The organism is Streptococcus bovimastitidis (genome assembly GCF_001885095.1).
Lineage (GTDB): Bacteria > Bacillota > Bacilli > Lactobacillales > Streptococcaceae > Streptococcus > Streptococcus bovimastitidis.
In genome coordinates, this window is sequence record NZ_LZDD01000003.1 from 54,512 (window position 1) to 110,844 (window position 56,333).

65 protein-coding genes (1 of these 65 cut by a window edge) are annotated in these 56,333 nt (G+C 39.6%); 53 read left to right on the forward strand and 12 right to left on the reverse strand.

Annotated elements, in window-relative coordinates:
- The first annotated feature begins 114 nt into the window (after positions 1–114).
- The 21 genes from A9Q68_RS08650 to A9Q68_RS08750 all read left to right on the forward strand — a co-directional run bounded on the left by A9Q68_RS08650 (position 115) and on the right by A9Q68_RS08750 (position 17,176).
- Entirely contained in the window at positions 115–414 is a 300-nt protein-coding gene (locus A9Q68_RS08650; protein WP_071794306.1) for a hypothetical protein, read from the forward strand.
- A complete protein-coding gene (locus A9Q68_RS08655; RefSeq protein ID WP_071794307.1) occupies positions 414–665 on the forward strand; it encodes a hypothetical protein in 252 nt (83 codons plus the stop codon). The genes A9Q68_RS08650 and A9Q68_RS08655 overlap by 1 nt, the downstream gene beginning before the upstream one ends.
- A 341-nt stretch (positions 666–1,006) precedes the next feature.
- Positions 1,007–1,579, forward strand: coding sequence for a DUF4355 domain-containing protein (locus tag A9Q68_RS08660; RefSeq protein ID WP_071794308.1), 573 nt, complete (start codon positions 1,007–1,009; stop codon positions 1,577–1,579).
- Between the two features lie 16 nt (positions 1,580–1,595).
- Complete coding sequence (locus A9Q68_RS08665; protein WP_071794309.1) at positions 1,596–2,495, forward strand: phage capsid protein; 900 nt, start codon at positions 1,596–1,598, stop codon at positions 2,493–2,495.
- Positions 2,496–2,509: 14 nt separating this feature from the next.
- Complete coding sequence (locus A9Q68_RS10830; RefSeq protein ID WP_165605239.1) at positions 2,510–2,662, forward strand: hypothetical protein; 153 nt, start codon at positions 2,510–2,512, stop codon at positions 2,660–2,662.
- A 1-nt stretch (position 2,663) separates the two neighbouring features.
- Positions 2,664–2,999 (forward strand): phage head-tail connector protein, encoded by a 336-nt coding sequence (locus tag A9Q68_RS08670; RefSeq protein WP_071794310.1) that lies wholly within the window; start codon positions 2,664–2,666, stop codon positions 2,997–2,999.
- Positions 2,996–3,310, forward strand: a complete 315-nt coding sequence (locus A9Q68_RS08675) for a hypothetical protein (protein WP_071794311.1) — start codon at positions 2,996–2,998, stop codon at positions 3,308–3,310. Before A9Q68_RS08670 ends, A9Q68_RS08675 begins: the two co-directional genes overlap by 4 nt.
- Positions 3,307–3,708: a hypothetical protein gene (locus tag A9Q68_RS08680; protein ID WP_071794312.1), complete on the forward strand. Its 402-nt coding sequence runs from the start codon at positions 3,307–3,309 to the stop codon at positions 3,706–3,708. The genes A9Q68_RS08675 and A9Q68_RS08680 overlap by 4 nt, the downstream gene beginning before the upstream one ends.
- A gap of 1 nt (position 3,709) precedes the next feature.
- Positions 3,710–4,117 (forward strand): DUF5072 family protein, encoded by a 408-nt coding sequence (locus tag A9Q68_RS08685; RefSeq protein ID WP_071794313.1) that lies wholly within the window; start codon positions 3,710–3,712, stop codon positions 4,115–4,117.
- A gap of 10 nt (positions 4,118–4,127) precedes the next feature.
- A complete protein-coding gene (locus A9Q68_RS08690) occupies positions 4,128–4,655 on the forward strand; it encodes a phage major tail protein, TP901-1 family (protein ID WP_071794314.1) in 528 nt (175 codons plus the stop codon).
- 19 nt (positions 4,656–4,674) lie between these two features.
- Positions 4,675–4,995 carry a hypothetical protein gene (locus A9Q68_RS08695; protein ID WP_071794315.1) on the forward strand — a complete coding sequence of 107 codons (321 nt, stop codon included), beginning with the start codon at positions 4,675–4,677 and terminating at the stop codon, positions 4,993–4,995.
- A 164-nt stretch (positions 4,996–5,159) separates the two neighbouring features.
- On the forward strand, positions 5,160–5,429 hold the full coding sequence (locus A9Q68_RS10965) for a hypothetical protein (protein WP_240494221.1): 270 nt from the start codon (positions 5,160–5,162) through the stop codon (positions 5,427–5,429).
- A complete protein-coding gene (locus A9Q68_RS08705; RefSeq protein ID WP_240494222.1) occupies positions 5,422–7,836 on the forward strand; it encodes a phage tail protein in 2,415 nt (804 codons plus the stop codon). Before A9Q68_RS10965 ends, A9Q68_RS08705 begins: the two co-directional genes overlap by 8 nt.
- A 4-nt stretch (positions 7,837–7,840) precedes the next feature.
- Complete coding sequence (locus A9Q68_RS08710) at positions 7,841–9,325, forward strand: distal tail protein Dit (protein WP_071794317.1); 1,485 nt, start codon at positions 7,841–7,843, stop codon at positions 9,323–9,325.
- A gap of 3 nt (positions 9,326–9,328) precedes the next feature.
- Positions 9,329–12,274 (forward strand): glucosaminidase domain-containing protein, encoded by a 2,946-nt coding sequence (locus A9Q68_RS08715; protein ID WP_071794318.1) that lies wholly within the window; start codon positions 9,329–9,331, stop codon positions 12,272–12,274.
- A gap of 14 nt (positions 12,275–12,288) precedes the next feature.
- Complete coding sequence (locus tag A9Q68_RS08720; RefSeq protein WP_071794319.1) at positions 12,289–14,664, forward strand: hypothetical protein; 2,376 nt, start codon at positions 12,289–12,291, stop codon at positions 14,662–14,664.
- Between the two features lie 11 nt (positions 14,665–14,675).
- Positions 14,676–14,993 (forward strand): ATPase, encoded by a 318-nt coding sequence (locus A9Q68_RS08725; protein WP_071794320.1) that lies wholly within the window; start codon positions 14,676–14,678, stop codon positions 14,991–14,993.
- Positions 14,990–15,175 carry a hypothetical protein gene (locus A9Q68_RS08730; RefSeq protein WP_071794321.1) on the forward strand — a complete coding sequence of 62 codons (186 nt, stop codon included), beginning with the start codon at positions 14,990–14,992 and terminating at the stop codon, positions 15,173–15,175. The genes A9Q68_RS08725 and A9Q68_RS08730 overlap by 4 nt, the downstream gene beginning before the upstream one ends.
- 6 nt (positions 15,176–15,181) lie before the next feature.
- Positions 15,182–16,075, forward strand: a complete 894-nt coding sequence (locus A9Q68_RS10970) for a lytic exoenzyme target recognition domain-containing protein (protein WP_083426051.1) — start codon at positions 15,182–15,184, stop codon at positions 16,073–16,075.
- A 236-nt stretch (positions 16,076–16,311) separates the two neighbouring features.
- Complete coding sequence (locus A9Q68_RS08745; RefSeq protein ID WP_131814177.1) at positions 16,312–16,773, forward strand: hypothetical protein; 462 nt, start codon at positions 16,312–16,314, stop codon at positions 16,771–16,773.
- Position 16,774: 1 nt separating this feature from the next.
- Positions 16,775–17,176, forward strand: a complete 402-nt coding sequence (locus tag A9Q68_RS08750) for a hypothetical protein (RefSeq protein ID WP_071794323.1) — start codon at positions 16,775–16,777, stop codon at positions 17,174–17,176.
- Positions 17,177–17,223: 47 nt separating this feature from the next.
- Here the strand turns inward: A9Q68_RS08750 and A9Q68_RS10680 are convergent, their stop codons facing one another.
- Both A9Q68_RS10680 and A9Q68_RS08755 read right to left on the reverse strand, forming a co-directional pair.
- Positions 17,224–17,397, reverse strand: coding sequence for a hypothetical protein (locus A9Q68_RS10680; protein WP_106404009.1), 174 nt, complete (start codon positions 17,395–17,397; stop codon positions 17,224–17,226).
- A 16-nt stretch (positions 17,398–17,413) separates the two neighbouring features.
- Positions 17,414–17,605 (reverse strand): DNA-binding protein, encoded by a 192-nt coding sequence (locus A9Q68_RS08755; RefSeq protein ID WP_071794324.1) that lies wholly within the window; start codon positions 17,603–17,605, stop codon positions 17,414–17,416.
- A 155-nt stretch (positions 17,606–17,760) separates the two neighbouring features.
- Between A9Q68_RS08755 and comGC the strand changes: the two genes are divergently transcribed.
- From comGC to A9Q68_RS08805, 10 genes are all read left to right on the forward strand, one after another.
- The gene (gene comGC, locus A9Q68_RS08760; protein ID WP_071794325.1) at positions 17,761–18,027 is read left to right on the forward strand and encodes a competence type IV pilus major pilin ComGC; all 267 of its coding nucleotides are present in this window, start codon (positions 17,761–17,763) and stop codon (positions 18,025–18,027) included.
- A gap of 55 nt (positions 18,028–18,082) precedes the next feature.
- Entirely contained in the window at positions 18,083–18,415 is a 333-nt protein-coding gene (comGD, locus tag A9Q68_RS11080) for a competence type IV pilus minor pilin ComGD (RefSeq protein WP_276204053.1), read from the forward strand.
- On the forward strand, positions 18,387–18,680 hold the full coding sequence (gene comGE / locus A9Q68_RS08770) for a competence type IV pilus minor pilin ComGE (RefSeq protein ID WP_071794327.1): 294 nt from the start codon (positions 18,387–18,389) through the stop codon (positions 18,678–18,680). The genes comGD and comGE overlap by 29 nt, the downstream gene beginning before the upstream one ends.
- Positions 18,670–19,101 carry a competence type IV pilus minor pilin ComGF gene (comGF, locus tag A9Q68_RS08775; RefSeq protein ID WP_240494223.1) on the forward strand — a complete coding sequence of 144 codons (432 nt, stop codon included), beginning with the start codon at positions 18,670–18,672 and terminating at the stop codon, positions 19,099–19,101. Before comGE ends, comGF begins: the two co-directional genes overlap by 11 nt.
- Entirely contained in the window at positions 19,079–19,510 is a 432-nt protein-coding gene (comGG, locus tag A9Q68_RS08780) for a competence type IV pilus minor pilin ComGG (RefSeq protein ID WP_071794329.1), read from the forward strand. Before comGF ends, comGG begins: the two co-directional genes overlap by 23 nt.
- Before the next feature lie 40 nt (positions 19,511–19,550).
- On the forward strand, positions 19,551–20,507 hold the full coding sequence (locus tag A9Q68_RS08785) for a class I SAM-dependent methyltransferase (RefSeq protein ID WP_071794330.1): 957 nt from the start codon (positions 19,551–19,553) through the stop codon (positions 20,505–20,507).
- 55 nt (positions 20,508–20,562) lie between these two features.
- The gene (locus tag A9Q68_RS08790; protein ID WP_071794331.1) at positions 20,563–21,756 is read left to right on the forward strand and encodes an acetate kinase; all 1,194 of its coding nucleotides are present in this window, start codon (positions 20,563–20,565) and stop codon (positions 21,754–21,756) included.
- Positions 21,757–21,870: 114 nt separating this feature from the next.
- Complete coding sequence (locus tag A9Q68_RS08795) at positions 21,871–22,080, forward strand: helix-turn-helix transcriptional regulator (protein ID WP_071794332.1); 210 nt, start codon at positions 21,871–21,873, stop codon at positions 22,078–22,080.
- Positions 22,077–22,529 carry a hypothetical protein gene (locus A9Q68_RS08800; protein ID WP_071794333.1) on the forward strand — a complete coding sequence of 151 codons (453 nt, stop codon included), beginning with the start codon at positions 22,077–22,079 and terminating at the stop codon, positions 22,527–22,529. The genes A9Q68_RS08795 and A9Q68_RS08800 overlap by 4 nt, the downstream gene beginning before the upstream one ends.
- A gap of 9 nt (positions 22,530–22,538) precedes the next feature.
- Entirely contained in the window at positions 22,539–23,180 is a 642-nt protein-coding gene (locus tag A9Q68_RS08805) for a CPBP family intramembrane glutamic endopeptidase (protein WP_071794334.1), read from the forward strand.
- A 34-nt stretch (positions 23,181–23,214) separates the two neighbouring features.
- Here the strand turns inward: A9Q68_RS08805 and proC are convergent, their stop codons facing one another.
- Both proC and pepA read right to left on the reverse strand, forming a co-directional pair.
- A complete protein-coding gene (gene proC, locus A9Q68_RS08810) occupies positions 23,215–23,985 on the reverse strand; it encodes a pyrroline-5-carboxylate reductase (RefSeq protein WP_071794335.1) in 771 nt (256 codons plus the stop codon).
- A gap of 9 nt (positions 23,986–23,994) precedes the next feature.
- Positions 23,995–25,059, reverse strand: a complete 1,065-nt coding sequence (gene pepA, locus A9Q68_RS08815; protein ID WP_071794336.1) for a glutamyl aminopeptidase — start codon at positions 25,057–25,059, stop codon at positions 23,995–23,997.
- Between the two features lie 195 nt (positions 25,060–25,254).
- On the opposite strand from pepA, the gene A9Q68_RS08820 reads away from it, so the two are divergent.
- The 8 genes from A9Q68_RS08820 (at position 25,255) to A9Q68_RS08855 (ending at position 31,249) form a co-directional block, all read left to right on the forward strand.
- A complete protein-coding gene (locus tag A9Q68_RS08820; RefSeq protein WP_071794337.1) occupies positions 25,255–25,545 on the forward strand; it encodes a DUF4651 domain-containing protein in 291 nt (96 codons plus the stop codon).
- Positions 25,538–25,858: a thioredoxin family protein gene (locus A9Q68_RS08825; RefSeq protein ID WP_071794338.1), complete on the forward strand. Its 321-nt coding sequence runs from the start codon at positions 25,538–25,540 to the stop codon at positions 25,856–25,858. The genes A9Q68_RS08820 and A9Q68_RS08825 overlap by 8 nt, the downstream gene beginning before the upstream one ends.
- Positions 25,859–25,872: 14 nt before the next feature.
- Positions 25,873–26,499, forward strand: a complete 627-nt coding sequence (gene ytpR, locus A9Q68_RS08830; protein ID WP_071794339.1) for a YtpR family tRNA-binding protein — start codon at positions 25,873–25,875, stop codon at positions 26,497–26,499.
- Between the two features lie 222 nt (positions 26,500–26,721).
- On the forward strand, positions 26,722–27,117 hold the full coding sequence (locus A9Q68_RS08835) for a single-stranded DNA-binding protein (protein ID WP_071794340.1): 396 nt from the start codon (positions 26,722–26,724) through the stop codon (positions 27,115–27,117).
- A gap of 480 nt (positions 27,118–27,597) precedes the next feature.
- On the forward strand, positions 27,598–28,554 hold the full coding sequence (locus tag A9Q68_RS08840; protein WP_071794341.1) for an ABC transporter substrate-binding protein: 957 nt from the start codon (positions 27,598–27,600) through the stop codon (positions 28,552–28,554).
- A gap of 14 nt (positions 28,555–28,568) precedes the next feature.
- Positions 28,569–29,531 (forward strand): ABC transporter substrate-binding protein, encoded by a 963-nt coding sequence (locus A9Q68_RS08845; RefSeq protein WP_071794342.1) that lies wholly within the window; start codon positions 28,569–28,571, stop codon positions 29,529–29,531.
- Between the two features lie 21 nt (positions 29,532–29,552).
- The gene (locus A9Q68_RS08850; RefSeq protein ID WP_071794343.1) at positions 29,553–30,437 is read left to right on the forward strand and encodes an ABC transporter permease; all 885 of its coding nucleotides are present in this window, start codon (positions 29,553–29,555) and stop codon (positions 30,435–30,437) included.
- An 8-nt stretch (positions 30,438–30,445) separates the two neighbouring features.
- Positions 30,446–31,249, forward strand: a complete 804-nt coding sequence (locus A9Q68_RS08855) for an ABC transporter ATP-binding protein (RefSeq protein WP_071794344.1) — start codon at positions 30,446–30,448, stop codon at positions 31,247–31,249.
- Positions 31,250–31,374: 125 nt separating this feature from the next.
- On the opposite strand, the gene A9Q68_RS08860 is transcribed toward A9Q68_RS08855, so the two are convergent.
- The 6 genes from A9Q68_RS08860 to A9Q68_RS08885 form a co-directional block, all read right to left on the reverse strand.
- Positions 31,375–32,016: a deoxynucleoside kinase gene (locus tag A9Q68_RS08860; RefSeq protein ID WP_071794345.1), complete on the reverse strand. Its 642-nt coding sequence runs from the start codon at positions 32,014–32,016 to the stop codon at positions 31,375–31,377.
- An 18-nt stretch (positions 32,017–32,034) separates the two neighbouring features.
- Positions 32,035–33,012 carry a tRNA dihydrouridine synthase DusB gene (dusB, locus tag A9Q68_RS08865; RefSeq protein WP_071794346.1) on the reverse strand — a complete coding sequence of 326 codons (978 nt, stop codon included), beginning with the start codon at positions 33,010–33,012 and terminating at the stop codon, positions 32,035–32,037.
- The gene (gene hslO / locus A9Q68_RS08870) at positions 32,999–33,871 is read right to left on the reverse strand and encodes an Hsp33 family molecular chaperone HslO (protein ID WP_071794347.1); all 873 of its coding nucleotides are present in this window, start codon (positions 33,869–33,871) and stop codon (positions 32,999–33,001) included. Before hslO ends, dusB begins: the two co-directional genes overlap by 14 nt.
- A 459-nt stretch (positions 33,872–34,330) precedes the next feature.
- Positions 34,331–36,595: a bifunctional glutamate--cysteine ligase GshA/glutathione synthetase GshB gene (gene gshAB, locus A9Q68_RS08875; RefSeq protein WP_071794348.1), complete on the reverse strand. Its 2,265-nt coding sequence runs from the start codon at positions 36,593–36,595 to the stop codon at positions 34,331–34,333.
- 201 nt (positions 36,596–36,796) lie between these two features.
- Complete coding sequence (locus A9Q68_RS08880; protein ID WP_071794349.1) at positions 36,797–38,047, reverse strand: toxic anion resistance protein; 1,251 nt, start codon at positions 38,045–38,047, stop codon at positions 36,797–36,799.
- A 9-nt stretch (positions 38,048–38,056) separates the two neighbouring features.
- Entirely contained in the window at positions 38,057–38,914 is an 858-nt protein-coding gene (locus A9Q68_RS08885) for a hypothetical protein (protein ID WP_071794350.1), read from the reverse strand.
- A 356-nt stretch (positions 38,915–39,270) separates the two neighbouring features.
- Between A9Q68_RS08885 and A9Q68_RS08890 the strand changes: the two genes are divergently transcribed.
- Positions 39,271–40,563 (forward strand): adenylosuccinate synthase, encoded by a 1,293-nt coding sequence (locus A9Q68_RS08890; protein ID WP_071794351.1) that lies wholly within the window; start codon positions 39,271–39,273, stop codon positions 40,561–40,563.
- 176 nt (positions 40,564–40,739) lie between these two features.
- Entirely contained in the window at positions 40,740–41,096 is a 357-nt protein-coding gene (locus tag A9Q68_RS08895; RefSeq protein WP_071794352.1) for a DUF2200 family protein, read from the forward strand.
- 70 nt (positions 41,097–41,166) lie between these two features.
- On the opposite strand, the gene A9Q68_RS08900 is transcribed toward A9Q68_RS08895, so the two are convergent.
- On the reverse strand, positions 41,167–41,940 hold the full coding sequence (locus tag A9Q68_RS08900) for a glycyl-radical enzyme activating protein (protein WP_071794353.1): 774 nt from the start codon (positions 41,938–41,940) through the stop codon (positions 41,167–41,169).
- A gap of 123 nt (positions 41,941–42,063) precedes the next feature.
- Here A9Q68_RS08900 and A9Q68_RS08905 point away from each other — a divergent pair, with 123 nt between their 5' ends.
- From A9Q68_RS08905 to A9Q68_RS08960, 12 genes are all read left to right on the forward strand, one after another.
- A complete protein-coding gene (locus A9Q68_RS08905; RefSeq protein ID WP_071794354.1) occupies positions 42,064–42,807 on the forward strand; it encodes a DeoR/GlpR family DNA-binding transcription regulator in 744 nt (247 codons plus the stop codon).
- A 17-nt stretch (positions 42,808–42,824) separates the two neighbouring features.
- Positions 42,825–43,805: a sugar-binding transcriptional regulator gene (locus tag A9Q68_RS08910; RefSeq protein WP_071794355.1), complete on the forward strand. Its 981-nt coding sequence runs from the start codon at positions 42,825–42,827 to the stop codon at positions 43,803–43,805.
- Positions 43,806–44,478: 673 nt separating this feature from the next.
- On the forward strand, positions 44,479–45,747 hold the full coding sequence (locus tag A9Q68_RS08915; protein WP_071794356.1) for a RidA family protein: 1,269 nt from the start codon (positions 44,479–44,481) through the stop codon (positions 45,745–45,747).
- Positions 45,748–45,939: 192 nt separating this feature from the next.
- Positions 45,940–48,345 (forward strand): glycyl radical protein, encoded by a 2,406-nt coding sequence (locus A9Q68_RS08920; protein ID WP_071794357.1) that lies wholly within the window; start codon positions 45,940–45,942, stop codon positions 48,343–48,345.
- Between the two features lie 16 nt (positions 48,346–48,361).
- Positions 48,362–49,030, forward strand: coding sequence for a fructose-6-phosphate aldolase (locus A9Q68_RS08925; RefSeq protein WP_071794358.1), 669 nt, complete (start codon positions 48,362–48,364; stop codon positions 49,028–49,030).
- A 210-nt stretch (positions 49,031–49,240) separates the two neighbouring features.
- Positions 49,241–49,558 carry a DMT family transporter gene (locus A9Q68_RS08930; protein ID WP_071794359.1) on the forward strand — a complete coding sequence of 106 codons (318 nt, stop codon included), beginning with the start codon at positions 49,241–49,243 and terminating at the stop codon, positions 49,556–49,558.
- 3 nt (positions 49,559–49,561) lie between these two features.
- Complete coding sequence (locus A9Q68_RS08935; RefSeq protein ID WP_071794360.1) at positions 49,562–50,446, forward strand: carbohydrate ABC transporter permease; 885 nt, start codon at positions 49,562–49,564, stop codon at positions 50,444–50,446.
- Positions 50,447–50,455: 9 nt separating this feature from the next.
- Positions 50,456–51,310 (forward strand): carbohydrate ABC transporter permease, encoded by an 855-nt coding sequence (locus A9Q68_RS08940; protein ID WP_071794361.1) that lies wholly within the window; start codon positions 50,456–50,458, stop codon positions 51,308–51,310.
- A 14-nt stretch (positions 51,311–51,324) separates the two neighbouring features.
- Positions 51,325–52,632, forward strand: a complete 1,308-nt coding sequence (locus A9Q68_RS08945) for an extracellular solute-binding protein (RefSeq protein ID WP_071794362.1) — start codon at positions 51,325–51,327, stop codon at positions 52,630–52,632.
- Positions 52,633–52,644: 12 nt separating this feature from the next.
- Positions 52,645–54,141: a CehA/McbA family metallohydrolase gene (locus A9Q68_RS08950; RefSeq protein WP_071794363.1), complete on the forward strand. Its 1,497-nt coding sequence runs from the start codon at positions 52,645–52,647 to the stop codon at positions 54,139–54,141.
- Positions 54,138–54,872: an HAD family hydrolase gene (locus tag A9Q68_RS08955; protein WP_240494224.1), complete on the forward strand. Its 735-nt coding sequence runs from the start codon at positions 54,138–54,140 to the stop codon at positions 54,870–54,872. Before A9Q68_RS08950 ends, A9Q68_RS08955 begins: the two co-directional genes overlap by 4 nt.
- Before the next feature lie 13 nt (positions 54,873–54,885).
- Positions 54,886–55,989, forward strand: a complete 1,104-nt coding sequence (locus A9Q68_RS08960) for an ABC transporter ATP-binding protein (protein WP_071794364.1) — start codon at positions 54,886–54,888, stop codon at positions 55,987–55,989.
- Between the two features lie 64 nt (positions 55,990–56,053).
- Here the strand turns inward: A9Q68_RS08960 and A9Q68_RS08965 are convergent, their stop codons facing one another.
- Positions 56,054–56,333 carry the end of a DUF4352 domain-containing protein gene (locus A9Q68_RS08965; RefSeq protein ID WP_071794365.1) on the reverse strand. 896 nt of this gene lie beyond the right edge of the window, so the window shows 280 of its 1,176 coding nt (coding positions 897–1,176); its start codon lies off the right edge, out of view — the gene reads right to left on this strand; its stop codon occupies positions 56,054–56,056.

The window sequence follows — 56,333 nt, forward strand, 5'->3', positions numbered from 1 at the left end:
AGGATATAACATCATGGGAATTTTATTTATGATGTTCATGTTATTCGTCTTGACAGGAACTGTAGTAGCAATTATTAATTCAATGATTTCAATCATCAAAAAGGAGAAAAGAAAATGAAAGCGTACGAAAAATATTTAAACGAAGAAAAAGACAGATTGGTTGAAGTGCATACTGACTGGTTGAAAGAAATTGATAATTATATTAAGTGTTTAGAATACAACATTGAACAATCAGAATTAAATTATTTAAAGGATCAAGAAATTTTCATCGAACGTTTAGAACGTTTAGAAAGCCGAATTAAAGAGCTAGAAAAACCGATTGAATTAAAAATCGATGCAGATGAATTCAAAAACGCAACTTTTAAATCAACTGATAGAGGTATTACTTTGGAACGTTTGAGAGGGGATATTTGATGAAATACAGAAAGAAACCGGTAGAGATTGAGGCTATTAAATTCATCGACACGCCTGAAAGGCTTGAGGAGCTTAGTCGTTTCGGGTTAGACCCTGTTAATGTCAGTTACAAAGGTAACCCTGTTTTAAAAATCCAGACTCTTGAAGGAGAAATGACCGCTCAAGTAGGCGACTACATTATCAAAGGTGTTCAGGGAGAGTTTTATCCATGTAAGCCCGATATTTTTGAACAAACTTACGAAAAATACTGAAAGGAGTTAGTTATGCATCACTACATCACAAAATATGAATCAGATGGTAAACGATATGCAGTAGCATGGTTTCAAATTAATATGTTTGGAAAATGTTATTGCTTTTTAAAACGCAAGATTGAAATTTAATAGAAAGGAGTTCACACCTTGAAACCGACAGAAAACTGAAAGGAAGTGATCCAACATCTTGACTGGTAGGAACAGACTATCATTTGACACATAACTCAAGACCTATAAAAAGGTCTTTTTTCTTTGTCCCGAGCATGACACTAAACTGTTCAAAATAAAATCAAGCAATGCGCTGGGGCGAAAGCAATGGCGTGGGGCAGGAGGAACTAAAAATGAATGAAAACGAAGAAATCTTGAACGAATCTGGTGCACAAGAGGAAGTTAAAGAAAAAACGTTTGACGAACTATTGTCAGACCCTAAGTATCAAGCTGAATTTGATAAGAAAATTTCTAAAGCTTTGGATACTGCTCACTCAAAATGGGAAGCAGAACAACAAACTAAAGAAGATGAAGCGAAGAAATTAGCAAAGATGAACGCAGAGCAAAAGGCGGAACATGAAAAACAACAACTTGAAGCTCGTATTGCTGAGCTTGAAGCTGAAAAAACACGTTCTGAAATGACTTCAATTGCTCGTGGAATGTTCTCAGAAGCTAATGTCGTGCCGTCAGAAGACCTAATCAACATGCTTGTAACAACTAGTGCTGACGATACTAAAAAAGCCGTAGAGGGCTTTATTTCTTTATTTAACGACCATGTGGACAAAGCGGTTACTGAACGCTTGAAGAACCCACTTCCAAAACAAGGCGGAACAGCTAACACTCTAACTAAAGAGTCTATTATGGCCGTTAAAGACCGTACTGAACGCTTACGCTTGATTGAAGAAAATCAGGCGTTATTTAATTAAAAGGAGAAATTAAACTATGGTAACAACTCGCACATTCCCAGAAGATGGATTAATCAAAACAACTGATCTACGTAACCCAATCACAATTGACGTTACAAATACATTCAAAGAAAACCTAAACAAACTTATCGAAATGCTTGGCATTACTCGTAAAATCTCAGTACAAGCCGGCGCAACACTCCGCACTTACTCAGGTTACGAAGTAGCACTTGCTGATGGCACTGTCCCAGAGGGTGAAGTTATTCCACTTTCTAAGGTAACTCAAAAAGATGCCGGCACAAAAGTGATCACTCTTAAAAAATACCGCAAAGCGACAACTGGCGAAGACATTCAAATGTACGGTTCTGACAATGCTATTGCAAATACTGATGAAGCTCTCATCCGTAAAATTCAAAACAATGTCCGTGCTGACTTTGTAGCTGCACTTAAAACTGGTACTGGTACAATTGCACCACTTGGAAATGGTTTACAAGGTGGTATCGCATCAGCTTGGGGCCAACTTGAAGTTTTATTTGAAGACCAAGGTTCATCAAAAGCAATTGTATTTGCTAACCCACTTGATGTTGCTGAATATATCGCAAACGCTCAAATTTCAACTCAAACTGCATTTGGTTTAACTTACTTAGTTGACTTCACAGGTACTGTTATTATCTCTACAAATGACGTTGCAAAAGGCGAAATCTGGGCAACTGTTCCTGAAAATCTTATCCTTGCTTATGTTAACCCTAACACTTCTGAGCTTGCTCGTGAGTTTGGCTTACACGGCGATTCAACTGGCTACATCGGTATGAACCACTTCCGCGAAGACACTACTCTAACAATCCAAACATTGGTTGTTGAAGGTCTTCTTATGTACCCTGAACGTATCGACGGTATTGTTAAGGTAACTCTTAAAGCAGCTGCTCCAACTGTCTAATTAGGAGGTAATTAATGGCTTATAAAACAACACAAGCCATTTACGATGGACAAGATGAAAAGCACTACTACGAAAGTGGTGCTCCTTTTCCTCGTGAAGGGTATAAACCAACGAAAAAACGTATTAATGACTTAGTTAAGGCAGGTTATTTAGTAGAGGAGGACTAACATGGCAATTATTGATCGTGTTATCACTCGCATGCCTGATGTTGAAAATCCTGATTTTGCATTACTTCAAGAGCTAATCTTATCAGCAACAGACCGTATTAATTTGCGTGTCAATGATACTGTTTTAAATATTAAGCTTGAAACAATTGTGGTTGAGGTAACTGTAAAAATGTATCGCAGATTATTCTACGAAGGGATAACAAGCGAAAAAGCAGACACAATCACTACTAACTTTGTGGATAACATTTTAGCAGAGTATGAAGTCGACCTGATGAACTACTTAGCTGATAAAATCAAAACCGAATCATTGGCTGATAAGGTGGTGCGTTTCTTATGAGATACAAGTTGTTTTATTTAGAAACGGAAGTTCCGACAGGTCAAAAAGACCAGCTAGGGAATGACATCATGAAAAAAGTTTTATCAGCCACGGCATATGCTGGGCGGTTCACAGAATGGACTGCCGAAGACGTGAATTTATATGGTAGAGATTTAACGTCTAGCACTCGCAAGATGCTTTGTAATAGAATTACACCCAAGCAAGCGAAAGATGCCGTACGTGTAAAAATAGACGGCAAATACTACCAAATAAAATCAGTCAAAGACTTAGGTCGTTGGCGTCTGTTAATTCTGAATGGTTATCGCCTATGAAAATAGATGTCAAAGGATTACCAGTCCTTGAAGCTCGTTTCCGTGCGATGAACGAAATCCAATGGGAAGCCGTTGTTAATAAGAACCTAACTACTATTTTTAATCGTGCTGCTAGACGACCTGGAACACCAATTGGAAAACAGTCAAAAGGTCATGCTGCCGGAGAATTGATGAGGTCACGTAGAATGATTGAATTAAATTCCGGAATTGGCGTTGCTAGTGGTATGTTTTACTATTCTAAAGACTATGCACCTCACGTTGAGTATGGTCATAGGATAGTAAGAGGTGGTAGGCAAGTAGGATATGTTACTGGTCAAAGATTCTTGTTTAATAACGTGCAAAAACAAAGGACGACTTACCGCAATGACATGCTGAATGAATTGAGAAAGAAGAGGTAACATGCTTAAGAAATTAGGATTAGTTGATTTGCATGCCTCGCTAAAGGCAACAATCGAAAAAAACACAAGCTTAACTGCTTATGATCAAGTACCAGAAGACGCTCCGGCGCCTTTTTATTTTATCGAGATTGTTGACAAAAGACCCGAGAATACCAAGATGATGTGGTGTGAAGTCTTTACTGTTTGGATTCATGCGATAGCAGCTGAAAGTAACGGTAAAGTCGCAATCTATAAAATGATTGAGGAAGTCGAAGAAGCACTCACAGAACAATTGGTTTTGCCTGACGTTGAAATTCTTCGACAGACAGAAACTGGCATGCAGTCTTTGCAAGAGGACGAAACAAAAGAAATGCACGCAATTATTGCGTATGAAATCAAAGTCGCTTACGGCTTTAAAACGAAAATTTAAGGAGAAATAAATGGCAACAGAATTTGATAGCAATGTATATTGTAATTTTGACGCAAGCTCAACGAAAGCCATCGCAGGTAAAGACATTATTTTAGCACTCTTTAATGCGACCGGAGATAAGTTGCTTGCTATTAGTGGTCAGCAAGGTTTAACGATTAACCGCTCAGCTGACTCAATCGAGGTATCATCAAAAGACACCAAAGGCGGTTGGAAATCTAAAATCGCCGGCATGAAAGAATGGTCAATTGACAATGACGGTCTTTATATCCCGTCTGATGAAACCCACAAAATGCTTGGAAAAGCGTTTGAGGATTCCGACCCAGTTTGTATTAAGGTAATCAACGGCAAAACTTCAACTGGTATGTTTGGGGGTCTAGCTTTTATCAGCGACTACTCACTTGAAGCTCCATATGATGACGGTATGACTTACTCAATCAGCTTGGACGGCAACGGTGCATTGGTTGACATTACTCAATTACCACCTGAACAACAAACTCTAGTTACTGCAATGCCTGAAGGCACAACACCTACTGTTTAATAAAAATAAAGGGGATTAAATGGAAGACAAAGAAATTATTATCTATAACGGTAACCAGTATGAACTTAAATACAATACGAAAACTGTTGAAACTGCGGAAGCTATTACTGGTAAAAGTTTTATGGCCACCGTAATCAATGCTAAAGGTATGCTTTCTATTGGTGATCTTCGTCAATACTTCGTTAATGCATTATATGCTTATGAAGGCGGTCGAGTTGCACCAGTACAAGGTTCAATGATTTTTGAGGAATTACTTAACACAAAAGGATTTGTTTATCTGAATATGTTAGTGATCAACACTATCCAGCGTGACTGCCCTTTTTTCTTCCTAGACGATTAGTTGAGTTTGAATATCTCGGCGGTACTGAAGAAAATACTGATTATGAATATAGAGAACTAGCGGAGCAATATGAAAAAGATATTGACTTCGCTTTTTTCTTTGTCAATTTTGGGACAACAAAGGACGAGTATTTAGAACTAACAAAGAGAGAGAAGCTTTTCATCATGAAAGCATGGGAAGACAAAAAAGTGTCAGACTCTGAAACCATGAGAAATGCCGTTTTAAATGCCGTTAATAATGCCCTACGCAAGAAAGGCAGTAAGTTCCAAGACCTATGGAAACGTAAGCAACAACCGGCAAATATGGAAGTTGTCAACGCACACATGGAAATTATTCAACAATCAGAAGAAAAAGAAGGTAAATCATGGGTTGATATGGTTTATCAAGCTAATAATCTTAAAAAACCGCAGAGAGAGGGGGTAGAAAATGGCTGATTATACGTTAAGCGTTGAAGTTACTGGTGACGCCGCAAAAATGCAACAAGCATTTGAGAAAGCAGTTGCAGAAGCTGAAAAATTAAAAGAGAAGATGAAACAAGCTTCTGATCAGACGTCTAAAGATTTTCAGGCGATGCAAGAGAAGATAGAACAAGTGTCAAACAAAATGAAGTCAATCGGGAGTGCTGTTTCAAATGTAGGTTCATCTATGATGGGTATAGGTGGTGCCATGACGGCTGGGATAACAACGCCTATTGTAGGCGGTGTTGCTCTCGCAGTTAAGTCTTTTGCAGGCTTAGAACAGGCCGTTGGCGGTATAGAGACTTTATTTGGGAAATCCGCAAAAGCTGTTATCAAGAACTCTGAAAGTGCCTATAAACGTGCAGGAATTTCAGGAACTAAATACATGGAACAAGTGACATCGTTCTCAGCGACTTTATTGCAGGGGCTTGGCGGTGATACCGCAAAAGCGTCAGCTTATGCTGATAAAGCGATTGTAGATATGTCAGACAATGCAAATAAATTTGGCACAAGCATGGAATTGATTCAAAATGCATATCAAGGATTTGCAAAACAAAATTATACTATGCTCGATAACCTTAAATTAGGTTACGGCGGTACTAAAGAAGAAATGGCTCGATTGTTATCCGATGCAGAGAAGTTACCGGGTGCGATGGGTAAAAAATTTGATTTAAATAACTATGCAGATGTCATTGAAGCTATCCACTTAATTCAAGAAAATTTAGGTGTCGCAGGAACGACATCAGAAGAAGCGAGCAAGACAGTATCAGGTTCTTTCGATGCAATGAAAGCGTCAGCTCAAAATTTGGTGGACAATCTTGGCTCAAAGAATGCAGATGTTAAAAAACTAGTGTCGGAGTTAGAGGCGACTGTTAGACAATTTGCGATGAATGTAGGCGATGTATTAAAAACCATGTGGGATAATATTCCGCTCGAACCTTGGCAAAAGTGGGGTATAGGTGTAGTTGCCATAGCAGGCCCTGTTCTGTTGGCACTAGGTTCAATTGTTGTCGGCGTTGGTAATCTTATTACAGCGTTTGGAATTATCGGAGGAGCTATTTCTACTGTATCAGGTTGGTTTGCAACTGCTACGGCAGAGGGAGGCGCTTTAGCTGGCGTCTTTGGCTCACTAGGGGCTGGAACAGTTATTGCAATATTTGCAGGTATAGTTGTTGCTATTGCTGGTTTAGTTGGTGCATTCAAAAGGCTTTGGGATAACTCAGAACAGTTCAGGGCGTCTGTTGGTACTCTTGCAGAAACTATAAAAATACAATTTGGCAATATCCTTAATGCGATAATGCCGATTGTAGAGCCAGTAATCGCACTATTCAAACAAATGTGGGATAGTTTGGTTACATTGTTGGAACCTGTTATTTCTGCACTTATTCCTATTATCACGTCAATCATTTCAATCATTGGTAACACAATCACAACAATTTTAGCTATTGTAGTCCCAATATTCACAGCTCTAGTTCAATACATTACTGCTTGGATTGCAATGGTTACACCTATATTAAGCACAATCATCGGTGTTGTGATGTTTATCATCACAGCTGTTGTCTCAGCGATTAATGTATTCGTCACAACAGCAAGCGCAATTATTCAAGCTCTAGTTTCCGCAATTGGTGCAATTATCGCTCCGGTTGTCGACTTCTTCGCAGGAATTTTCAATGCTATCGCAACCGTTGTAAAAAATGTTTTTACTGGCATTTCAAACTTCATAACTACAAGCATCTCAACAATAGGGAATGTCGTTAATAAGCTTGTCAATGTCTTCAGTTCTGTATTTGGTGGTATTAAAGGAATTGTTAGTGCTGCAATGGGAACAGTTACCGGTGCTATTACTGGAGCATTTAACAAAATTAAAAGCTCTTGGAGTGGATTAACTGGTTTTGTGCAAGGTGTCTTTAATGGTATTTCTAGCGCAGTAGCATCGCTTGTCGGCCAAGTTAAAGGATTTGTCAATGGTGTTATAGGTGGGATTAACAGCGCAGTAAGTCTGATCAATAAGATACCAGGCGTCTCTATTAGCTCAATTCCTTACTTATATCGTGGTACTGATAACTGGCAAGGTGGATTCGCTCGCATGAATGAGGGTGGACGAGGGGAGTTAACATACTTACCTGGTGGCTCTGTCGTCGTACCTCACGATATTAGCATGAAATACGCTAAGGAGAGCGCAAGAAATCAATCTGGAATGGTAATGGTAGGCGGAAGTGATGAACTCGCTAAGAGCGCTCTAAGAGTTGCTAACGATGCAGTTAAGCGCCCAATGGTATTGAATGTTAATGGCCGTGACTTAGCCTATGCAACAAGTCGAGATTTTTCGACAGTCCAAGAACAACAATCAGCGTCAATCAAACGCTTAAGAGGGGAGGTATAAGATAATGGCTACTATGAAATTTAATGATATAGATTTATCAGACATGCTAACAATTATGTCAATTAATCGTGATATTGGAAATCAAAGAAGCGTATCAACTAACACCTCTCCTCTGATTGGTGTTTTTATAAATCAAGTAAAAGTCGATGCCAAAACAATTTCTGTTGATTTTTACCTTAAAGATAGAAGTAGTGATTATTCGTTGAATATCCTAAAGCATGACTTAGCCGGAATTTTTAATGTTGATGAGCCGGTTAAGATTGAATTTTCAGATGAACCTGACAAATACTATCTTGGCTTACCAGTTAGTAAGATTTCTGCTAGTGATCCAATCGCTTGGCTAAGCCTTGTAACTATTGAGTTTTTAATTCCTGATGGTGTGGCACATTCAAAAACAAAGAAGAAAGTCACTAAGTACACGATTCAAGACGGAAAACTAGTTTTTGATTTATTGAATAAAGGCACACTTCCAGCACTACCAATCATAACTGCGAAAATGAACAGTGAAAATGGATACTTTGGATTGGTAAATGAATCAGGTGTTATGGAAATTGGCGACCGTGAGTTGATAGACTCTGAAACGCTTGCTTATTCTGAACGTCCATTTGACTATTCAGATACAGGAACTAAGATTGCAGATGGATTTGCCAAAGGTGCTAAGAATGTGGCTATTTTAAACGATAGCTTGCAGACGCTAGATAAGAATTTAGGAATTGTTGCTGACTGGAACAGAAATCACTTAGCATTGACTGGAGCTATTGCACCAAGTGGAAATCATGCAGGTTCATTAACATTTGATTTGCCAATAGAAGGTTCGCTATATGATCATGTTTGGTGGCGTCAAATCTTCTGGGCATGGAATATAAATCAATATGGATTTATTAAGATTTCGGTTTCTGATACTGATGGAAAATTCCTTTTTGGTGTCGAAACTATCAAGAGAAAATCAGGTGTTGAGACAGAGTATAACGTCCAAGTTACCGATGGAAATGGCGGATGGAAATTCACGGATTTTCGTAAGAAATTCAATTGTACTCACAAAAATGAAAATCCATTCAACCAGGGCAGAGGTTGGACAGAAATCAAGCGTATTGATGATAAGCTTATTATTCATTGGAACGGTTCGCAATTTGAGCGTATTATTCCTGAATTAAAAGGCAAAAAGTCAGCTAAGTTGCATGTTGCCATTGGCTCAATGCAAGGTAAGCCATTAGTCAGAAAAATGTATGTTGACGGTATTAAATACCGCAAGGACAACGTGGCAGACGGTTATAATATCCCAAATCCTTATGGAGTTGGCTCAGAAGTTGTTATAAATGGCGAAAATAAAACATTGCTTGTTGATAACATTCCGAAATTAAATCATATTGTTGATTACTCTAAATGGCTGACAATTCCTCCAGGTAAATCAACGATTGAATTAAATATTTCATCATGGAGTGAAAGCAATCCTGATGTTACTGTTGAGTACGAAGAAAGGTGGTTATAGTTATTGGATTTAATTATTCATAATGCAAAATTGCAAAAAGTGGCATATATTGACAACGAATTGCAGAACACACTTTCTTTTTATGACGATAAATGGTCACGCTATTTAGATACGGCATCATCAACATTTGAATTCACGGTCTACAAAAAGAATATCAAGACCGACACAATTAGGGAAAAGGCTTATCAGACGTTATCTGATAGGTCTTTTATTTCGTTTGTTTTTAACAAGCGAACATATCTCTTTAATGTCATGAAGATTGAAGAGACTGAGACAACTATTAGATGTTACTGCGAAAATCTAAACCTTGAGCTGCTAAATGAATTGGCAGGACCTTATAAAGCAACCACAGAAATGTCATTTATTGATTACTGTAATGTCTTTTATATTTTGGGTGGAGGAGCTATCACAATTGGTCACAATGAAATTGCTGATCGTGAACGTACCCTTGAATGGACTGGAACAGATACCAAGTTAAAACGGTTATTGTCCATCGCAAATATGTTTGACTGTGAAATCGAGTTTGAAACGGTCTTAAACGAAGACTCAAGCTTGAAATCTTTTATCATGCATATCTATAAAGAAAATGATGATAAGAACCAAGGCGTCGGACGTATTCGTGATGATGTCATTTTAAGATATGGCCATAACATTGCTGGAGTTAAAAAAACAGTTGATAAGACTGGTATTTTTAACATGATAAAGCCGACAGGCAAAGCAACAGTTGACGTTAAAGTGACGTCTGCAAACCCTAAGTATGTTGCGCCAAAGATTGGAAGTGTTACTTATTCAGGTGGTTCTCTGTCTAATGGTGGACGGACGATCAGCAAGAGTTTGGTCAATGAAATACTTAATCTCTGTGTCCAACATAAGTTATTGCCATCTGGCGTGTTTTCTCAGCTTTATCTTGAATCGTGGTGGGGTAACTCGCCAGTCGCTCGTATAGACAACAACTGGGGTGGCTTAACGTGGACTGGGTCAACAACTCGTCCAAGTGGTATTAAGGTTACGCAAGGTACAGCTAGACCTGCCAACGAGGGTGGTTATTATATGCACTTCGCAAGTGTGTCGGACTACATGAAAGACTACACTTATTTACTTGCGGAACAAGGAATCTATAAAGTTAAAGGTGCTAATAGCATTGATAGTTACACTAAAGGCTTGTTTCGTGTTGGTGGTGCAACTTATGACTATGCTGCAGCTGGATATGCTCACTACGCACCATTAATGCGTTCAATCAGAAGTGGTATTAATAGCAATTCAAATGGTGCTATGGATACTCTTGATAGCCAATTTAAAACGGCTGGAACAGTTGGGACTGCACCAGTTTCACAGATTGCTAGTAAAACCAAGTCAACGCTTGATGCATTAACTGCGAAAAAGAACACTCGTATTGGTTCAGGTCAGTGTTATGCACTGACGGCATGGTACGCCTATACAATCGGTGGGCCTTGGTTGGGCGGTGGCGTCACTCCTGGATTCAAAGGTTTAGTTGGTGCAGGAGCTGCAGCTTCACATATCGGGGAAGACTACAACTGGAAACAATTTGGTTGGCGCATGATGAGGCCTACTAAAGTTTCTGATCTAATACCTGGAGCAATTGCGAATATCAGAGCAAATGCTGGTGGTCCAGTTTATACTGGCGGTTGGGGTCATACTGTTGTTATCAAAGGATTGTCAGGCGACACATTGACCGTTTTAGAACAGAACTATGCAGGTCATCAGTATGTCGAAGAACGAACATACTCAGCAAACGCCTATTTGCGTATTCTGCAAACGCTATGTTATCCACCTGAGATTGTCCAAGGGAAACGTATCAACGGCACTGAGAGTTCTACTACAAGCACAGGTTCAACTGGTAATAACGAACCAAAGACAACTACAACCACTCAACAAAAAGAAGTCATTACTGAAATTCCTAAAGATTTGTATAGAGAGTACAAAAATGATGAAGGCGTAGTTGAGTTTTATGTAAAAAATGGTGGTGTATATGCACCTATTTCAAAAGAACTTTACCCTTCAGCCTTTTCAGGCGAGGAAACAAATGACAACTGGATTCGTCATGATATGGAGCTTCAAACGACCGATTACGAAGTGCTGATTTCAACTGCATTATCTGAACTTCGAAAAGGATGTTACCCAGCTATCTCTTATGAGGTATCAGGTTCATCAGGTGATTTGGATATTGGCGACACGGTAAAAATCGAAGACGAAGCATTCACAGATGGATTAGTTTTATTAGCTCGTGTATCGGAGCAACATATTAGTTTTACTAATCCTGACTCAAACAGTACCGTCTTTGATAATTACAAAGCGTTGCGTAATAAGTTGAGTAAGGAAATTACTGACAGATATAACGAAATTTCAGAAGGCATTAAACCTTATGAATTGCGTCTATACACAGATAATGGCTATATTTTCAGAAACGGAACTGGAACATCTACAATTACAGCGGAGCTATGGAGAGCCGGCGCCAAGTTAGATGCAACTTTCCAATTTAAGAATGGAGATGTTCTTTTGTCTAGTGATCCGCAATGTACTATTGATGCAACAACTATCACAGATACGTTGATTGTCTCAGTTGAGGCTTATGTCGGTAATGAACTTGCTGCAACAAGTCAAGTTACATTTTCAAATGTAAATGATGGGCAAGCTGGCATGACAACATGGACAGCGTGGTCTAATAGTGCTGATGGTGTAACAGATTTTAGTATCACAGACGCTAATAGACGATATGAAGGTCAATACACGGGTATTACTCAGTCGACTAATCCAGCTGATTATGCTTGGACGGATAAAGGAGCAGGACTTCTCAATGTATTCTATCCAGTTGGCTCAATTTATCAAAGCACAGATACTACAAGTCCATCCGTATTATTGGGCGGTACTTGGGAAGTCTATGACAATTCTGCTGACCCAACAGTAAACCGTTGGCGCAGAACTGCATAAAGAAAGGATAATAAATGTTTTTTGAAAATACACTAGGATTAAAACAAGAATTAGGCGGTACAAAAATTAAGCAAGGAGATACTGGTTCTATTTTGTCGTTTACTCTAATTGATGCAAATGGCGACCAAATCTCTGACCTTAATTCAAAAACCGCAACAGTTGCTTTATGCGACGATAATAATATCGTCTACACAAAAACAACTACCGTAGAAGATTCAATTGTTAAATTTAATATTGATAAGGCAGTCCAAGTTGGCATCTATTACTTAGAAATCAAGATTGACAACTATATTTTCCCTTCTGACAGAAATATTTTGATTTCAATCGAAGAAGGGGCTGTCGCTTACGATCTAAAAGATTTAGTACCCAACTACGATATCAACATGACGCTTGATAGCATTCTACAAGAGTTAAATCTTAAAGACGCAAGCATTATTGACTTACAAACAAAAATGTCATCTATCTACAATAATGCACTATCTGACCATGCGGAAATTTTAAACGCTCGTGGTGGTCAGTCGAGTTTGGATAGTCGGCTAGACGGACTAGATGCCAAAGATACCGACTTGCAAAGTCAAGTCAATACCAACAAAACGAACATTTCAAGTATTGACTCACGACTTAGCACAGTTGTTGCAAGTTCAGGAAGTGGAAAAGATTCCGAAGTTGTCGATGCTAGGACCGACGAGCAAGGAAATGTCTTTAATTCGCTCGGTGATGCAGTTAGAAATAAAGTATCAATGAAGCCAGGCAAGAACTTAATCAATCCTGCAAAAGCTAAAGTTGGATACTATGTTTATAAAGGTGATGGTGTAGAGCAAGCGGACGCAACTTATCAATATAATAAGATTTTCAGTACAGAAAACACAACTTATTATTTGGTTCCGGTATCAAATATTCACATTGCTTTCTTTAATGCATCTGGCACTTTTATTAGCGGATTAGTAGACCCATCTAGTTTTGTAACACCAGCTGGGACAAAATATTTTACAGTATCATATAAGACTAGTGTCTTAGGTCAAGTTATGTTGTCGAAATCTCCTATTACTAGCTATGAGCAGTTTGAATCAGGCATTAACGGTGGAGAAATTCTAAAAGGAACAATTTCAGGTGATAAATTGCTACCTGAACTTAAGATTAAAGTTGAAAATGCAGTATCTTATGTAGAAGGTGTCAATCTTATTAATAAAGATATAGCAGAAGTTGGCTTTTATCGTGCTTATAACACAGGTAATAAAGTTGGACAAGCCCTTTTCCAAATCAACTATATTACAGTTGTAGCAGGTGGAAATTATTATCTAAACTTTGCTTCAAACGTACATATTGCTTTCTTTAATGCATCTGGTACCTATATTAGTGGCTTGATTGCTGATACTAAAACTAATCCTATTGTTGTACCTACAAATGCAGTTCAGATGTCTGTTTCCTACGCTATTAGTCAAAAAGATGCTATTGTACTAGCTAAAACACTAGTACAAGAATATGTTTCGCATGAATTAGGTATTGATGGTACAAAAATAAACAGCAAGACCATTCAATATAGCTCACTTTCAGATGAATTGCTTGAATCTATCAAGGCAACAAAAATCATCAAAGTTGGCCCTGGTCAAACTTATACTAGCTTACTTAAAGCTATTTCAGAAAATACAGCTACAAAGAATACTTATCAATTAGTCAACTACGTTGTCGATATGAAACAGGAGTATTTAGACCATTATGGAGCTGATTTTTTCACTAACTATGTTGACTACTCAGGCAATGACTTTAATAAGCGTGGATATAACTTAAAAATCGGGGACAATTTAATTGCAGATCCAAAAAGTAAAATCGTATGGAATTATGATGCTTCAAATGTAAATGTTAATACTTGGTTTAGTCCACTTAATCTGACTATAAATAATAAGGTTGATGGATTAGATATTGATGTCGTGACAGATTATTCATGTCGTTATCTTGTGCATGATGATTTTGCTTGGGACAATAATGGTAAAAACCATGTTTCTCGTTGCCATTTCAAAGGTCGTTCTTATTTCTTCCAAATTGTCGGAGCTGGTATGTCTACAAATTCTGAATATTTATATGAAGATTGTAAATTTGAAGATAGCGGAAATCCAGTTGACCCGTCAAACACGAAAGAACAATTAGCATATACTATTCACAATAATTCTAAAGCTGGTGCTAAAAATAATGTCAAACTTAAAGATTGTTGGACTTCTCAAAATCTTAGCATACGTGCGACTCATTATGGTCAATCAACTGAAATTTCAGATTTTACAGTCACAAATTGCAAAACTAAAAGTGTATATACTAAAGCGCACACAGTTGACGGCACATCACCAAATGTTAACGTTCAATTATTTGACTGGAATAATCCGCTCTGGACAGAATAGAAAGGAAGTATATGAATATTGATATCACAGCAATTTCACAATGGTGTACTGCTCTAGTAGCGATCATTGTATTTTTAAAATACGTTTCAGCACCAATCAAAATTGTTTTAGAAAATAACAAAAGGACTATGGAATCCTTGCAAGACTCTATCGAGAAATTAGCAGACGGATTGAAAGAAAATCAATTTAATTTCAAAATGTCCGCAGAAGACCGCAAGGATTTACGCAGGGTACAAAATCAACACGAATCAAGAATCGGTATCGCTGAGGATAAACTTATCAGTCACGATGAACGATTGAACTTTTTGGAAAAGGAGAAATCAAAATGAACTTAGAAAAATGGGCAAAAGAAACGCTAATCAAAACCATCAAGACTATGGCACAAACTGGTCTAGGCTTGCTCGGTACAAGTGCATTGATCAGTGATGTCAATTGGCAAGTGTGGATGTCAGGGGTTTTAATGGCAGGCTTTGCATGTATCCTGATGAATATCAGCCAATTTAAGGAGTAGCAGCTTATGACATTAAAGATTGAAAAACAAATTAGATGGGATACGCCACAGGTTGGCGTCAGACCATATCGTCAAATCCACCCACATTCAACTGGTAACGCACGAAGTACTGCGCAGAATGAAGCTGATTACCATATGCGTAGACCTATTGAGAGTGGATTTTTTACGCACGTAGTTGGCAATGGTCGTATTATCCAAACGGCACAAGTAAATCGTGGAGCTTATGATGTAGGTGGTGGATGGAATGTTGAAACTTACGCTGGTGTAGAATTAATTGAAAGTCATAAGTCTAAAGCAGAGTTTATGGTTGACTATAAGTTGTATGTTGAGTTGCTTAGGCAATTAGCTGATGAGGCCGGACTGCCTAAAACGCTTGACGTTGGCTCAACTGGTATCATTAGTCATGCATACGCAACTGCTCACCAACCTAATAATTTTTCTGATCACGTTGACCCTTACCCTTACTTAGCTAAGTGGGGAATCAGTAAAGCTCAATTCGCTAATGACCTCGCAAAAGGTTTTGGCCAAGTAAATGTTGCTAAAGCAAAAGCTAAACCGACAGTTAAACGAGTTTACCAAGCAAACGATGTCAAATTTGTACATGGTATCTATCAAATCAAATGTGACTATTTGGTACCAGCTCAATTTACTTGGACAGAGAACGGCATTCCAGTTGCAATGGTAAACTGGGTTGATAAAAATGGCAAAAACCTGACGGACGGTAAAGACAAAGAATATAAAAAAGGTATGTACTTTACTTTCGCAGGAGATGAAGCACACATCACAGATACTGGCGAAGGTGGCGAAAACTATGGCTATTATTGGCGCAAGTTCATCTTTGGTGAATTTGGCGAAGTTTGGCTATCAGCATACGATAAAAATCATTTAGTTAATAAGTAAAAATGTGTTTTGATAGTTTTATTAAATCACAAAAAATCAACGTTAATGCCTTGACTGTACAAGGTTAATGGGTTATTATGTCTATATAAAGTTATGTATGTATATATTTATCTATATCTGATTATACATACATTCATTCAGATATAGAAATGAGCTTCTGAACACGAGTGTATATAAATAAGCAATTCATCAAGAAAACTTTGAATATGGTGTCGTTAATAACATGTGTAATTACCTTGACATCGTCAAATAGTATTGGTAGTTTTACATCAACAACTATCTTACACCTTTCAAATAATTTAATTTCAATAACTGATTTTGAATTTAACGAAAGAGGAAAATTTTCAAAATTTCTTTCTATGTTTGTTAAAGCCCAATTCTCTCTTATTGTTTTAATAGTATTGCTTAGTGTATATCAAAGCGAACTTGATAAATTGGGACTAACGCCTTATTTGATACTATTAGGGAAACTTATTTCCATTGTTATTAGCGTAGTAGGGGCAGTTGTTTTTTGGCTATTGCTTGGCAAATATGATAGCCCAGAAGATTTAAACAACCAAAGTTTGGCTAAAAAGATTATTCAGCACTCTAATGAAGAATTAGATAATGATATGATGAAACGAAAATTACATTATAAAATGAATAGAACAAACTTTATTTCGCAACAATCATATAGAAAGCCGAGAGGTAAAAAATAATATGATACTAACAGTTGTATTGATGACTTTAATGATGTGGTACACATCAATGGTTGTCCAAGGTTTTGCATATTTACGAAAAAAAGGCATCAATATGTCTATGAATTCTCATCTTGCACTACCATTCGTTATGCTGAAATTTCATTTAAATGTTTTTAAAAATAATAAACAAAAAGATAGATTTAAATATCTCTTAATTTATGTCACAAATTATAAAATTACAATCATCTTTCTAGCTGAATTAATTTTAGAAAATATAGCTATGTTTGAAGCGGTAGGTTACTCACCATATATTTCAGAAAGAAAACAAGAAGAAAAAGTAAGCATAATAGAAAAAATAAGAAAATTAATTAAATTACCAGAAACAGAAAATTCCTTTGAAGAAATTCTTTCTATGGCTTAAAAATAAGAAAATGAAGACCGTCCGTTAATAGGGCGGTCTTTTTGTGTTTAAAGTCTATTTTCGATTAATTGTTTTAATTCTAATAAGTCTTCTTTTGTAGCATTCTTGTTAATAAAACTACGAGCAGTAGAGCATTTTGATAAATAAGTTCTATGTTCTCTATTTTTTTCTGCCCATTTTTTATCATCTTTTTGCTGACTTGATAGATAATCTGTTACCATTTAACTTCCTCACAATCTATTTAATATTTTGAATTTCTTCTGCGTATTCTGTTAACTTGCTAGCGACTTTTACAGTTAAGTTTTCAATTTTTCTTTTACCAGAAATCAATCCTGACAATGTCACTTGAGCAACACCGGTATCTTTAGTAATTTTGTATTGAGTTTCATTTTTCAGTAACCAATCTATCTTGTCAGTATCAACTTTCATTTTTATCTCCTTTTTTTACCTTAATATACAATATTTGTTATATATCGTCAATAGCAATTTTTATTAAATTCCATTAAAACGGAAATTATTAAAAATTTCTATTTAAACGGAAAATAACCTATTAAAAACTAGTAAATTTAGTTACTTTTATTGAAATGTTGATTGTACTTCTGGTCATCAGCGTTCTCATGTTGCTCTTTATTCCAAATTTGAGTAAGCAAAAAGATGAAATCACGCAAAAAGGGAATGCGGCCGTGGTCAAAGTAGTTGAGAGCCAGGCGGAACTCTATGAGTTGAATAAAGGTAAATACCCAACTCTGGGTGAGCTCCTGGCAGAAAAAGATATCAATGAAAAGCAAGTCAAAGCCTACAAGGACTATTATGCAAAACATAAAGAACCAGCTCGTAAGGTCCAAGATTAGGGCTTTCACTCTCTTTGAATCACTGCTGACCTTGAGCTTAAGCTGCTTTATTGTCATGACCATGTCTGCCTCCATAAACCATATTTATCAGAGGTTAGAAACCAGTCTCTTCTTTATCAATTTTGAAAACTTTTACCGACATAGTCAGAAGTTAAGTGTGCTCAATCAGAGAGAGGCCTATTTAATTTTTTCCGATAATCGTGTGCAATGCAATGAGCGCCGTTTAGATTTGCCGGATGGGGTCAAGCTCTTATATCATGGAAAGATCCGCTTAAATCAGATGGGAGGAAATCATTCCTTAGCAAAAATTTCATTCCAGACAGATCAGGAAAAAATTCATTATCAAATTAATTTAGGAAGTGGTACATATCAAAAAACGACAGATTAAAGCTTTTATTTTATTTGAAAGTCTGCTAGCAACGGCCATTCTTGTCTTAGTCGTTAGCCTTTTTGTCACGGCCATCAACCAACAAGAAAAAGCGATTGCCCAAATGCGCCGCCGGCAGGAAGTCCTTGTTGCTGCTTTGACAGCTCTGCAGACGGGAGAAGAGCATCTCGCTATCAACGGTTATGAGATTGAGGTTACTAGGAAAGAAAAGGAAATGAGCATTAATGCAAACAATCAGGAAATATTCAAGATTAATGAAAAATAAAGTACCAGCTTTTACCTTGATAAAATCTTTACTTGCTCTCATCGTTATTACTGGAATGCTACTGGTCTATCAGGGCCTGAGTCGCTCGGTCTTCTCCCATATGGCCTATTTACGCGAGAACGACCAGGATAAGTGGCTCCTCTTTTCGCAACAGTTCCGTGCAGAATGTATGGGGGCTCATTTTCGGGAGCTTCGCAATGGACGTCTCTACATAGAAAAAGAGGGAAAAGAAGTTGCTTTTGGCTTTACAGATAAAAAAGACTTTCGCAAAGCTTCTGCCACCTGGCACGGTTATCATCCGCTCCTTTTAAATTTGGCGGATGTCAACATGGTCGAAAAGGATAAAAAAGTCACCATTAAAATCTATTGGCCCAGTGGCTTAGAAAGGACTTTTATTTATGATTTTAAAGAAAAATCTTAAGGCCGGCGTCCTTGTTTATGCCATTTTAATGTCTGCAGTCTTCATTTCTTTGGTGGAAGTTTACCTCAAGCAAGTGGCTGATTTTAAGCGGGAACACCAGGCTCAAGTGGTCAACTTGCAAGCTCAGATGATAGGTGAGTATATCAAAATGACAGCAAATAAGGGATCTGGCAGTATGGTTTTTGACCAGGGCAAGGCAGAGTATCTCCATTTGGAAGATAGCATGGATGTTTCCGTCACTTTAACAAATGGACAAGCCTTTACTTTCAACTATCCCCTAGTCGAGAAAGGGGATAAGTCGCAAGAAAGGTCCATAGACCAGTCTAAAGGTAAAAAGAAGGAGAGGAAGAAAAATGGTAAGGACTCTCAGCAGCATCAACTATCTCAAAAATCTCCCACTCCTAACTAGCTTTCTTTTCTTTTAGGGTTCTTTTTGATATGATAACAGTATGAACTTTGAAAAAATTGAAAAAGCTTTTCAGCTTATTTTAGAAAATGCTCAACTCATTGAGAATGACATTAAAACCAATATTTATGATGCTCTTATTGAACAAAATGCCTACTATCTTGGCGTAGAAGGAGCTAAAGAAGAGGTTTTTAAGAACAATATTGATTTAAGGGCCTTGCAATTGAGTCAGGAAGAATGGCGTCGTGCCTTTCAGTTTGTTTTTATTAAAGCAAGCCAAACTGAGAAATTACAGGCCAATCATCAATTTACACCGGACTCTATTGGTTTTATCCTCCTCTTTTTAATTGAAGAATTGATGCCGGCAGAGACAATTGATCTTCTTGAAATTGGAAGTGGTACAGGCAACTTAGCTCAAACACTTTTGAATAATAGCAGAAAGAAAATTGATTATTTAGGTATTGAATTGGATGACCTCTTGATTGATTTGTCCGCAAGTATTGCGGAAGTTATGAGATCATCCGCAAATTTTGTCCAAGAAGATGCAGTTCGCCCTCAAGTTTTAAAAGAGAGTGACGTTATCCTCAGTGACTTGCCGGTCGGTTATTACCCTAACGATGAGATTGCAGGGCGCTATCAAGTCGCTAGTCAAGATGGCCACACTTATGCTCACCATTTGTTAATGGAGCAGTCATTAAAATACTTAAAGAAAAACGGTTATGCAATTTTCTTGGCTCCAAGTAATCTTTTAGTGAGTGCTCAGAGTGATCTCCTCAAAAAATGGTTACAAGGTTATGCTCAAATTAAGGCAGTAATCACCTTGCCAGAGTCATTATTTGGTCACCCATCTAATGCTAAGTCTATTATTGTTTTGCAAAAAAATACAGAAAAAAATGGTGAGGCTTTTGTTTACCCACTAACTGATTTGCAGACGCCTGAAAATATTCAAAGCTTTATGGAAGAATTCAAAAAATGGAAACAAGATAATGTTTTTTCATAAAATTTTTGGTATAATTATATAGTATTACAGAAAACGATTTCAAGAGAGGTTAAAAATGTCAAAAACAATTGCAATTAATGCTGGTAGTTCAAGTCTTAAATGGCAACTTTATCAAATGCCAGAAGAAACAGTTCTAGCACAAGGAATTATCGAACGTATAGGTTTGAATGATTCTATCTCAACTGTAAAATTTGATGGCAACAAAGAAGAACAAATTACAGATATTCCTGACCATACAGAAGCTGTTAAGATTCTTTTAAATGACCTTATCCATTTTAATATCATTTCATCTTATGATGAAATTACTGGTGTTGGTCACCGTATCGTGGCTGGTGGTGAATATTTTAATGATTCAGTATTAGTTGATGAAAAAGTTGTTGAACAAGTCGAAGAACTTGCCGCACTTGCACCATTACACAATCCAGGAGCTGCTGCAGGTATTCGCGCCTTCCGTGAGATTTTACCAGATATCACTAGCGTTTGTGTTTTTGACAATGCCTACCACATGACAATGCAAAAACATACATACTTGTATCCAATTCCACAAAAATATTACAAAGAACATAAAGTTCGTAAATATGGAGCACATGGAACAAGTCACAAGTATGTAGCCCAAGAAGCTGCTAAAATGGTTGGTCGTCCCGTTGAAGAATTGAAAATCATTACTGCTCATATCGGTAACGGTGTTTCAATCACAGCTAACTACCACGGAGAATCAGTTGATACTTCTATGGGATTCACTCCACTTGCAGGTCCTATGATGGGAACTCGTTCTGGTGATATCGATCCAGCGATCATTCCTTATATCATTGAACGTGACCCAGAATTGAAAGATGCTGCTGATGCCATCAACATGCTTAACAAACAATCTGGTTTAGGTGGTGTATCAGGTATCTCTAGTGATATGCGTGATATCGAAGCTGGTCTTCAAGAAAAAAATCCAGAAGCTGTTTTAGCATATAACATGTTTATCGACCGTATTAAAAAATACATTGGTCAATACTTTGCAGTCTTAAATGGTGCTGATGTTCTTGTCTTCACAGCAGGAATGGGTGAAAATGCGCCATTAATGCGTCAAGATGTTATTGCCGGTCTTTCATGGTTCGGTATGGAACTTGACCCAGAGAAAAATGTTTTTGGTTACCGTGGTGAAATTACAACACCTGAATCAAAAGTTAAAGTCTTGGTTATCTCAACTGATGAAGAGTTATGTATCGCTCGTGACGTGGAACGTTTAAGACAAAAATAAGCCTTTAAAAGAAAAAGAAAAAATCTAATCACTTTGTGGTTAGATTTTTCTTGACAAAAAAAGTAAAGTGAACTATACTAACAATGTAAAGTTTGTTATACTTTTGGAGGAAAAATGGAAAATAGACTACAAGAGCTCCGAAAAGCAAAAAGAATTAGTCAAGCAGAGTTGGCAGAAGTCATGAGTGTTACCCGACAAACCATTATTTCATTGGAAAAGGGACGCTATAATGCTTCTTTGGAATTAGCTTTTAAATTAGCTAAGTTCTTCGATTTGTCTATCGAAGATATCTTTATTTTTGAGGAACATAGGAGAAACCAATGATTACCAGATTTATTAATTATTTAAGCAAAGAAAAAAGTTTTGAAGCTTATAGCAAATCCTATCGACTAGCTTCACTCTTTGCCATTATCTTAGCGCTTTTCTTATTTATTCTTAATTGGCAGTTCCATTTCAACTCCTATACAAAAGGATTTGTCTGGGGGATGTCCATTGCTTTGTTGGCTTTAACCATAAGGAACTACTTTGTTCTCCATAATGAAAAAAAACTCAAGGAAGCTTATATTGAGAGTAAGGACGAACGCAATCACGCTATTTTATTAGCAGCTTCGGCAACGACCTTGGTCTTGCAAATTCTGCTCATTATTCTGGTCCTCGTTCTTAATGCTTTTTTTAAGGTCGATTTTGACCTCCGCTATTTTTTAGCGGCTGATTTATACTTCATTATCTTGTCCTTTTTTGGAACGGATATACTTCTGAAACGATTCATGTAAGGGGAAAACATGGGAAATACACTATCTAAATTAAAATGGTTCTTATTGGCACTTGCGGTACTGGTTATTGAGCAAGCACCAATGCTCTTTATGAAAAAAGGGCAACCCCTTTGGCAAGTTGCACTCCTCTCACTAGTCATGCTTGGAGTGGTCATCGCTGGCTGGTGGCTAGCAAAAAAACTAGGCTTCTTTGATACGGAAAAAATTTCCGATTACGGACCTATTGTCTGGGTGGGAGTCGGTTTTGCCGGATTGACCATCAGTAAAATGATTGGTGGCATTATTCTCTTTCTTGAACATGGTGCAAAGGCTAACACAGTCAATCAAGCTGCCTTGGAAAAAGCTGGTTTACACCCCATCCTCCTCTTTATTCTAGCGGCAGTCGTAGCTCCAATGGTTGAGGAGTTAATCTTCCGAGGCCTAGTCTATGGCAAAGCATTTGGCTACAAGTCTTGGCTTGGTCTCATCCTAAGTAGTCTCCTCTTTGCCTTAATCCATATGCCATCAGACATCGGTTCTTGGATCATCTATGGTGGTATGGGCTTGGTCTTAGGGTTTGTCTACATGATGACCAACAAATTAAGCTATACCATCGCCATCCACGCTATCAACAATGGACTAGCAGTCCTCCTCATGTTATTCTTGCAATAAGAATAAGAGCTAAGAATTTTCTTAGCTCATTTTTTTACATTTTTTTAGCTTTTTCGATGGTTTTGTCAATAGCTGCGCTGACAGCGGCCGTAAGACCAGTCCGTTCAAGCTCGAGCAGGCCGGCAATGGTTGTGCCCCCCGGACTGCAAATCTTGTCAATTAAGCTGTGAGGGCTATCTTGGCCCTGTAATAATTGATTAGCACTGGCCAGAACCGTCTGACTAACAATTTCTAATGCCTTGTCCTTAGGAAGTCCATGAGCAACACCGGCTTTAGCCATGGCTTCAATAAAGAGATAGATATAGGCAGGACTAGAGCCAGCTAAGGCTGTAAAGGTATCAAAATCCTTCTCGGCAATCTCAAAGCAAGAACCGAAAGAAGCCACAATCTGCTGGCATTTTGCTTTCAAGTCAGAGCTGACTTTGTCATTATAAGTGAGTGCGGTGGTGCTTTTGAGGATTTGGGCATTCATGTTAGGCATGATGCGGATGATTGGTAAGTCAGAGCCCACTAATTCTGCCAGCTTGGCTAGGGAGACACCTGCTGCCATAGACATGACGGGTTGCTTGAAGGTCAAGGGAGCCAGCACGGTCTCATAGACTTGTGGTTTGATACCAAGAATGACTAAGTCAACATGGTCTAACAAGTCTTGATGGGACTGGGCATAGGCGACCTCTAACTTCTCAGCAATTTCCTTAGAGCGGTCCAGGTTAGAACCAGAGATAATCAGCTGGTCCTGTCCCTTTTTGAGTCCCTGAATGATAGCCGTGGCCATTTTGCCAACGCCAATAATTCCGATTTTCATAGAGGTCTCCTAATATTTTTTGATTAAATCGACTGTTGAGCGGTCTAATTTTTTAATGATGGCTTGGAGGTAAGCTTGCGCTTCAAGAAAGTCATCCATGGCATAAAGGCTTTGGTGGGAGTGAATGTAGCGAGCGCAAACGCCGATGGTTGTTGAAGGGACACCACCATTTTTCAAATGGGCTGCTCCAGCATCAGTACCACCTTTGGCACAATAATATTGGAATTTAACACCAGCTTCTTCAGCAGTTGTGAGTAAGAAATCACGCATGTCTTTTAACATGACATGGCCTGGATCGTAGAAACGAAGAAGGGTTCCACCACCGATAGCACCTTGGTTGCCATTGATGTCACCTGCTGGTGAACAGTCTACGGCAAAGAAGAGTTCTGGGTCAAATTTTGTAGTTGAGACATGGGCACCGCGTAAACCAACTTCTTCTTGCACATTGGCACCGGCAATTAATGTATTTTTAAGCTCTTGGTCTTTGATTGTTTCTAAGAGTTCTGTAACCATGAGGACACCGTAACGGTTATCCCAAGCTTTAGAGATGATGTTCTTTTTGTTGGCTGTCAAGATGGTTTCTGATTGAGGGACAATGATATCCCCAGGAGCTAAGCCATAGCTTTCAGCCTCAGCCTTATCTGCAAAACCAGCATCAAAAGTAATATCTGAAATGCTTGGTAGGCCGGCATTGCCACCACCACGTAGGAAGTGAGGAGGAACAGAACCTGAAACCACTGGAACAGCTTTGCCTTCACGGGTATAAAGAGTGAAGCGCTGTGAGCTGACAACCAGTGGATTCCAACCACCAATTTCAACAACACCAAGCGTCCCGTTGTCATTAATATGGCTGACCATGAAACCAACTTCGTCCATATGGGCTGCCACTAAAATACGGGGAGCGTCATCAGCTTTGCTGTCTTTAATCCCAAAAATACCACCAAGACCATCGGTTTCTACGCGGTCAACGAGGGGTGTCATTTTTTGGCGAAGGAAGTTGCGGACATTGTGCTCATAACCTGCAATACCATCTAATTCAGTAACTTCTTTAATTTTTGCAAATAAATCTGACATTTAGTTCTCCATTCTCTTTTTTGCTTTTGCAACCTACTTTCTAGCTTGCAAGTAAGCCTATGAAAGCTTTAACTATCCCTTTTATTCTACCACTTTTAGCTGACCTTGGCTATTTGTCTTCTTCTCATGCTCATAGACGGAATTCCTAGGAATAGCGCTAGCCTATTTCCCCAAAATTATGATAAAATGAAGAGTATGAAAAATAATAGAATGAAGAGTCTTACCGGTCTAGTTGGCATTTCGGCGCTAGCTGTTCTAGGTTTGGTGATTAAAGACAAATATGATGAGTATCAAAAGGAAAAAATGACGGCTGATTTGCGTCAGTTTTTCGCTGAAATAGGTGAGATTGCTGTGGTCTATTTTGATCAGACGGTATCTGAGAAAGGCAGTCACAGTGGGGGTGTCGTCCTTTCTGATGGTCGAGAATACAGCTTTACTTACCGCAAAGGCGATATCGTTTATCAGGAGGAGCAAGCTCATGATTAGTCCAAATACTTATGAAGAACTGGCCCAATTGATTGAAGCAGAGGAGAAAGTCCTTCTCTTTTTTACCGCGGATTGGTGTCCAGATTGCCAGTTTATCTATCCCGTCATGCCTGAACTTGAGGCTGAAAATCCTCAATTCACTTTCGTCCGTGTCAATCGGGATGATTTTATGGAAGTGGCTCAAGAATGGAATGTCTTTGGCATCCCTAGTTTTATTGTCCTTGAGAAGGGGCAAGAAGTTGGCCGTTTTGTCAGCAAACTCCGCAAAACCAAGGCTGAGATCAATCAATTTTTAACAGACTATAGCAAATAGAAAAGGAAGTATCGATGATTTTCGCATATAATAAAGAACAAGTTGGCGACGTTTTGATGGTCATTCTTGAAGACACAAAAGCCATCAAACGTGAAGTTGAACGCAAAGGTAAAGTGGCGCGTGTTTATGCCTTAGAAGATGGCAGAACCTTGGCTTGGAACATTTTTGAGGCTTCTTCCCTTTTGGAAATAAAAGGCAATGGCCAGGTCTTCCTATCAGAAGCAGACATTGAGATCCTCAATGCAGAACTAGCCAAAGAAGGCTTCGCTGAAAAGTTCGAAGCTAGTCAAGGACCAGTCTTTGTCGTGGGAGAAATCACTGAGATGGTAGCCCATCCAGATAGCGACCACCTCAACATCTGCCAAGTAGCTATCGGACAAGACAAAAAAGTCCAAATCGTTGCTGGCGCTCCAAACGCAGCCTTGGGCTTGAAAACCATCGTCGCCCTGCCAGGTGCCATGATGCCAAGTGGCAGTCTTATTTTCCCAGGTAAACTGCGAGGACAAGATTCCTATGGTATGATGTGCTCACCCCGTGAATTAGCTCTGCCAAATGCACCGCAAAAACGTGGCATCATTGAGTTAGATGAGACTGCAGTAGTAGGGGAAGCTTTTGATCCAGCTAAACACTGGAAGGCTTAATCAATAAAGTATAAACAAGTCCCTGTTCTCCAGAGCAGGGGCTTTTCTGCTGAAAAAGGAAAAATTTTCTTAATATTAAAAGCTCGATGATGCAAGAAGTCTATAGAAAGATTACTAAAAATGAAAGTCCTACAGACTAACATACAAAAAAACTTTAAAAAATGACTATCAGACACCATTTTCAGGAAATTTTTTCGAATTATTTATTAGGAGGAAAAACATATGTATAATCGTGTAATAATGATTGGTCGTTTAGTGGCCGATCCTGAATTGATAACAACCCCTAAAGATAAGCATGTTTGTCGGGTTTCGATTGCAGTCAATCGTCGTTTTAAAAATGCGGATGGTGAACGACAGGTTGATTTTGTCAACTTGGTCCTTTGGGGAAAATTAGCTGAGAGCTTAGCTTCTTATGGTAGTAAGGGAAGTTTGATGTCCTTGGATGGTGAATTAAGGACGCGTAAGTATGAAAAAGAAGGAAAAATTTCTTACATGACCGAGGTACTTTGCCAATCTTTTCAGCTATTAGAAAGTCGAGCCCAAAGAGCCTTACGTGAAAATAATATGACCGATGATTTAGATGATTTAGTCCTTGATCAAGCTCAATTGCCATTCTAATGTTAAAATAATTTAAAATATTTTTTTCTAGTCCTGAAACTTTCCCAGAAAGTCTTTACTTTCGGGCTTTGAGATGGGTTTAATTGTTAGAAAATTTGCACAAAATTAGCTCAAAAATAAAGATTAAGAAAAGTTATGCCTTGACAGTCTCAAAAAATTGCCTTATAATTTAAAAAAATTAAAGGAAAAGAAAGAGGAGGTCACTGGTATGGTTCCAAGTAAGACAACTCAAACGATTAACAACCGTTATTACTTTAGCTTCTTTAGATAGTGTTTGTAGACATGGTACTCATGGATACAAACACGTTACAACGTCAGTTTGTATCTATGGGGCTAAAGGCTATTTGAGTTGTATGTCCACATAGATAAAAATATCTAAGTGGGCACCATATCAGTGTATCTTCTTATACCTATGTATTTGTATAAGACCATTTAGATATTTCTAAATGGTCTTATTTTTATACCCAGAAAGAGGAAATCATGAAAAAATTATCTCGATTTACGATTATTGCCCTAGTTTTACTGACTTTGACAGCCTGCCGACAAGATAAGGTTGCTCAAAAAGATCATTACAAAATTGGTATTGTTCAGTATGCCGAACACCCAGCTTTAGATGCTGCTAATAAAGGCTTTATCAAAGCCTTAGCAGAAGCCGGTTACAAAGAAGGCAAGAACTTACAGGTGACAGAAAAAAATGCCCAAGGGGAACAAGCCAACTTGCAAACCATGGTTGAACAATTGGCTGGTAAGAACGACCTCAACTTTGCCATTGCCACACCGGCAGCACAAGCCATGGTCAATGCCGATCAAGAGACGCCAACTATTTTCACGGCTGTCACCGACCCAGTCTCAGCAGGCTTGGTCAAATCCCTAAACAAGCCGGGAGGTTCAGCAACTGGTTCCATTGATGCCGGTGACGTTAAACAACAAATTGACTTACTAAGTAAGGTCTTACCAAAAGCTAAAACGGTTGGTATCTTTTATAACTCCAGTGAGGTTAACTCTCAAACCCAGGCCAAGCAAGCCCAAAAGGCTCTAGCTAAAAAGGGTATCAAGGTGATTGTCAAAACAGTTACTAGCAGTAACGATGTCCAACAGGTCATGACTAGCCTTGCTGGCCAAGTTGACGCGGTTTACCTGCCAACAGATAACACCGTAGCTTCAACAGCCTCAACCATTGGACAGGTCTTAAAAGATGCTAAGGTACCAGCCCTCGGCAGTGATGCAGCCTACCTTGACGCAGTCCTGCTAACATCCGGAGTTGACTACCAAGCCATAGGCCATGCGGCAGGACAAGAAGCCGTCAAAGTCCTCAAAGGGGAAAAGATTTCAGACATTCCCGTTGCTAAGCCTCAAAAAGCCGAAATCAAAATCAATGAAGACATGGCCAAAGCCATCGGAATAGATTCAGCCCAACTTAAAGCAGCCATCAAATAAAGTGAGGAAAAAACATGAAAAAAATAGCCAGTTATTTAGCCATCGCCCTAGCCAGTTTAAGTTTAATAGCCTGTCGTTCCACGACTGGCAATAGCCAAGCACCAAAGGAAAAAGTAACAGTTGGAATTCTCCAGTACATGGAACATGATTCTCTAACTGCAGCTCGTAAAGGTTTTGAAGCTGAGCTCAAGAAAGAAGGATATATTTCGGGGAAAAACTTGACCCTTGATTATCAAAATGCCCAAGGTGACCAGTCTAATCTCCAGACCATTTCAGAACAGCTGGTTAAGAAAAGTGATTTAATCTTAGCCATTGCCACACCTGCAGCTCAGTCCTTAGCCACAGTGTCAACAGATAAACCAGTGGTTTTCACAGCCGTTACTGATCCCATGTCAGCTGACTTGGTTCAAAGCCTAAAAAAACCCGGCGGTCTGATAACAGGTACCAGCGACCGGGCATCAATCAATAAGCAGGTAGACCTCTTAAAACAAGCTTTACCAAAGGCTAAAGAAATCGGCATTCTTTACACTTCAAGTGAACGGAATTCCGAGGTCCAGGTCAAAGAAGCTGAAAAATACCTCAAAAAAGCTGGATACAAGGTAGTTAAGAAAGGAATTTCATCAACCAATGATGTTCAAGATGCCACTAATAGTTTGATGAAGACAGCAGATGCCCTCTTTGTTCCGACTGATAACACAGTTGCTTCAACCATGACCATGATTGGTGAGCTATCAGTAGAACATCAAGTTCCAGTGATTGGTGGTTCGACTGATATGGTCGATGCCGGAGGTCTCTTAACTTATGGCACAAACTACAAGGAACTTGGCAAACAAGTGGCTAAGCAAGCCGTTAAAATTCTTAAAGGTCAAGACCCAGCTAAAACCCCTGTAGAGTCACCAAAAAAATTAGAGCTTCACATTAACAAGGATTTGGCTAAAAAATTAGGCATTGATGTTTCACATCTCTCAGTAAAATAAGCATTTAGAAAAGGAGTTTTCATGGCACTGATTTTATCCAGTTTATCTCAAGGCCTCTTATGGTCAGTTATGGCTATTGGGGTTTACATCACATTTCGTATCTTAGATATTGCAGACTTAACTGCTGAAGGTTCCTATCCTTTAGGCGCAGCCGTCTGTGCGACTGCCATTGTCTCTGGTCTCAATCCCTTAATCGCAACCTTGCTTGCCTTTGCCGGTGGCCTTGGTGCAGGTCTAGTCTCTGGCTTGATTCACACCAAATTGAAAATTCCCGCTCTGCTAACCGGGATTGTTACCCTGACCGGTTTGTATTCTATCAACCTCAAAGTTCTCGGTAAGGCAAACGTCGCTCTCTTAGGACAGAAAACCTTAGTTACAGAACTTTACGACATGGGATTCACCAAGACGGCTTCGGTCATGATTATAGGAGGTATCTTTGTCCTGCTTGTTATCCTACTCTTAACCTTGCTGATGAAAACACAAATTGGACTTGCTCTGCGATCAACCGGAGACAACATCCCCATGAGTGAATCCAACGGCATCAATACGGACAACATGAAGATTTTGGGCTACATGATTTCTAATGGTTTGATTGCGCTTTGTGGGGCACTTCTCTGTCAAAATAATGGTTACGCCGACCTCAACTCTGGCGTGGGGACTATCGTTATTGGTTTGGCCTCAATCATCATCGCCGAAGTGGTTATTCGTAACCTCAGCATTGGCTGGCGTTTATCCTCAGTGGTCCTTGGTTCTATCATTTACCGCCTGATTATACTGGCAATTCTCTCTATTCCTGGCATGGACGCTGATTTGGTTAAGCTTTTCTCAGCCATCCTCTTAGCGATCGTCCTCTTTATCCCAGAATTGCAGAAAAAATTGAAGATTAGACAACCAAAACTTAGTTAGGAGCAAGCATGACAACATTATTATCCTTACAAAATATCCATAAAATTTTCGAAGCAGGCACGGTCAATGAAAATCATGTCTTGCGCGGTCTCAACCTTAAAGTCGAAGAGGGGGACTTTATCTCAATTATTGGTGGCAATGGAGCCGGTAAGTCGACCTTGATGAACACCCTTGCTGGAACCCTCAAAGTCGATCAAGGGGACATCCAGTTAGAAGGCAAGTCCATCAAAAACCTAGCCGCAGCCAAGAGAGCTAGCTTGATTAGTCGTGTTTTCCAGGATCCCAAGATGGGAACAGCTTCGCGCTTAACCATTGAAGAAAATATGGCCATCGCTTACCGCCGAGGTAAGAAACGAGGTTTGAGTTGGGGCGTTAAAGAAGAGGAACGCCTGATTTACAAGGAAGCCTTGAAAGAATTAGGACTCAATTTGGAGAACCGTCTCAAAGTTGATACCCAATTCCTATCGGGGGGTCAACGGCAAGCATTGACCCTTCTCATGGCTTCGCTGGAAAAACCAAAGGTGCTACTACTTGATGAGCACACAGCTGCCCTAGACCCTAAAACCAGTGATATGGTTATGGCTCTAACAGACAAAATTGTCAAGAACCATAGCTTGACTACCTTGATGATTACTCACAATATGGAGAATGCTATCCAATACGGTAACCGCCTAGTCATGCTCCACCAAGGCAAAATCGTCGTTGACGTCAAAGGTCAAGAAAAACAGGACTTGACCGTCGAAGAACTGATGCAACTCTTCCACAAAAATGCCGGCCAAACCCTCAAAGATGATGCCTTGGTATTGGGATGATTAGAGTATATAATTAATCAAAAATCTACTCTTTTTCGCTGACGTCCCTCCCCCAAAAGGCTGGCGTGTTTTAAATATGCTATCAAAAATTAAATCGACTCACACCAGTGAGTCGATTTTTGTTTTCATAGTAAATCTAATTCTTTGAGTTTTTCATCAACCATGTCGAGGACTTTGGCTAAGTCTTCTGGTTTTTGGACAAAGTCAAAGGTGTCGCCGTCAATTTTCATTTTTGGTGAAATATCATATTGCTGGTACCAGTCTGGATATTCGCCGTGGACTTGGTAGTAGTACTCTTCTAAACCTGGGTTGCCGTCAACTTGTTCGAAGGAACGGCCGCGTTTTTCGATGCGTTCTAACATTTTGTCAAAAGAAACATCGATGTAGATAAGGAGGTCTGGGCGTTTTTTAGGCATGCCTTCAAGTTCTTCTAGCATGTTGCCTAGGAGTTCTTGGTAGATTTCTAATTCGGTTTTAGTGACGTTGCCGTTTTTGTAGTTGAGTTTTAAGAAAAGTTCGTCTTCAAAGATAGAACGGTCAAGGATGTTATTATCAGCCTTGTATGCTTCCTTAATCGATTTAAAGCGTTTGTTTAAAAAGAAAATTTGTAATAAAAAGGCATATTTTTTAGGATCTTGGTAGTATAAATCAAGGACAGGGTTGTTATCAACGGCTTCGTAAAAAACCTCAGTCCCCAAGTGTTCTCCTAGAGCAGCAGCGAGGGAGCTTTTACCTGCTCCGATAGTTCCGGCTAGTACAATCAACATGTTTCTCCTTCAATGAAATTAACGAACTTGTGCAAAAATATCTTGGACTTCCGCCAAAGTGCTGGCGCGTGAAACGGCACCGCGGACCTTAGCAGCACCAGCAGTTCCACGTAAATAGTGGGGAGCCAAACCACGGAATTCCCGAACGGCAATGGTTTCGCCTTTAAGGTTAATCAAGCGGGTCAAATGGTCTTCTGCAATATCTAATTTTTTGGCAAATGGAAGATCAGGCAACTCTTCTCCCGTCTCAAAGAAGTGGTTGATTTGAGTGAACAAGTATGGGTTGTTCATGGCTGCGCGTCCAATCATCACAGCATCAACGCCAATTTCTTCGATCATAAACTTAGCATCTTGGACACTACGCACATCCCCATTCCCAATAAATGGAATTTTGCTAATGGCTTTAGAAACACGAGCCAGTGTTTCGTGGTCACATGTTCCCGTGTACATTTGTTCCCGAGTACGACCATGCATAGCCAAGGCAGAAACACCTGCTGACTCGGCAGCAAGGGCATTTTCAACAGCTAAAGAGCTGTCAGCCCAACCAGTACGCATTTTAACGGTTAATGGAATATCTAAAACAGAGGTTACTTCTGAAACAATGTGGTAGATTTTGTCAGGGTCACGGAGCCATTTGGCACCGGCTTCGTTTTTGACCACTTTATTAACCGGGCAACCCATGTTAATGTCAACAATATCTGCTTTGGTATTGGTTTGGATGAAATCTGCAGCGCGTTTTAACCCTTCGGCATCTCCCCCAAAAAGTTGAATGGACATTGGGTGTTCATTCTCATCAATGTGGAGCATGTGTAAGGTTTTTTCGTTGTTGTAAAGGAGACCCTTTTCGGAAATCATTTCCATAACAACAAGACCGGCACCAAATTCTTTGGCGATGGTACGGAAAGCTGAGTTGGTTACTCCGGCCATGGGTGCTAAGACGGTACGGTGTGGGATTTCAACATTCCCAATCATAAAAGATGAATTAAGCTTTGTCATTGATAATCCCCTCCAAATCTTTTTCATTAAATTGGTATTTTGTCTGACAGAATTGACAGATGATTTCAGCGCCATGATCTTGGTCAATCATTTCTTGCAGGTCACTTGTCGGAAGCGACATGAGGGCTGATTCAAAGCGTTCTTTGGAACAATCACATTGGAAGCATAGCGATTCTTCAGACAAACGTTTGTAAGGCTCATCCCCGTAAAGGGCTGCTAAAAGGGCTTCGATATGGTCATCAGAAGCTAAGAGGCTTGAAATGGCTGGCATTTTTTGCAGACGGTCCTCGTAACGAGCAATTTCCTCATCGCTAGCACCTGGTAGGACTTGCAACATGAAACCACCGGCAACCTTGACCTTGTCATTTTCATCAAGAAGAACATTAAGGCCGACCGCAGAGGGTGTTTGTTCTGATTCCGCAAGGAAATAAGCAAAGTCTTCGCCGATTTCACCAGAAACTAATGGAGTCGTTGAAGTGTAAGGATTACCTGTACCATAATCAACGATTGAGACGAAGTGGCCGTTACCCATAAAAGGACCGACCAGCACTTCGCCAGTTGCTGTTTTTTTGATGTCAACGCCGGTATTTTGAATGTAACCTTTAACGTGACCTTTGGTATCAGCGACTGAGATGATATGACCAAAAGAGGAGTCACCAATCACCTTAACGGTCACCTTGCTGTCTCCTTTTTGATTAGCTGCTAAAATTTGATTGGCAATCAGGGTCCGGCCAAGCGCCACCGTTGAAGATGACAGGGTGCCGTGCATTTCCTGAGCTTTTTTGACTGTTTCGGTACTATCAAGCACAAAGGCTCTAAAAGAGCCTGATTGTGAGATTGATTTTATTATTTTATCCATAACTAGTATTATAGCATAAAGAAAAAATCTTGCGGTCTGTAATAACCGCAAAATTAATCGAAAATTTTAATGAAAAGTCTTAACTGGCCTGATCCTGGCTTACCAAACTCCTTTTGATTGGTTAGGCTCAAGTGGGGTTCAATATAAGGAAAAGCCTTAATTTCAGGAAAGTTTGGCAATTTCCGCTTGCAAGGCCATAAAGGAACAGTCGAAACACTGACAGATGCTAGCGACGAGGAAATTGCTCATTAAGTGGCGCCAAACCCACTTCTAGTGGCTGCTGGACTGATATTCTTGGTTGGGACTACTGGTACAAACGCCTACGCTGGTCGTGGCAAAAAAGACTAAGTCGGGCTTCCCTTATCAAAAATTTATTTGAATAGCCAATACAATAGTCAACATATTCCCATAAGACAAAGAATCCCTAGTCATCAGACTGGAGATTTTGCATGTTTTTTCTTATTTTCCGTAAATAGGCAGTTCTGGGAAGAGTTCCTGGAGGATTTTTGGGGTAATGGCTTGGCCAGGACCCTGGTGACAGTAAGTGTGCATGTACATGGATGGGTTGAAATTGAGTTCGATACAGTGCACGTTAGGCTGATTGATATCAGCTTTCTGGTTAATATCGGGAATAATCAGATCGACACCACAAACCCAGGCACCCATGACATCCGCCATTTGTGCTGCCAAATCCTTGTAGGATTGGTCCATATCCTCAGTTAGGTCGACTGAGTCGCCACCTGTGGAAATGTTAGAGTTACCACGTAATTCCACTTTGACACCTTCTTCGAGAACACTATCTACATCATAGCCTTGTTGTGCTAACATCAGTTGTTCAATGTCGCCCAGTTGGATTTTTTCCAATGGTGAACGGTGGCCACTACCTCTCAGTGGGTCCTGATTTTTCAAGTCCACAAGATCCTTGATGCTGTGTTTGCCGTCTCCGACCACATTAGCTGCTAGGCGAAGCAAGACAGCTTCACATTTACCGTTGAGGGTGAAGAAGCGGTACTCGGTCCCGGTGATGAATTCTTCCACTAAAACGTCAGAATCTTCGGCAAAAGCGATGTCTAAAGCCTTGGCATAGTCAGCTTGACTGGCTGGCTTTTGGAAGATGGAAATGCCTAAACCGAAGTTGGTCGATTTGGGTTTGACCACGATAGCTTTGTCAGCAATCAATGGATAGTAGCGGATAGCAGCATCCATGTTGGCAAATTCCTGCCCTTGCGGGGTTGGGAAGCCGGCTTGATCCAAGATTTTTTTGGTCACCGTCTTGTTGGCCATGGCTAGGGGGACAACGTAGTTGTCACGCGAAGTCATGTTGCCATTTTTGACCAATTCCACATGGTCTTGGTGCCAGAGTTTCAAGAATTGGTCATTTTCGTCCAAGATTTCTAGGTTGACTCCCTTTTGGATTGCATCAAACATAAGCATTTGCGTTGACAGCTCCATGCTTTCGTAGCCTTTGAGTGAGTAGGGAGCCTGGGTTGACTCTTGGTGGTATTCTAAGGCTTTGGTTAATCCAAAGGCCGCTAGGGATGCGTCAGCTATTTTTCCAAAAAGACGTCCGCATATAGTTGTTTCAGGTGCCTTTACAGCTAGTTCCATTTGCTCAACCAAGCCTTGATAGTAAGCATCCAAGTGGAAGTGTTGGACCAGGTCGCGCATGGCGTCTAGGATGATTTGTGGTTGGGCTTGAGCAGGGAGTGGATCGAGTGGATGAGCCAAGGCTACTTTTTCATTGAGTGTTTTAGCTACTTCTATGTCAGCGTCGGCATTTTCCAAGTCGTCCAACCAAAGCAGGCTGAGGATAAAGAGATGGAAGCTGTCCAAAGTTTCTTGGCTTATCCCTAGTGGGTCAAAGGGGTTGATGTCGAAGTTGCGGAACTCTACATAGCTGATTCCTTTTTCTAAGTAGTCACGGGAGTGCTTGCTGCCACGGAGACGAACCGCTGAATAAAATTCTTTTTCCAGAGATAGGTGCCCTTGGACAATGTTTTCTTCAATATCGGAAATATAATTGTCAAGGGATGAAAAGGAAATTTGAACCTTGTCATCATTGGCATAACCATAGGTTTTGCTGGCTCTGAGGGCGCGTGCTAGGCCTTGAGGCATATTTAGATAGAAGTTTTTTTCTGCCAGTGGTGTAGCACCGAATAGGTAGGTCACAAACCATTGGTAGTTGAGGAACTGGCGGGCCAGCTTCATATAGACTTGATTGCGGAAATCGACAGAATTATCGAGCTGACTTTCCAGGAAAAGGGTTTGAAAGAGGTTTTTCCCTAACTCAAAGTTGTAGTGGATACCAGAAATAGACTGGATTAACTTGCCATAGGTTGCCACCAATTGTTGACGATAGGCCACTTCTTCGGGATTATCTAATTTGGCAATCTCAATGTCTTCAGCTTTAAGATAAGGGGGCATTGATAGTGGCCAGATGGCTTCATTGGGCTCAAGGGATCTTTGAGTGACATCGAAAATTGCTCCAAGTCGACGTCTAGCCTGACGAGTTGAATCAGAAATCGGAGTAATCAGTTCTAATTGTTCTTCGCTAAAGTCGGTCTGGATATAAGGATGAATGGTCCGTGAACCTAGCACAGAAGGGTGGTCGCTCTTAGCAATTTTGCCTTCAGGGGTAACCCGCAAGCCCTCTCTTTCCAAACCAAAAGTAGCTTCTAAAATATTGGTATTTTCAGGTAATTTTTGTAAAAGTTGATTGAGCATCTAGTGCCTACTTTCCGTTGAATTCTTCTTGTTACAGTTTACAATTTTAGGACATGAAATACAATTTATTGACACAAAAAAAGCAAAAAAAGACAGGAAAAGGACGAGTTTTTGAGTGTGCTTCGGTATAGTGCCCTTAGCTTCGAAGTAAAGAAAAAAGCAAGGACAGTAGAGTCCTTGCTTTAGGGGGTAAGCTTCTCTTTAATCTTGGATTTCTTCTTGGGTTTCCCGTCCTTCATCCAAGAGGGCTTTGACGATGCGTTCATCTCTTAATTTGACAGAATCATTAATGGTTTCTGCCGATTTGATGATGGTTGCTTCCAGTTGTGCCCGTTTTTGTCGGCCAGTGTCGATGGCTTGGATGATACCGTTGTTTTGTTGGACTAAACTTTCTGCTAAGGCAGTGACTGACTGAATAGAAAGAGTTGGATTCTGAGCTGATCTTTCCAAGGCCGGAATAGCTTCTTTACTGGTTTCGGCCAGCATCTGTAGGGCAGCATTGTTAGCATTCACAATGGCATCGGCTGTCATGCCTGATTTTACGGATTGTTGTAAGATGCCCAATTGTGCAATGGATAACTTCATGGTTGGAATGGTGTTGCGGCGGAGCATGCCTAATTTTTGGCGCATGTCTGATGAGACTTTGACCAAGTTACGCATTTGCGGTGTTGTTGCCCAAGCTACATAGAGACGGCTGACATACTCGGTATGTTGTTGTTCCAAGGTATTGATGACTTCAGTGGTCCGAGCCAGTAGGTCGGTTTTGCTTTGGTATTCAGGCGTCGCTGCGTCGATTCCCGCTAATTCTGTCTGCAAAGCCTGAGCACGCTTGGTGGCTTCTTTTTGGCTAGCTTCGACAAAAGCAATAACGCCAACTAGATTTTCAATTGACTTAGTATTATCTTCAATCAAGAGTTCGGCTGAGACAATGTTGCGCGCTAAGGTGTCTTCTTGTTTGACAACAGCAGCAGCCATACCGTCCATTTTTTGTTCAATGCTTTGGGCATCGAAGTAGAATTCTTGGAGGGTATTTTTACTTTGTTTAAACATTTTTTGAATGAGATTTGGTTTTTTCTCTAGTTCAGCAGGACCAACATCCTTATATTTTTTGACAAAGCCATTTAATTCTTGGTTGGTGTTTTTAAGCAAATCATCCACTTGTGGGATTTGCAATTTCTTTTGTTCTTTGAGGATGTGATTAACAGTTGTGTTAACCCCTTCAACAGCTGATTGGCCAAAATCCAAAAGGGTATTTTGGTTAGACATGAAGGAATCTACTAAAGCGGGTGCTTTACTGATGATTGCTGTTTGTTGGTCAGGGCTTAATTTCTCAAAGAAAGAGATGGTTTTTTCCTCCGAAGTGGATTGGTTGGTAATAATTTCAGTAGTTTTGTCACTTTTATTAATGGCGTTATCCGCAATAGCATCAATATCAAAATTAAATTCAGACATCGTAAACTCCTATTCTTCTAATTCTTCTTGCTTACGCATTTGGTTTTGTTTTTGCATCATCCGCAGGCTGACATCGAAATCCTTTAATTCACTTTCATTGAGTTTTCTTAAGGTTTCATCTAAGTCTAGGTCAAAGTCCTGTAAGGCCTGACGGGCAGACTCGAGACGCTCATCAGCATTATAGTAATCTTTGGGCGAGGATTTAATTTTCAGATAGCCATTTAGGATATCATTAAAGTGTTGCATGCTAGACTCTTGTAGAGCTTCTAGCTCGGCCTTGTTATCAGCTGTAGCTATTTTTTCAAGGATGCTCTTGTTGTCTTTTTGAACATTTTGGTAGATTTCCTGAATTTCAGGAGCTTTCTCACTAATGACTTTCTCAGTCAGGATGCTAGCACTCAATTTGTGGTCGATTTGCATTTGTTCCAATTGTAGAACAGCGTCCAGTTTGACTTCATCGGCCTTGTGGTTGATGCGTTGATAGACCTGGGGTGAAATGGCGCCTTTTAATTGGTAAGATTCTTCTTTGATGAATTGGATCTTTGGCAATAATTGTTGGGCGACCATCTGAAAATTTTGCATGTCGTTTTCCAATAAGTAGCGGTTCATTAGTTGGCTTTGTCTATCGGCAAGATTAACCGTATCTTTGAGGTTCTGAATGCGTTTAGTCATTGCCTGTCCTGCTAAGAGTTTTTGTTTACTTTTAACTTGTTTGAAGCCAATGGCTAGGGCGATAGCTGATGGTACAAGCAGTAGGTTTGGCATAAATTCACTAAAAGAGCTAATGATTATAAAGTAGACCAAAACCCAGAGCCAACCTGGGAATTGTGGCAGTCCTGCCAAAAGCCTTTCAAAGTTTTGTTTCATGATTTCATCATTCCATTTCATATCGTTTTAGGAAGCAGGTGCTTCTTAATCTTATTCTACCGCAAAAGCTATCTTTCTTAAAGCATTTATCGTATTTTGAAGCGACAGCCATAGGGGATAGGCTATTAAGGTTCGGAACTAGATAGTGGTCGGAACTTCAATGTTCGGGTTTTACCAATTTCCAAAAGAATGAAAAGTCATGAAAATAATTTTTCCTTAATCTTTTTGGCAAAGATGGCACATTTTATCATTTTTTGCTATAATGAGATGTAAGACAAACTCGCAGGTGAGATTCCTGCCATGTTGCTCAAGAAAGGTGGAGGCCTCCGTAGTCTGAAGGCCCATATCAAAGACATATGACATCAGTAGTAGTTGTTGGTACCCAATGGGGTGATGAAGGTAAAGGTAAAATCACTGACTTTTTATCTTCTGATGCAGAAGTGATCGCTCGTTACCAGGGTGGAGATAATGCTGGACATACCATTGTTATCGATGGTAAGAAGTTCAAGTTGCATTTGATCCCATCAGGTATTTTCTTCCCAGAAAAGATTTCTGTTATTGGTAATGGGGTTGTTGTTAATCCAAAATCTTTGGTTAAAGAATTGGCTTACCTTCATGAAGAAGGGGTAACCACTGATAATCTTCGTATTTCAGACCGTGCTCACGTTATTTTGCCATACCATATTAAATTGGATCAGTTGCAGGAAGATGCCAAAGGTGCTAACAAAATTGGTACAACAATCAAGGGTATTGGCCCAGCTTATATGGACAAGGCTGCGCGTGTCGGCATTCGTATCGCTGATCTTTTAGACAAAGATATTTTTGCTGAACGCCTAAGAATTAACTTAGCTGAAAAGAATCGTCTTTTCGAAAAAATGTATGATTCAACAGCACTTGACTTCGACGACATTTTTGAAGAATACTATGCTTACGGTCAAGAAATTAAAAAATATGTAACTGACACATCTGTTATCTTAAATGATGCTTTAGATGGTGGCAAACGTGTTCTTTTCGAAGGGGCACAAGGGGTTATGCTTGATATCGACCAAGGTACTTACCCATTTGTAACCTCATCTAACCCAGTGGCTGGTGGTGTTACCATTGGTTCAGGTGTTGGCCCAAGTAAAATCAACAAAGTTGTTGGTGTATGTAAAGCCTACACTAGCCGTGTTGGTGATGGTCCATTCCCAACTGAACTCTTTGATGAAGTTGGCGATCGTATCCGCGAAGTTGGTCATGAATATGGGACAACAACTGGTCGCCCACGTCGTGTAGGTTGGTTTGACTCAGTTGTTATGCGTCATAGCCGTCGTGTATCAGGTATCACAAACCTTTCATTAAATTCAATCGACGTTCTTTCAGGTCTTGATACTGTTAAAATCTGTGTGGCTTACGATCTTGATGGTGAGCGCATTGATTACTACCCAGCAAGTTTAGAAACCCTAAACCGTTGCAAACCAATCTATGAAGAACTTCCAGGTTGGGAAGAAGATATCACAGGTGTTCGCAGCTTAGAAGACCTACCAGAAAATGCTCGTAATTACGTTCGCCGTGTCGGTGAATTAGTAGGTGTCCGCATTTCTACTTTCTCAGTAGGTCCAGACCGTGACCAAACAAACATCCTTGAATCTGTTTGGGCTAATATCTAATAATATGTATATAACAATCTTTCTTTGGAAAGATTATCAGAGTGAAGGCAAGTTACTTGTCTTCACTTTTTTATTTATTTTGTATCCCTAGGATAGGAAGGACCTCATCAAACTTCTTCAATTAGCCTGTGCCCCTTCTATGTTAAAATAGAAAAAAAGAGTTCGAGGTTAAAACCATGTCACATAAAGTATTTCAAATGTCATTTCAATCAATCTATAAGGCTTTAGCAGCCAAAGTCGAACGCAAAGGTGGTCAGGCACAGGATGTGGATGCTGTCATTGAATGGTTAATGGGCTATTCGGCTGATCAAGTAGCCAAATTGAATCAATCAGATACCACTTATGGAGAGTTTCTAGAGCAAGCACCTGGCTACAATCCCTTGCGCCAAAACATCACAGGTAAAATCTGTGGTGTTCAAATTGAAAGCATCGAAGATGACAAGATGCAAAAATTACGGCAATTGGACAAATTGGTCGACTGGTTAGCTAAAGGCAAAAGTCCGGAGCAAGTCTTCGATAAGTATGATAAGTAAAAATGGTTACCTAATAGAAAAAGCATCCAAATGAAAAGGCAAGCCCAATTGAGCTTGTCTTTTTCTTTCTTTAAAAGTAACAATGAATATTGTGGTCTAGGAAGACTTGTTGGTAGTCTTTGAGGTCCTCGGGATGGTAGGCTGGGACGTCGGTCATGCTGTAGTCACGGCCTAAGAGTTTATATTTATTTTCGCCAAATTGGTGGAAAGGGAGGAGTTGCACTTGGTTGATGTCTAGCTCATTAAAGAGTTGGGCAAAAGCTTGGGCATCCTCTTGGCTTTCGTTAAAATCAGGGATGACGGGGATGCGCAGGACAATTTCTTTGCCGGCTTGAAAGGCGGCGTGGATATTTTTGATGATGACTTGGTTGGCAACGCCGGTTACTTTGCGGTGTTTGATTTGGTCGTAATGTTTGAGGTCGGTGTATATGAAGTCAACGTATTGGATCAAGTCCATAAATTGGTCATGCTTGGTGTAGGCTGTGGTTTCGATGGCGGTGTGGAGTCCGGCTTCTTTGGCTGCCTTCAAAATGGCCTTAGCAAAGTCGAATTGGGCAAAGAGTTCACCACCAGACAGGGTCATGCCACCTCCGGATTCTTCATAGAAATCTTGGTCTTTGAGTACCTCTTCGAGGACTTGGTCAACGGTTTTTTCTTGACCAACCACTTCATGGCGTCTGCCGTCAGCTGTTAAAATGCTTTCAGGCTGATTCTTTTGGGATTCGGGGTTAGCACACCAAGGACATCTTAGGGGACATCCCTTTAAAAAAACAGTGGTTCGGATGCCAGGTCCGTCGTGGATGCTAAAATGTTGGATGTTGAAGACAATTCCTTTTTCGGTCATAGGATTTCCCTTTCTTTCAAGGACATGATAACACATAAACGAAAGTTTTGCAATTACGTTCGTAAGTTGTTTTTTCTTTCATTTTTAGTCTTCAAACTGGTATAATGGCTAGTGAGGTGTCCTATGAATAGATTAGAAAAGATTATCCAATTAGTATCAAAACATCAAAAAATTGACGTAAATACTCTTTCTCGAAAGTTATCAGTTTCGAAAGTAACAATAAGGAAAGATTTAGATAAATTAGAGGGAAAAGGTCTCCTGCATCGGGAGCATGGTTACGCTGTTTTGAACAGTGGTGATGATCTCAATGTCCGCCTTTCTTACAATTATAATGTCAAACGAAAGATTGCTGAGAAAGCAGCTGAATTGGTTTCAGACAATGATACGGTTATGATTGAGTCGGGCTCAACCTGTGCCCTTTTGGCTGAAGTTCTTTGCCAAACCAAATGTAATATTAAAATCATTACCAATTCTTGTTTTATTGCCAATTTCTTACGCCAGTACGACTCTTGTCAAATTATTCTCTTGGGTGGAACTTATCAGCCGAATTCGGAGGTTACCGTTGGACCTCTGCTCAAGCAAATGATTAACCTTTTCCACGTGGATATGGTTTTCGCGGGGACGGATGGCTTTAGCCCGCAAGTCGGTTTTATGTGTAAGGATATGATGCGCTGTGAAGCGGTCCAAACAATGGCTGACGCGGCTGAAAAAACGATAATTCTTACTGATTCTAGTAAGTTTCTCAAACCAAGTTTGGTGCATCAGCTCTGCCTTGATAAGGTTAGCCGCATTATTACTGACAAGGGGATTGATCAAGAGAGTAAAGACTTTCTAAGCACCTCCGGCATATCCATAGATTACGTATAAGAGCAAGTGAGGAAGTCATGAAGGAAGAGAAAAAGCGTCTGTTAGCTAAAATTGCCTATATGCACTATGTCGAGGGCAAGAGCCAAACCACTATTTCCAAGGAGTTGGACATTTATCGGACTACGGTTTGTCGGATGTTGGCCAAGGCTAAGGATGAGGGGATTGTCAAAGTTGAGATTAAGGGTTACGATTCTTCCCTTTTTGCTTTGGAATCTTATGTTCAAGAAAAGTATTGTCTTAAGAAAGTCACCATTCTTCCTTATCAAGCGGACCTAGACCGACAAGAAAATCTTAATCATCTGGCAAAAGAGGGGGCGGAAGTTCTCCGGTCGATGATTAAGGATAATGAAGTGATTGGGATTTCATGGGGTTCAAGTATCAGTGCTTTGATTGACCATATGACGCAAAAGAGTTTGAAGGGTATTTCTGTCTTTCCTCTTTCTGGCGGGCCCAGTGCTATTCATGCTAACTACCATGTCAATACTTTGGTCTATCGTCTAGCCCGTCTTTTCCATGGGCAAAGTTCCTTTATTAATGCTACCGTGATTCAGGAAAATGCTGAAATCGCCAAGGGTATAAAGAAATCCAAATACTTCGAAAAGACCTTGTTGTCATGGGATAAGTTGGATTGGGCTGTGATTGGGATTGGTGCTGAGCCCGATGCTCAAAAAGATAGCCAATGGCGTGATCTCCTGATGGGAAGCGACTATGTCAAATTGCGTCAATTAAAAGCAGTCGGTGAGATTTGCTGCCGCTTCTTTGACAAGAATGGGCTATCAGTTGATAAGGACCTGCAAGAACGCACTATCGGTATTTCTCTAGAGCAGTTGCGCCAAGTGCCAAATGTTTTTGCTATTGCTTGCGGGAAAGAGAAAGCAAATGCAATTTTGGCGGCATTAAAGGTTAAGTGCATTAATTATTTGGTCACTGATGAAGAAACCATCAAAGATTTATTGGCTCAAGATGGTGATTCTTACTTCCAAGAAAAACTTGGTTAGAAATGCACTATTGTGCAAATTTCCACTTTCTATACATTTTATTTTTAAGTATACTTTATAAGAAAAGGCTTAAGTTGATTTTTAATCAATAGTCTAAGTGGTCAAAAGGGAAAATAAGGGCCATGAAATTGCTAAAGGTAAGTATCTGAAAGTCTGATAAGAGATTCTCATAGTGAATTGCAAAAAACTTGTCTATTGAGACAAGTTTTTTTTCAGCTCAAAATATTAATCCCATAAAAGCATCGAAATCGAAAATAGACCACTGGTTCTAGAGCATTTCCTTTCTCGTAAGATAATTTATACATTTTTTTGAGAAAAAACGGGATTTTGAAATGAAAAAACGAATGAAAATAAGTAATAAGCTATAAAAGTCCCTCTTAATTTCTTTGCTTTTGTCTGATAATTCTTGAAATAGAGACGACTTGCTGCTCAACAATTAGATAAAAAAAGAGAAAAAATTATAAATATAAGACTATGCAAAAAGGATTATTGAGAAGTGAAAGTGATGTCCATACAGTATCCCATTAGGGTTTGACAGTCGTAACAATGGCTTGTTATACTGACAAATGTAACCGCTTGCGGATACGGGATTACTTAAGCTTTTTAGAGTAAAAGCGCTTGCTTTAAACTTAAGGGTTCATCAAAAAACTTAAATCTAAAGGAGAATTAATGCATGAGCGTTAATAACGAAGTCTTAGCAAGAAGTACAGAACTTGCTCCTAAAACTCTAGGATCTCATACTGTAGCATTTTCACACTACAATAACTTTTCAGCACAATTACCAGTTGAAGCAAAAACAGGTAAATTGGTTGAAGGTGGTATTAAAGAACAAGCTCAACAATGTTTCAAAAACTTGAAAGCTGTTGTTGAAAGCATTGACCACGTCCTTACTGACGTTGTAAGACTAACTATTTTCGTTTCAGATATTCAAGACCTTGATGCTGTTAACTTAGTTCAAACTGAATTCTTCCCAACATATGCACCTGCTCGTACTGTTATGGCAGTAGCTTCATTACCAATGGGAGCTAAAGTGCAAATGGATGCCATCATCTCTAACGGTGAAGGAACTATTCCAAATGCTCCTCAAGCAGGCGATTTAATCAAATTAACAAACAACACTTACGATGCCCCTGTTTCAGCTTTATCAACTCAAACAGTTGCATTCTCACACTATAACAACGTAACTGCTCAATTACCAATTGATCCTAAAACAGGTCGTTTGGCAATTGGTGGTGTTAAAGAACAAGCTATCCAATGTTTGAAAAACATCAAAGCTGTTCTTGAAAGCATCGATGTACCACTTGATGATGTTGTTAAAATGAATGTTTACCTACCTAACTTAGCAGATCTTGACGCAGTTAATGAAGTTTACAAAACATTCTTACCAGATTCAGGTATTGCACGTGCTGTTAATTATTTACCAGCTCGTACAGTTGTTCCAGTTGCTGCTCTTGAAATGGGTGCATTAGTTCAAATGGAAGCAACTGTATCACACGGTGATGGTACTCCTCCACAAGCAATCGAAGACCGTCATGGCCTTATCATTGAACACTCTAACACTGAAAAAGCTCCTAAATGTGACTATTCTAGCCAAACAGTAGCTTTCTCACACTACAACCACATTTCAGGTCAACTTCCAGTTGATGCAACAAGTGGTGAATTAGTTGCTGGCGGTGTTAAAGAGCAAGCTCAAAAAGCCTTCGACCACATCCAAGCAATCATCGAAAGTGTCGATCACGTGATGGCAGATATTGTTAAAATAAACGTTTACATGACTGACCTTAATGATATGGCTGCAGTAGAAGAAGTCTTCTCAGCAATCTTTGTTGAAACAAAACCAGCCCTTCGTTTCGTAGGTGTTTCTGAATTACCAAAAGGTGCTTCAGTTCAAATCGACGCAACAGTTGGAAACGCTGAAGGAACTCCTCCAGTTGTAAAATAATCATCTTACCTTATTTGTAAGCATGAAGAGATATCCGATAATAGCTATTCGGATAATAGATTAAGTAATGCACAATTGTGCATTACTTTTTTCTTTGGTTTAATTCCTCACCCTTTTGAAAAATGGGCTTCTGATATGGTAAAATAGTTACGAACGAAAGAAAAACAATTACGAATGCAAAGAGGTGTAGCTATGACAGCATATTTTGGTCAATTGACAGAACGAATGAACCATTACCGCGAAGATGTTTTAACTAAAAAGCCTTATATTGATGCGGAACGGGCATTATTGGTAACTGAAACTTACAAGAAACACATGGATAAGCCAGCTAATCTCAAACGTGCTTACATGTTACAAAACATCTTGGAAAACATGTCCATCTACATTGAAGAAGATTCCCTGATAGCTGGTAACCAAGCATCATCCAATAAAGATGCTCCAATTTTTCCAGAATATACTTTGGATTTTGTGATTAAAGAATTGGACCTCTTCGAAAAACGTGATGGCGACGTCTTCTACATCACTGAAGAAACCAAAGAGCAATTGCGCTCCATTGCCCCTTTCTGGGAAAATAACAACTTGCGAGCGCGTGCAGGTGCACTCTTACCTAAAGAAGTAGATGTTTACATGGAAACAGGCTTCTTTGGGATGGAAGGCAAAATGAATTCCGGCGATGCCCACCTTGCTGTTAATTATCAAAAATTACTTGAATTTGGTCTCAAAGGCTTTGAAGAAAAAGCCCATGAGGCCAAAGATGCCTTGGATTTGACAGTTCCTGAAAACATCTATAAATACCATTTTTACGACTCAGTCTTCATCGTCATTGATGCGGTCAAAACATACGCTAGTCGTTACGCTGACTTAGCTCGTCAATTGGCTGAAAAGGCTACTGGGAATCGCCAAGCTGAATTGCTAGAGATTGCCAGAATATGTGATAAAGTCCCTTACCAACCAGCTGAAACCTTCGCTGAAGCTGTCCAATCAGTGTGGTTCATCCAGTGTATTCTCCAGATAGAATCCAATGGCCATTCTCTCTCCTATGGCCGCTTTGACCAATACATGTATCCATTTGTCAAAGCTGATTTAGAAGCGGGCCGTGAAACAGAAGATAGCATTGTTGAACGCTTGACCAACCTTTGGATCAAGACGCTTACCATCAATAAAGTGCGCAGTCAATCACATACCTTCTCATCAGCAGGTAGCCCACTCTATCAAAACGTAACAATTGGCGGTCAAACCAGAGATAAAAAGGATGCTGTTAACCCACTTTCTTACTTGGTATTACGCAGTGTGGCCCAAACCAAATTGCCACAACCTAACCTAACTGTCCGTTACCACAAAGGCTTAGATAACCGTTTCATGAATGAATGTATCGAAGTCATGAAATTGGGATTTGGAATGCCTGCCTTTAACAATGATGAGATTATTATTCCATCCTTCATCAAAAAGGGTGTTTTGGAAGATGATGCCTATGACTATTCAGCAATCGGCTGTGTTGAAACAGCAGTTCCAGGCAAATGGGGCTACCGTTGCACCGGTATGAGTTACATCAATTTCCCTAAGATTTTATTGATTACCATGAATGACGGGATTGACCCTTCATCAGGCAAACGCTTTGCCAAGGGGCATGGGCACTTCACTCAAATGAGATCATATGAAGAGCTTAAAGTAGCCTTTGATGAAACCTTACGGGAAATTACCCGCATGAGTGTTATCGTTGAAAATGCAATTGATTTAGGTTTAGAAGCAGAAGTACCAGATATTCTTTGTTCAGCCCTGACAGATGATTGTATCGGTCGTGGTAAGACTATAAAAGAAGGCGGAGCAGTCTATGACTTCATCTCAGGCTTGCAAGTTGGGATCGCTAATCTGTCTGACTCTCTAGCTGCGCTGAAAAAATTAGTCTTCGAAGAAAACAAGTTAAGCACGGAAGAATTATGGCATGCCTTGGAAACTGATTTTGCTGGTGAACGTGGTGAAGAAATTCGCCAAATGCTGATTAATGATGCCCCTAAATATGGAAACGACGATGATTATGCCGATAGTTTAGTGGTTGAAGCATACGATACTTACGTAGATGAAATTGCCAAATATCCCAACACTCGTTATGGTCGGGGACCTATTGGTGGCATTCGTTATTCAGGGACTTCATCGATTTCAGCCAACGTTGGCCAAGGTAAAGGGACCCTAGCAACCCCAGATGGCCGTCATGCAGGAACACCATTAGCAGAAGGATGCTCTCCTGAGCACAGTATGGACAAGAAAGGCCCTACCTCTGTGCTTAAATCTGTTGCTAAATTACCAACAGATGAGATTGTTGGTGGTGTCCTCTTGAATCAAAAAGTAAATCCTCAGACTTTGGCTAAGGGAGAAGATGTGGTTAAACTTATGGCCTTGTTGAGAACCTTCTTCAACCGTCTGCACGGCTATCATATTCAATACAATGTGGTTTCAAGAGAAACCCTAATTGATGCTCAAAAACATCCGGAAAAACACCGTGATTTAATTGTGCGCGTGGCGGGTTACTCAGCCTTCTTCAACGTTCTTTCTAAAGCAACTCAAGATGATATTATTGAACGAACAGAACATACTTTATAGGAGATAGTGATAAAAAATGGAATACATGTTAGATACTTTGAATATAGATGAGATAAAAAAATGGAGTCGCATTTTACCTCTGGCAGGTGTCACATCTAATCCGACAATTGCTAAAAAAGAAGGAGACATCGATTTCTTTGAACGTATTAAAGAAGTTCGGACTATTATTGGAGAACACGCTTCTATTCATGTGCAGGTCGTTGCCCAGGAATACGAGGGCATTCTCAAGGATGCGGCCAAGATTCGTCAAGCATGCGGTGATAATATCTTTGTCAAAGTTCCCGTTACTCAAGAAGGCTTGGCGGCAATTAAGATACTTAAAGCAGATGGTTATCATATTACGGCAACAGCTATTTACAGCACCTTCCAAGGTTTATTGGCTATCGAGGCCGGAGCTGATTATTTAGCGCCCTATTACAATCGTATGGAAAATCTTAACATTGACGCGGAAGCCGTGATCGGCCAATTATCAGAAGCTATTGATCGTGATTGCTCGGAAAGTAAAATCTTAGCTGCTTCATTCAAAAATGTCAGCCAAATCAATAAAGCCTTTGCCTTAGGTGCTCAAGCCATTACTGCTGGACCAGATGTCTTTGAAGCTGGCTTTGCCATGCCATCCATTCAGAAAGCCGTCGACGATTTTGGCAATGATTGGCAAGCCATTCATGGTCAGAACTGTATTTAGGCAATGTTGTTAATCTATAGAAATGCTCGAAAGATTCTCCCTTCACAAGAAGGGGGATTTTTTTGAAAAAATGAACAAAATCAATCAATAAAAGATAAACTATCGGGAAAAATAAAAAAATTAAAATATTTACAATATTTTTACAAAAAATATACGGGAAATTTAAAGTGACTCGCTATACTTGAGTTAGATGAAAAAAAGGAGAGGACAATGGCCTTTTATTATTTGCTCTTTGCCATTATTGCAGAGATTATTGCGACATCAACTTTAAAGTTGACTAAAGGCTTTACCTTACTATGGCCCAGTCTCTTTTGTAGTTTGATTTACATGGTATGCCACTATTACTTTGCCAAAGCTATTCAAGAGCTCAATTTAGGCGTGGCTTACGCTTTATGGTGTGGTTTAGGGATTCTCCTGACAGTTTTTGTTTCCTTAGCTTTCTATAAGGAAAGCATCTCCCTGACAGGGTTAATAGGAATTCTACTGATTTTATCTGGTTGTCTTTTAGTCAATTTGGGAGGAAGTTAATTCATGACGATTGCAAACAGCCGCTTCAAAAATGCACTATTAGTTGCACTTTTTGTTCTGCCGGCCTTTATCCCCTTGTTCATATTTTGGATTTATCCTATTTTACGAACATTCTGGTTAAGTTTTACCGACTGGAACTTTATGACACCTGATTATCAAATGGTTTTATTTGATAATTACAAGAGTTTATTCTCGGACACTCGTTTCTATGACGCCTTGATGAATACCTTGGTCTTTACGCTTGGAACTTTAGCACCAACTATCATTGGTGGTTTAGTATTAGCCATGCTCTTACAAAAAAAGATGGCTGGTTCAGGACTCTTTAAATTCATTCTCTTTTCACCATGGATTACGCCAACGGTTGCGATTTCCATTGTCTGGACCTGGATTTACGATCCTAAAAGTGGTTTTGCTAACCTGATTCTTAGGGCTCTACATATGCCGGAATTAGAATGGTTGAAAAGTTCACAGACAGCCATGCTAGCTGTGATTATTGTAACCGTCTGGAAAAGCTTAGGTTACGCCATGATTTTCTACCTATCGGCCCTGGAAAAAGTACCTAGGGATATTTACGAGGCTAGTTCGTTAGATGGTGCCAAATCTTGGCGACAATTTATTGACATGACCTTGCCAAGTATTTCTCCAACAACCTTCTTCTTAATGATTATTACCATGGTAAATTCCTTGCAAGCCTATGACCAAATTCAAATTTTAACACAAGGTGGACCGAGTGGTAGTACCAGAACCTTACTCTATATGTACTACCAGCTAGGATTTGAAGAGTATCACATGGGGCAAGCAACTTCAATAGCAGTCATCATGGTGCTCATTACCATTGTTCTTTCCTATATGCAATTTGTGGGATCGAAAAAATGGGTTCACTATTAAGGAGAAAAAATGGAAAATCAAAAAAGCTTTGACATGACGACTCTTTTTGGGGGACTCCTTAAGTGGATTATTCTGATTGCAGTTAGTATCTTTACCGCCTTTCCCTTTTTATGGATGATTATTAGTTCCTTAAAAACAAAGGCTGAAGTCATGAATACCGATGTCTTCTGGCCAAGTTCTCCTCAGTGGTCGAATTTCACAGAAGTCCTCACAAATTCCCCTATTCCACTTTATATTTGGAACAGTTTATGGACGTCATTAGTCATTGTCCTCATTCAAATTATTACGGGTGCCATGTTGGCCTACGCCTTAGTTTTTCTAAAGTTTAGAGGTCGACAACTCATATTTGCCATTGTTATGGGGACTTATATGTTACCTGCAGCAGCAACTTATATTCCAAGTTACATCATTTTATCAAAAGGGGGGATGTTAAATACATTAACAGGTCTTATTGTCTCAAGCACGATTAGCATTTTTGGGATATTTCTTCTCAGACAGGCTTTCATGCAGGTACCAAAAACACTGATTGAAGCGTCACGCATGGACGGTGCTTCACATTTCCGGGTTTTATGGGAAATTGTTTGTCCTATGACAAAATCGTCATTTATAACATTTGGCTTGATGAGTTTCATCGCAGCTTATAACTCTTATATGTGGCCATCATTGATTACCAATGATCAACCAAAATATTTGGTCTCACAAGGGTTAAGAAGTTATTTTATTGAAGGTGGTGCTTACGGGACGGAATGGGCCAAGGTAATGGCAGCCAGTGCGGTCATTGTCTTACCCTTGTTGATAATATTTGCATTCACTCAAAAATGGTTTATTAATGGAATTGGTGGCGACACCGGAGTAAAAGGATAAAAAGGAAAGTAAAAATGAAAAAGAATCTTCTATCACTTGCAGCAGTTGGTATATTAAGTACAGTCGTTTTATCAGCATGTGGCTCATCTTCAGCAGCACCAAAAACAAAAGACGGTAAAGTCGAAGTTGAATTTTGGTTTGCCGGTGGTAAAACAGCCGTTAATGTTTGGAAAGACATTATCAAAGATTACAATGCGTCTCAAGACAAATATGAAATTAAAGTTGTCACTCAAGCAGATTACGATGAAACTTACACAAAATTACAAGCAGCTGTTGCTGGTAACAAAGCTCCGGACTTAGTTTTACTAGACGCGGCTCCTTCACGTAACCTTAACAATAAAAAAATGTTAGCTGATATCAATGAATTGGCTAAAGATGATAAGGACTTTAAAGAAGACAATTACCTTAAAGTATTCGCTGACCAAGGTTTAGATTCTAAAGGCAAACGCTATGGTTTACCAGCTTACGGAACTACCCAAGTGATGTATTATAACCAAGAAGCTTTCAAAGCGGCTAACATCCAACCTGATTCTATTAAAACTTGGCAAGACCTTGGAAAAGCAGCTAAAGCAATTAAAGATACTGGTAAATTCAAGTATGGTTGGGAACCAATGTGGGGCCAATATAACTTGATCGATGCTTCTTTGAGTAATGATGCTGAAATGTTCAGTAAAGATGGTAAAACAGTAACCATCAATGATGAAAAATGGGTTGCTGTTTGGGAACAATTCCGTGCTTGGATTCATGACGATAAAACTATGGCTGTTAATTCAGGTGGCCAAGGTTGGGAATATTGGTACAAAACAATTGATGATGTTTTAGGAAATACAGCAGGTGGTTATGTTGGTTCTTCAGGTGACCAAGCAGACTTAGATTTCTCAAAAGTTCAAGCCTTTGAACAACCAGCATGGGATGAAGATTCTAAATCAGCACCAGCAGCAGATGCACTCCTAATGGATGTTATGGCTAAATCAAGTAAAGATGAACAAAAAGGGGCTTACGACTTTATTAAATTCTTTACCAATGTTGAAAACCAAGTTAAATGGACAAAAGAAGTTGGTTATGTAGCTGTTAATAACGCAATCACAGAAAATAAAGATTACCAAGCTTATATCAAGGAAAACCCACAAGCAAAAGTACCTTTTGATCAAGCTAAACATGGCTCAGTCTTACCAATTGATCCAACAGATGGTGCTGTCTATGATGCCTTGAAGATTGCGGCTGATAAAGTGGAACTTGAGAATGTACCAGCTCAGGAAGCTCTTGACCAAGCTCAAAAAACAGCTCAGAAAGCCCTAGATAAAGCTTTAGAAAAAAAATAAAGGAGTTGCCTCATGAATGAAACTTATCATTTCCAATTAAATGAAGACGATCAGCGTTTGTGTACTGTCCATTTCCAAATGCCAGAGGATTGTACAGGTATTAGTTTATCCTATACCTTAGAAGCACCTTATACGATGTTAGTCCTTTTAATGATTAGGGATGATAAGGGCAACCTACGTTTTCAAAAGCAATTGAGCTACAGTAAGCCTCTTATTTCACTAAGTGAGAAGGCAGAGACGACGACAATTGGTGGCATTCCTGGGCCAATGACTTCTGGGACTTGGACAATCGAAGCTATCTACAATCAAGAGTATGGCAAACACTTTGATGAAGACTTAATTAGTTTTGACGCTGAGCTGCGCTTTACAGAAGGTAGCATTGAAGAATCCATTTCTGGGCCAATTTGGGTCAACGAAGCCTTTGAATATCGCTATTTAGATACCGTTAAAATTTACCAGAAAGGCAGAAAATGGTACAAGGGTGATTTTCATACCCATACGCAACTTTCTGACGGTAAAGAATTGTTGCCAACTGTTACTGAGAAGGTCTTAGAAGAAGGCTTAGACTTCTATGTAGCGACAGAGCACAATCTCTTACATACTGGTTGGAAGAAGACGCCGCTTATGGTTTTACCAGGCATGGAAATGACCACAAACTTTGGTCATGCCAATGTCTTTGGTTTAACCAAGAGACCTGAAAGTCTAGATGCTATCATCTTTGAAAGTGGAAAAGAAAATGTCCTTAATGCTATTGATGCTTTTATACAAGAATGTCAGGAAAATGATTGGCTCTTCTCAATCAACCATCCCTTCCTCTACAAATGGAAATGGGAATTTAAAGATCTGGCCTTAGATAGACTTTCTTGTATAGAAATTATTAATGATCCAACCTATGAACTTGAGCCAAAAGCTGAAGGGAAGTTAGCTAATCAACAAGCGGTTGCCTTGGCTGACCTCCTTTGGTCTCAAGGCTATCGTATTTGTGCTATTGGTGGCAGTGACTCACATATGCTTAAGGGAGAATGTTATCCAACGGCTACGACTCCATCAGTCCCTGGAGATCCTGCGACATGGATTTTGATGGATCACTTATCAGCTTCTCACTTAAAAGATGGACTTAAAGCATGTAACTCTTATGTGACCCGTTTTTGCCAAGTCGATGCTCAGTTTACAAGTGATTACAGTGATGAATTGGCTTTTGGGGATATTATGCCACAACAAGCTAAGCAGTTAGAGTATTCACTTACTCTGACAAGTTCTGAAGAACTTGAAATCTTTTACATTTTAGATGGTGACAAAATTATCTTAGATGCGGAAGTTACTGCAGAAGGTAATTATCAAGTATCTGGAAAAATCAGTCTGGATAAAGCAGACTATCATTGGATTCGTTTTGGGGCTAATACCAAGGAGGGTGACTTCAGATTTTATGGAAACCCTATCACTCGTGGTCATCAGGTTCCAAACATTAAAACATTTGGACAAGCCTATCAGGAATTGGGGGTGGAATGATGATTAAAGGGATTCTCTTTGATAAAGATGGTACCCTAATTGATTTTTTTAAACTTTGGCAACCAGCAATAGAACCAGTCCTTCAGCGGATTATGGATGATTACGACTTGCTTCCCTACGCTTATTACCAACCAAGATTGGAAAAGGCAATTGGCTATGAAAATGGCAAGATTGATCCTGAGGGGGCTATTGCTTGGAAACCCTATCAACTGATTGCTGAGGATTTGGGAGAAATCATTAAGGAAAAGCATGAAAGCATTGATTATCAATTGCTCATTCATCGCTTACAGGATTATTTCACAGAAGCAGTTGCTTCATTTCAAGGAAATATACCAACCTTTACCGATATGGTATCACTCTTTACAACCTTGAAGGAACAAGACATAGCTATTGGTATTGTGACAACTGATACTTTCTTATCGACCTGGCAATGTATGGAAGAACTAGGACTTGACCATTTCATTTCCTTTATTGGAACTTCCGATAATAGTCGACCAATCAAGCCGGATGGTGCCTTGGTTGAACAGGCAGCTTCCCTCTGGGGCTGTCAGCCGTCAGAAATAGTTGTGGTCGGAGATACTCCAAATGACATGCGTTTTGCTAAAAATGGTAAAGCGGTCGCCATTGGTGTAACCAGTGGAACAGCTGATGCTGAAAGCTTATCTCTATACACATCCTATGTGATTCCATCTGTGGCGGAATTATTGCCACTCATTGAACAAATAAACTGAAAAGAGGCCTCCAGTGGCGAAAATTGAATTAAAACATATTAACAAAATATATGAGGACACAAAAGCTGTCGATGATTTTAATCTGGTCATTGATGATAAGGAATTTATTATCTTTGTCGGGCCTTCTGGTTGTGGGAAATCAACAACACTTAGAATGATCGCTGGGCTAGAAGACATTTCTTCTGGCGACCTCTTAATTGATGATCAAAAGATTAACCACCTTAGTCCCAGTGACCGTGATATTGCCATGGTTTTTCAAAACTATGCCCTCTACCCTCATATGACCGTTCGCAATAACATTGCCTATAGTTTGAAAATTAGGGGCTTGAGCAAGGCTGATATCAATGAGAAGGTAGAAGAAGTTTCAAAAATTTTAAAATTAGAATCTTACCTTGATCGCAAACCTGGTCAATTATCAGGGGGGCAAAAACAGCGTGTTGCTATGGGGCGGGCCATGGTTCGTCATCCTAAAGTATTCTTAATGGATGAGCCTTTATCCAATTTAGATGCTAAATTGCGGGGTGAAATGCGTTTAGAAATTGCCAGTCTTTATCAAAAATTGGATGCGACATTTATCTATGTAACCCATGACCAAACCGAAGCTATGACCTTAGGAACTCGGATTGTCGTTATGCGTGACGGTCGTATCCAACAAATAGATAGTCCAAAAAATCTTTTTGATCATCCGGTAAATCTCTTTGTTGCAGGCTTTATTGGGACACCCCCAATGAATTTCCTTGATGCAAAGCTGGATCGAGAAGCCAACTTTACTTATCTTTTAACAGATTTCCATGAGCAAGAAATTAGCTCAGAAAAAGCTCAGCTCTTTGAAGAAAGAGGAGCCTTTGGAAAAAATCTTATTGTCGGTATTAGAGCCAATGATGTTATTCTTAGTCGAGAAGCGCATTCAGGGTATCTAGTTGGTAAGGTTAGGGTTTATGAAATGCTTGGTGAGGATGCCATCGTTCATGTCCGTTTAGAAGGAAGTAAAAAGGATTTAGTTGTTAAAATATCCGCGAAAGATATTTACCAAGTTGATGAGACGGTTTACTTGGGATTCCCTGAAGATGCTCTTTATCTATTTGATAAGGCATCTGAAGTGGCACTTGTCAATTAAGACAAAAAGAAAAAGCCTATGACTAGGCTTTTTCTTGTGTTTGGTTTTTGGTATTTGATGTTTTTTAGAGTCCGCCAATGAATGCTTGGATTAATTGTTTGTAGTCGTAATTTCCAGTTGCATCTGAAGTATCAACTGTCCATTCTCCAGTATCAGCATCTTTCGTTAGATTGATTTCGTAGCCTTCACCGTTCATGTATTCAGGGGTTGCAATTTTTGCACTGTCGTAGCGTGTATGAACATTTTCAAAGATATATTTTTCAGCATCTTTATAAAGGGCATCATAATCTGAGAAGTCATCACCTTTGTGTTTATCTATGTATTCATTTTTTAGGCTATCGGTG

Excerpts from the sequence above, each read along its gene's own strand:
- A9Q68_RS08935 (WP_071794360.1), top strand. The coding sequence starts at position 49,562 with ATGACGATTGCAAACAGCCGCTTCAAAAATGCACTATTAGTTGCACTT.
- A9Q68_RS08690 (WP_071794314.1), top strand. The coding sequence starts at position 4,128 with ATGGCAACAGAATTTGATAGCAATGTATATTGTAATTTTGACGCAAGC.
- A9Q68_RS08915 (WP_071794356.1), top strand. The coding sequence starts at position 44,479 with ATGAGCGTTAATAACGAAGTCTTAGCAAGAAGTACAGAACTTGCTCCT.
- A9Q68_RS08655 (WP_071794307.1), top strand. The coding sequence starts at position 414 with ATGAAATACAGAAAGAAACCGGTAGAGATTGAGGCTATTAAATTCATC.
- A9Q68_RS08800 (WP_071794333.1), top strand. The coding sequence starts at position 22,077 with ATGATTACCAGATTTATTAATTATTTAAGCAAAGAAAAAAGTTTTGAA.
- comGG (WP_071794329.1), top strand. The coding sequence starts at position 19,079 with ATGATTTTAAAGAAAAATCTTAAGGCCGGCGTCCTTGTTTATGCCATT.
- A9Q68_RS10830 (WP_165605239.1), top strand. The coding sequence starts at position 2,510 with ATGGCTTATAAAACAACACAAGCCATTTACGATGGACAAGATGAAAAG.
- A9Q68_RS08925 (WP_071794358.1), top strand. The coding sequence starts at position 48,362 with ATGGAATACATGTTAGATACTTTGAATATAGATGAGATAAAAAAATGG.
- A9Q68_RS08785 (WP_071794330.1), top strand. The coding sequence starts at position 19,551 with ATGAACTTTGAAAAAATTGAAAAAGCTTTTCAGCTTATTTTAGAAAAT.
- A9Q68_RS08725 (WP_071794320.1), top strand. The coding sequence starts at position 14,676 with ATGAATATTGATATCACAGCAATTTCACAATGGTGTACTGCTCTAGTA.
- A9Q68_RS08945 (WP_071794362.1), top strand. The coding sequence starts at position 51,325 with ATGAAAAAGAATCTTCTATCACTTGCAGCAGTTGGTATATTAAGTACA.
- A9Q68_RS08825 (WP_071794338.1), top strand. The coding sequence starts at position 25,538 with ATGATTAGTCCAAATACTTATGAAGAACTGGCCCAATTGATTGAAGCA.
- comGF (WP_240494223.1), top strand. The coding sequence starts at position 18,670 with ATGAAAAATAAAGTACCAGCTTTTACCTTGATAAAATCTTTACTTGCT.
- A9Q68_RS08930 (WP_071794359.1), top strand. The coding sequence starts at position 49,241 with ATGGCCTTTTATTATTTGCTCTTTGCCATTATTGCAGAGATTATTGCG.
- comGD (WP_276204053.1), top strand. The coding sequence starts at position 18,083 with ATGACCATGTCTGCCTCCATAAACCATATTTATCAGAGGTTAGAAACC.
- A9Q68_RS08675 (WP_071794311.1), top strand. The coding sequence starts at position 2,996 with ATGAGATACAAGTTGTTTTATTTAGAAACGGAAGTTCCGACAGGTCAA.
- A9Q68_RS08680 (WP_071794312.1), top strand. The coding sequence starts at position 3,307 with ATGAAAATAGATGTCAAAGGATTACCAGTCCTTGAAGCTCGTTTCCGT.
- A9Q68_RS08720 (WP_071794319.1), top strand. The coding sequence starts at position 12,289 with ATGTTTTTTGAAAATACACTAGGATTAAAACAAGAATTAGGCGGTACA.
- A9Q68_RS08940 (WP_071794361.1), top strand. The coding sequence starts at position 50,456 with ATGGAAAATCAAAAAAGCTTTGACATGACGACTCTTTTTGGGGGACTC.
- hslO (WP_071794347.1), bottom strand. The coding sequence starts at position 33,871 with ATGGATAAAATAATAAAATCAATCTCACAATCAGGCTCTTTTAGAGCC.
- comGC (WP_071794325.1), top strand. The coding sequence starts at position 17,761 with ATGTTGATTGTACTTCTGGTCATCAGCGTTCTCATGTTGCTCTTTATT.
- A9Q68_RS08795 (WP_071794332.1), top strand. The coding sequence starts at position 21,871 with ATGGAAAATAGACTACAAGAGCTCCGAAAAGCAAAAAGAATTAGTCAA.
- A9Q68_RS08755 (WP_071794324.1), bottom strand. The coding sequence starts at position 17,605 with ATGAAAGTTGATACTGACAAGATAGATTGGTTACTGAAAAATGAAACT.
- A9Q68_RS08665 (WP_071794309.1), top strand. The coding sequence starts at position 1,596 with ATGGTAACAACTCGCACATTCCCAGAAGATGGATTAATCAAAACAACT.
- A9Q68_RS08650 (WP_071794306.1), top strand. The coding sequence starts at position 115 with ATGAAAGCGTACGAAAAATATTTAAACGAAGAAAAAGACAGATTGGTT.
- A9Q68_RS08880 (WP_071794349.1), bottom strand. The coding sequence starts at position 38,047 with ATGTCTGAATTTAATTTTGATATTGATGCTATTGCGGATAACGCCATT.
- A9Q68_RS08910 (WP_071794355.1), top strand. The coding sequence starts at position 42,825 with ATGAAGGAAGAGAAAAAGCGTCTGTTAGCTAAAATTGCCTATATGCAC.
- A9Q68_RS08850 (WP_071794343.1), top strand. The coding sequence starts at position 29,553 with ATGGCACTGATTTTATCCAGTTTATCTCAAGGCCTCTTATGGTCAGTT.
- A9Q68_RS08905 (WP_071794354.1), top strand. The coding sequence starts at position 42,064 with ATGAATAGATTAGAAAAGATTATCCAATTAGTATCAAAACATCAAAAA.
- proC (WP_071794335.1), bottom strand. The coding sequence starts at position 23,985 with ATGAAAATCGGAATTATTGGCGTTGGCAAAATGGCCACGGCTATCATT.
- ytpR (WP_071794339.1), top strand. The coding sequence starts at position 25,873 with ATGATTTTCGCATATAATAAAGAACAAGTTGGCGACGTTTTGATGGTC.
- A9Q68_RS08750 (WP_071794323.1), top strand. The coding sequence starts at position 16,775 with ATGATACTAACAGTTGTATTGATGACTTTAATGATGTGGTACACATCA.
- A9Q68_RS10965 (WP_240494221.1), top strand. The coding sequence starts at position 5,160 with ATGAAAGCATGGGAAGACAAAAAAGTGTCAGACTCTGAAACCATGAGA.
- A9Q68_RS08900 (WP_071794353.1), bottom strand. The coding sequence starts at position 41,940 with ATGACCGAAAAAGGAATTGTCTTCAACATCCAACATTTTAGCATCCAC.
- A9Q68_RS08790 (WP_071794331.1), top strand. The coding sequence starts at position 20,563 with ATGTCAAAAACAATTGCAATTAATGCTGGTAGTTCAAGTCTTAAATGG.
- A9Q68_RS08695 (WP_071794315.1), top strand. The coding sequence starts at position 4,675 with ATGGAAGACAAAGAAATTATTATCTATAACGGTAACCAGTATGAACTT.
- A9Q68_RS10970 (WP_083426051.1), top strand. The coding sequence starts at position 15,182 with ATGACATTAAAGATTGAAAAACAAATTAGATGGGATACGCCACAGGTT.
- A9Q68_RS08705 (WP_240494222.1), top strand. The coding sequence starts at position 5,422 with ATGGCTGATTATACGTTAAGCGTTGAAGTTACTGGTGACGCCGCAAAA.
- dusB (WP_071794346.1), bottom strand. The coding sequence starts at position 33,012 with ATGACAAAGCTTAATTCATCTTTTATGATTGGGAATGTTGAAATCCCA.
- A9Q68_RS08660 (WP_071794308.1), top strand. The coding sequence starts at position 1,007 with ATGAATGAAAACGAAGAAATCTTGAACGAATCTGGTGCACAAGAGGAA.
- A9Q68_RS08895 (WP_071794352.1), top strand. The coding sequence starts at position 40,740 with ATGTCACATAAAGTATTTCAAATGTCATTTCAATCAATCTATAAGGCT.
- pepA (WP_071794336.1), bottom strand. The coding sequence starts at position 25,059 with ATGTCAGATTTATTTGCAAAAATTAAAGAAGTTACTGAATTAGATGGT.
- A9Q68_RS08805 (WP_071794334.1), top strand. The coding sequence starts at position 22,539 with ATGGGAAATACACTATCTAAATTAAAATGGTTCTTATTGGCACTTGCG.
- A9Q68_RS08710 (WP_071794317.1), top strand. The coding sequence starts at position 7,841 with ATGGCTACTATGAAATTTAATGATATAGATTTATCAGACATGCTAACA.
- A9Q68_RS08885 (WP_071794350.1), bottom strand. The coding sequence starts at position 38,914 with ATGAAACAAAACTTTGAAAGGCTTTTGGCAGGACTGCCACAATTCCCA.
- gshAB (WP_071794348.1), bottom strand. The coding sequence starts at position 36,595 with ATGCTCAATCAACTTTTACAAAAATTACCTGAAAATACCAATATTTTA.
- A9Q68_RS08920 (WP_071794357.1), top strand. The coding sequence starts at position 45,940 with ATGACAGCATATTTTGGTCAATTGACAGAACGAATGAACCATTACCGC.
- A9Q68_RS08835 (WP_071794340.1), top strand. The coding sequence starts at position 26,722 with ATGTATAATCGTGTAATAATGATTGGTCGTTTAGTGGCCGATCCTGAA.
- A9Q68_RS08670 (WP_071794310.1), top strand. The coding sequence starts at position 2,664 with ATGGCAATTATTGATCGTGTTATCACTCGCATGCCTGATGTTGAAAAT.
- A9Q68_RS08950 (WP_071794363.1), top strand. The coding sequence starts at position 52,645 with ATGAATGAAACTTATCATTTCCAATTAAATGAAGACGATCAGCGTTTG.
- A9Q68_RS08730 (WP_071794321.1), top strand. The coding sequence starts at position 14,990 with ATGAACTTAGAAAAATGGGCAAAAGAAACGCTAATCAAAACCATCAAG.
- A9Q68_RS08685 (WP_071794313.1), top strand. The coding sequence starts at position 3,710 with ATGCTTAAGAAATTAGGATTAGTTGATTTGCATGCCTCGCTAAAGGCA.
- A9Q68_RS08890 (WP_071794351.1), top strand. The coding sequence starts at position 39,271 with ATGACATCAGTAGTAGTTGTTGGTACCCAATGGGGTGATGAAGGTAAA.
- A9Q68_RS08840 (WP_071794341.1), top strand. The coding sequence starts at position 27,598 with ATGAAAAAATTATCTCGATTTACGATTATTGCCCTAGTTTTACTGACT.
- A9Q68_RS10680 (WP_106404009.1), bottom strand. The coding sequence starts at position 17,397 with ATGGTAACAGATTATCTATCAAGTCAGCAAAAAGATGATAAAAAATGG.
- A9Q68_RS08845 (WP_071794342.1), top strand. The coding sequence starts at position 28,569 with ATGAAAAAAATAGCCAGTTATTTAGCCATCGCCCTAGCCAGTTTAAGT.
- A9Q68_RS08820 (WP_071794337.1), top strand. The coding sequence starts at position 25,255 with ATGAAAAATAATAGAATGAAGAGTCTTACCGGTCTAGTTGGCATTTCG.
- A9Q68_RS08955 (WP_240494224.1), top strand. The coding sequence starts at position 54,138 with ATGATGATTAAAGGGATTCTCTTTGATAAAGATGGTACCCTAATTGAT.
- A9Q68_RS08860 (WP_071794345.1), bottom strand. The coding sequence starts at position 32,016 with ATGTTGATTGTACTAGCCGGAACTATCGGAGCAGGTAAAAGCTCCCTC.
- A9Q68_RS08855 (WP_071794344.1), top strand. The coding sequence starts at position 30,446 with ATGACAACATTATTATCCTTACAAAATATCCATAAAATTTTCGAAGCA.